53 protein-coding genes and 2 tRNA genes (2 of these 55 cut by a window edge) are annotated in these 57,671 nt (G+C 31.5%); 23 read left to right on the top strand and 32 right to left on the bottom strand.

Going from position 1 to position 57,671, the window contains the following annotated elements:
- The 3 genes from RBR53_05750 to RBR53_05740 all read left to right on the top strand — a co-directional run.
- Window positions 1–895: the 3' portion of a potassium/proton antiporter gene (locus tag RBR53_05750; GenBank protein ID MDY0132155.1), read on the top strand. It extends 557 nt beyond the left edge of the window; the window shows 895 of its 1,452 coding nt (coding positions 558–1,452); its start codon lies beyond the left edge, outside the window; its stop codon occupies window positions 893–895.
- Window positions 896–1,245: 350 nt separating this feature from the next.
- Window positions 1,246–1,965 carry an AzlC family ABC transporter permease gene (locus RBR53_05745; protein MDY0132154.1) on the top strand — a complete coding sequence of 240 codons (720 nt, stop codon included), beginning with the start codon at window positions 1,246–1,248 and terminating at the stop codon, window positions 1,963–1,965.
- Window positions 1,955–2,281 (top strand): AzlD domain-containing protein, encoded by a 327-nt coding sequence (locus RBR53_05740; protein ID MDY0132153.1) that lies wholly within the window; start codon window positions 1,955–1,957, stop codon window positions 2,279–2,281. The genes RBR53_05745 and RBR53_05740 overlap by 11 nt, the downstream gene beginning before the upstream one ends.
- 56 nt (window positions 2,282–2,337) lie before the next feature.
- Here RBR53_05740 and RBR53_05735 read toward each other — a convergent pair whose 3' ends face one another.
- On the bottom strand, window positions 2,338–3,882 hold the full coding sequence (locus RBR53_05735; protein ID MDY0132152.1) for a 2-isopropylmalate synthase: 1,545 nt from the start codon (window positions 3,880–3,882) through the stop codon (window positions 2,338–2,340).
- Between the two features lie 266 nt (window positions 3,883–4,148).
- On the opposite strand from RBR53_05735, the gene RBR53_05730 reads away from it, so the two are divergent.
- The 3 genes from RBR53_05730 to RBR53_05720 are packed head-to-tail and all read left to right on the top strand — an operon-like array spanning window position 4,149 to window position 7,364.
- Window positions 4,149–4,874, top strand: coding sequence for an alpha/beta hydrolase (locus tag RBR53_05730; GenBank protein ID MDY0132151.1), 726 nt, complete (start codon window positions 4,149–4,151; stop codon window positions 4,872–4,874).
- Between the two features lie 15 nt (window positions 4,875–4,889).
- Window positions 4,890–5,879: a class II fructose-bisphosphatase gene (glpX, locus tag RBR53_05725; protein MDY0132150.1), complete on the top strand. Its 990-nt coding sequence runs from the start codon at window positions 4,890–4,892 to the stop codon at window positions 5,877–5,879.
- A 12-nt stretch (window positions 5,880–5,891) separates the two neighbouring features.
- On the top strand, window positions 5,892–7,364 hold the full coding sequence (locus RBR53_05720) for a leucyl aminopeptidase (GenBank protein ID MDY0132149.1): 1,473 nt from the start codon (window positions 5,892–5,894) through the stop codon (window positions 7,362–7,364).
- A gap of 79 nt (window positions 7,365–7,443) precedes the next feature.
- Here the strand turns inward: RBR53_05720 and RBR53_05715 are convergent, their stop codons facing one another.
- Window positions 7,444–8,388 carry an alpha/beta hydrolase gene (locus RBR53_05715; protein ID MDY0132148.1) on the bottom strand — a complete coding sequence of 315 codons (945 nt, stop codon included), beginning with the start codon at window positions 8,386–8,388 and terminating at the stop codon, window positions 7,444–7,446.
- A 63-nt stretch (window positions 8,389–8,451) separates the two neighbouring features.
- The gene (recD, locus tag RBR53_05710) at window positions 8,452–10,296 is read right to left on the bottom strand and encodes an exodeoxyribonuclease V subunit alpha (GenBank protein MDY0132147.1); all 1,845 of its coding nucleotides are present in this window, start codon (window positions 10,294–10,296) and stop codon (window positions 8,452–8,454) included.
- 57 nt (window positions 10,297–10,353) lie between these two features.
- On the opposite strand from recD, the gene RBR53_05705 reads away from it, so the two are divergent.
- Complete coding sequence (locus RBR53_05705) at window positions 10,354–10,893, top strand: DUF3334 family protein (GenBank protein MDY0132146.1); 540 nt, start codon at window positions 10,354–10,356, stop codon at window positions 10,891–10,893.
- Between the two features lie 6 nt (window positions 10,894–10,899).
- On the opposite strand, the gene RBR53_05700 is transcribed toward RBR53_05705, so the two are convergent.
- The 4 genes from RBR53_05700 to RBR53_05685 are packed head-to-tail and all read right to left on the bottom strand — an operon-like array spanning window position 10,900 to window position 19,020.
- Window positions 10,900–11,487: a hypothetical protein gene (locus RBR53_05700; protein MDY0132145.1), complete on the bottom strand. Its 588-nt coding sequence runs from the start codon at window positions 11,485–11,487 to the stop codon at window positions 10,900–10,902.
- 1 nt (window position 11,488) lies between these two features.
- The gene (recB, locus tag RBR53_05695) at window positions 11,489–14,995 is read right to left on the bottom strand and encodes an exodeoxyribonuclease V subunit beta (protein ID MDY0132144.1); all 3,507 of its coding nucleotides are present in this window, start codon (window positions 14,993–14,995) and stop codon (window positions 11,489–11,491) included.
- 7 nt (window positions 14,996–15,002) lie between these two features.
- Complete coding sequence (recC, locus tag RBR53_05690; GenBank protein ID MDY0132143.1) at window positions 15,003–18,275, bottom strand: exodeoxyribonuclease V subunit gamma; 3,273 nt, start codon at window positions 18,273–18,275, stop codon at window positions 15,003–15,005.
- The gene (locus tag RBR53_05685; protein ID MDY0132142.1) at window positions 18,262–19,020 is read right to left on the bottom strand and encodes a lysophospholipid acyltransferase family protein; all 759 of its coding nucleotides are present in this window, start codon (window positions 19,018–19,020) and stop codon (window positions 18,262–18,264) included. Before RBR53_05685 ends, recC begins: the two co-directional genes overlap by 14 nt.
- 274 nt (window positions 19,021–19,294) lie before the next feature.
- On the opposite strand from RBR53_05685, the gene RBR53_05680 reads away from it, so the two are divergent.
- Both RBR53_05680 and RBR53_05675 read left to right on the top strand, forming a co-directional pair.
- Window positions 19,295–20,176 (top strand): cation diffusion facilitator family transporter, encoded by an 882-nt coding sequence (locus RBR53_05680; protein MDY0132141.1) that lies wholly within the window; start codon window positions 19,295–19,297, stop codon window positions 20,174–20,176.
- The gene (locus RBR53_05675) at window positions 20,154–20,822 is read left to right on the top strand and encodes a methylated-DNA--[protein]-cysteine S-methyltransferase (GenBank protein ID MDY0132140.1); all 669 of its coding nucleotides are present in this window, start codon (window positions 20,154–20,156) and stop codon (window positions 20,820–20,822) included. The genes RBR53_05680 and RBR53_05675 overlap by 23 nt, the downstream gene beginning before the upstream one ends.
- On the opposite strand, the gene RBR53_05670 is transcribed toward RBR53_05675, so the two are convergent.
- Entirely contained in the window at window positions 20,789–21,697 is a 909-nt protein-coding gene (locus tag RBR53_05670; GenBank protein ID MDY0132139.1) for an alpha/beta hydrolase, read from the bottom strand. The two genes, RBR53_05675 and RBR53_05670, sit on opposite strands and share 34 nt — an antisense overlap.
- A gap of 132 nt (window positions 21,698–21,829) precedes the next feature.
- Here RBR53_05670 and RBR53_05665 point away from each other — a divergent pair, with 132 nt between their 5' ends.
- Together RBR53_05665 and RBR53_05660 are read left to right on the top strand one after the other, a co-directional pair.
- Complete coding sequence (locus tag RBR53_05665) at window positions 21,830–22,087, top strand: cytoplasmic protein (protein ID MDY0132138.1); 258 nt, start codon at window positions 21,830–21,832, stop codon at window positions 22,085–22,087.
- Complete coding sequence (locus RBR53_05660) at window positions 22,080–23,294, top strand: aminopeptidase (protein MDY0132137.1); 1,215 nt, start codon at window positions 22,080–22,082, stop codon at window positions 23,292–23,294. Before RBR53_05665 ends, RBR53_05660 begins: the two co-directional genes overlap by 8 nt.
- On the opposite strand, the gene RBR53_05655 is transcribed toward RBR53_05660, so the two are convergent.
- Window positions 23,291–23,860 carry a recombinase family protein gene (locus RBR53_05655; protein ID MDY0132136.1) on the bottom strand — a complete coding sequence of 190 codons (570 nt, stop codon included), beginning with the start codon at window positions 23,858–23,860 and terminating at the stop codon, window positions 23,291–23,293. The two genes, RBR53_05660 and RBR53_05655, sit on opposite strands and share 4 nt — an antisense overlap.
- A gap of 419 nt (window positions 23,861–24,279) precedes the next feature.
- On the opposite strand from RBR53_05655, the gene guaA reads away from it, so the two are divergent.
- From guaA to RBR53_05635, 4 genes are all read left to right on the top strand, one after another.
- Entirely contained in the window at window positions 24,280–25,803 is a 1,524-nt protein-coding gene (guaA, locus tag RBR53_05650) for a glutamine-hydrolyzing GMP synthase (GenBank protein MDY0132135.1), read from the top strand.
- A 6-nt stretch (window positions 25,804–25,809) separates the two neighbouring features.
- Window positions 25,810–26,568, top strand: coding sequence for a hypothetical protein (locus tag RBR53_05645; GenBank protein ID MDY0132134.1), 759 nt, complete (start codon window positions 25,810–25,812; stop codon window positions 26,566–26,568).
- A gap of 4 nt (window positions 26,569–26,572) precedes the next feature.
- Window positions 26,573–27,334, top strand: coding sequence for an alpha/beta hydrolase (locus RBR53_05640; GenBank protein ID MDY0132133.1), 762 nt, complete (start codon window positions 26,573–26,575; stop codon window positions 27,332–27,334).
- A 388-nt stretch (window positions 27,335–27,722) separates the two neighbouring features.
- Window positions 27,723–28,271, top strand: a complete 549-nt coding sequence (locus RBR53_05635; GenBank protein MDY0132132.1) for a hypothetical protein — start codon at window positions 27,723–27,725, stop codon at window positions 28,269–28,271.
- Window positions 28,272–28,320: 49 nt separating this feature from the next.
- Here RBR53_05635 and RBR53_05630 read toward each other — a convergent pair whose 3' ends face one another.
- Window positions 28,321–29,565, bottom strand: a complete 1,245-nt coding sequence (locus RBR53_05630; protein ID MDY0132131.1) for an acyl-CoA dehydrogenase family protein — start codon at window positions 29,563–29,565, stop codon at window positions 28,321–28,323.
- A 12-nt stretch (window positions 29,566–29,577) separates the two neighbouring features.
- Window positions 29,578–29,964 carry a MerR family DNA-binding transcriptional regulator gene (locus RBR53_05625; GenBank protein MDY0132130.1) on the bottom strand — a complete coding sequence of 129 codons (387 nt, stop codon included), beginning with the start codon at window positions 29,962–29,964 and terminating at the stop codon, window positions 29,578–29,580.
- Between the two features lie 260 nt (window positions 29,965–30,224).
- Here RBR53_05625 and tpx point away from each other — a divergent pair, with 260 nt between their 5' ends.
- The gene (gene tpx / locus RBR53_05620) at window positions 30,225–30,740 is read left to right on the top strand and encodes a thiol peroxidase (protein ID MDY0132129.1); all 516 of its coding nucleotides are present in this window, start codon (window positions 30,225–30,227) and stop codon (window positions 30,738–30,740) included.
- Window positions 30,741–30,920: 180 nt separating this feature from the next.
- Window positions 30,921–31,985: a tRNA 2-selenouridine(34) synthase MnmH gene (gene mnmH, locus RBR53_05615; GenBank protein ID MDY0132128.1), complete on the top strand. Its 1,065-nt coding sequence runs from the start codon at window positions 30,921–30,923 to the stop codon at window positions 31,983–31,985.
- On the opposite strand, the gene RBR53_05610 is transcribed toward mnmH, so the two are convergent.
- The 13 genes from RBR53_05610 to RBR53_05550 all read right to left on the bottom strand — a co-directional run bounded on the left by RBR53_05610 (window position 31,946) and on the right by RBR53_05550 (window position 43,967).
- Window positions 31,946–32,542 carry a hypothetical protein gene (locus RBR53_05610; protein ID MDY0132127.1) on the bottom strand — a complete coding sequence of 199 codons (597 nt, stop codon included), beginning with the start codon at window positions 32,540–32,542 and terminating at the stop codon, window positions 31,946–31,948. The two genes, mnmH and RBR53_05610, sit on opposite strands and share 40 nt — an antisense overlap.
- A gap of 5 nt (window positions 32,543–32,547) precedes the next feature.
- A complete protein-coding gene (locus RBR53_05605) occupies window positions 32,548–32,832 on the bottom strand; it encodes a hypothetical protein (GenBank protein MDY0132126.1) in 285 nt (94 codons plus the stop codon).
- Window positions 32,798–34,210, bottom strand: coding sequence for a RecQ family ATP-dependent DNA helicase (locus tag RBR53_05600; GenBank protein ID MDY0132125.1), 1,413 nt, complete (start codon window positions 34,208–34,210; stop codon window positions 32,798–32,800). The genes RBR53_05605 and RBR53_05600 overlap by 35 nt, the downstream gene beginning before the upstream one ends.
- Window positions 34,211–34,371: 161 nt before the next feature.
- The gene (locus RBR53_05595; GenBank protein MDY0132124.1) at window positions 34,372–34,572 is read right to left on the bottom strand and encodes a hypothetical protein; all 201 of its coding nucleotides are present in this window, start codon (window positions 34,570–34,572) and stop codon (window positions 34,372–34,374) included.
- Between the two features lie 180 nt (window positions 34,573–34,752).
- On the bottom strand, window positions 34,753–36,399 hold the full coding sequence (gene groL, locus RBR53_05590) for a chaperonin GroEL (protein ID MDY0132123.1): 1,647 nt from the start codon (window positions 36,397–36,399) through the stop codon (window positions 34,753–34,755).
- A 78-nt stretch (window positions 36,400–36,477) separates the two neighbouring features.
- Entirely contained in the window at window positions 36,478–36,765 is a 288-nt protein-coding gene (gene groES, locus RBR53_05585; protein ID MDY0132122.1) for a co-chaperone GroES, read from the bottom strand.
- Window positions 36,766–37,007: 242 nt separating this feature from the next.
- Window positions 37,008–37,283 carry a zinc ribbon domain-containing protein gene (locus RBR53_05580; GenBank protein ID MDY0132121.1) on the bottom strand — a complete coding sequence of 92 codons (276 nt, stop codon included), beginning with the start codon at window positions 37,281–37,283 and terminating at the stop codon, window positions 37,008–37,010.
- A gap of 107 nt (window positions 37,284–37,390) precedes the next feature.
- Window positions 37,391–37,903: a hypothetical protein gene (locus RBR53_05575; protein ID MDY0132120.1), complete on the bottom strand. Its 513-nt coding sequence runs from the start codon at window positions 37,901–37,903 to the stop codon at window positions 37,391–37,393.
- A 140-nt stretch (window positions 37,904–38,043) separates the two neighbouring features.
- Entirely contained in the window at window positions 38,044–40,677 is a 2,634-nt protein-coding gene (gene alaS, locus RBR53_05570; GenBank protein ID MDY0132119.1) for an alanine--tRNA ligase, read from the bottom strand.
- Window positions 40,678–40,697: 20 nt separating this feature from the next.
- Entirely contained in the window at window positions 40,698–41,744 is a 1,047-nt protein-coding gene (gene recA / locus RBR53_05565) for a recombinase RecA (protein ID MDY0132118.1), read from the bottom strand.
- 20 nt (window positions 41,745–41,764) lie between these two features.
- Window positions 41,765–42,337, bottom strand: coding sequence for an RNA 2',3'-cyclic phosphodiesterase (thpR, locus tag RBR53_05560; protein MDY0132117.1), 573 nt, complete (start codon window positions 42,335–42,337; stop codon window positions 41,765–41,767).
- Between the two features lie 23 nt (window positions 42,338–42,360).
- On the bottom strand, window positions 42,361–42,813 hold the full coding sequence (locus tag RBR53_05555; protein MDY0132116.1) for a phosphatidylglycerophosphatase A: 453 nt from the start codon (window positions 42,811–42,813) through the stop codon (window positions 42,361–42,363).
- Window positions 42,813–43,967, bottom strand: a complete 1,155-nt coding sequence (locus RBR53_05550) for a M20/M25/M40 family metallo-hydrolase (protein MDY0132115.1) — start codon at window positions 43,965–43,967, stop codon at window positions 42,813–42,815. Before RBR53_05550 ends, RBR53_05555 begins: the two co-directional genes overlap by 1 nt.
- A 76-nt stretch (window positions 43,968–44,043) precedes the next feature.
- Between RBR53_05550 and RBR53_05545 the strand changes: the two genes are divergently transcribed.
- Window positions 44,044–44,140 (top strand) — tRNA-Sec (locus RBR53_05545).
- 448 nt (window positions 44,141–44,588) lie between these two features.
- Here the strand turns inward: RBR53_05545 and RBR53_05540 are convergent.
- The 3 genes from RBR53_05540 to RBR53_05530 form a co-directional block, all read right to left on the bottom strand.
- Entirely contained in the window at window positions 44,589–45,698 is a 1,110-nt protein-coding gene (locus tag RBR53_05540; GenBank protein MDY0132114.1) for a WYL domain-containing protein, read from the bottom strand.
- Window positions 45,699–45,905: 207 nt separating this feature from the next.
- The gene (locus RBR53_05535; protein MDY0132113.1) at window positions 45,906–47,807 is read right to left on the bottom strand and encodes a diguanylate cyclase; all 1,902 of its coding nucleotides are present in this window, start codon (window positions 47,805–47,807) and stop codon (window positions 45,906–45,908) included.
- 503 nt (window positions 47,808–48,310) lie between these two features.
- A tRNA-Arg gene (locus tag RBR53_05530) sits at window positions 48,311–48,387 on the bottom strand.
- A gap of 265 nt (window positions 48,388–48,652) precedes the next feature.
- On the opposite strand from RBR53_05530, the gene tadA reads away from it, so the two are divergent.
- Window positions 48,653–49,117 carry a tRNA adenosine(34) deaminase TadA gene (gene tadA / locus RBR53_05525; GenBank protein ID MDY0132112.1) on the top strand — a complete coding sequence of 155 codons (465 nt, stop codon included), beginning with the start codon at window positions 48,653–48,655 and terminating at the stop codon, window positions 49,115–49,117.
- Between the two features lie 2 nt (window positions 49,118–49,119).
- Window positions 49,120–50,412, top strand: a complete 1,293-nt coding sequence (locus RBR53_05520) for an adenylosuccinate synthase (protein ID MDY0132111.1) — start codon at window positions 49,120–49,122, stop codon at window positions 50,410–50,412.
- 52 nt (window positions 50,413–50,464) lie between these two features.
- On the opposite strand, the gene RBR53_05515 is transcribed toward RBR53_05520, so the two are convergent.
- Together RBR53_05515 and RBR53_05510 are read right to left on the bottom strand one after the other, a co-directional pair.
- Window positions 50,465–51,118 (bottom strand): lactate utilization protein, encoded by a 654-nt coding sequence (locus RBR53_05515; GenBank protein MDY0132110.1) that lies wholly within the window; start codon window positions 51,116–51,118, stop codon window positions 50,465–50,467.
- 16 nt (window positions 51,119–51,134) lie between these two features.
- Window positions 51,135–52,379: a hypothetical protein gene (locus RBR53_05510; protein MDY0132109.1), complete on the bottom strand. Its 1,245-nt coding sequence runs from the start codon at window positions 52,377–52,379 to the stop codon at window positions 51,135–51,137.
- A gap of 58 nt (window positions 52,380–52,437) precedes the next feature.
- Between RBR53_05510 and RBR53_05505 the strand changes: the two genes are divergently transcribed.
- The 3 genes from RBR53_05505 to RBR53_05495 are packed head-to-tail and all read left to right on the top strand — an operon-like array spanning window position 52,438 to window position 56,201.
- Window positions 52,438–53,358: a MoxR family ATPase gene (locus RBR53_05505; GenBank protein MDY0132108.1), complete on the top strand. Its 921-nt coding sequence runs from the start codon at window positions 52,438–52,440 to the stop codon at window positions 53,356–53,358.
- On the top strand, window positions 53,339–54,295 hold the full coding sequence (locus RBR53_05500) for a DUF58 domain-containing protein (GenBank protein MDY0132107.1): 957 nt from the start codon (window positions 53,339–53,341) through the stop codon (window positions 54,293–54,295). The genes RBR53_05505 and RBR53_05500 overlap by 20 nt, the downstream gene beginning before the upstream one ends.
- On the top strand, window positions 54,288–56,201 hold the full coding sequence (locus RBR53_05495) for a DUF3488 and transglutaminase-like domain-containing protein (GenBank protein MDY0132106.1): 1,914 nt from the start codon (window positions 54,288–54,290) through the stop codon (window positions 56,199–56,201). The genes RBR53_05500 and RBR53_05495 overlap by 8 nt, the downstream gene beginning before the upstream one ends.
- A gap of 1 nt (window position 56,202) precedes the next feature.
- Here the strand turns inward: RBR53_05495 and RBR53_05490 are convergent, their stop codons facing one another.
- The 3 genes in view from RBR53_05490 to RBR53_05480 are tightly spaced (each overlapping or abutting the next) and all read right to left on the bottom strand, a layout consistent with a single transcriptional unit that may run on beyond the window.
- Window positions 56,203–56,610 (bottom strand): PilZ domain-containing protein, encoded by a 408-nt coding sequence (locus RBR53_05490; GenBank protein MDY0132105.1) that lies wholly within the window; start codon window positions 56,608–56,610, stop codon window positions 56,203–56,205.
- Window positions 56,585–57,319, bottom strand: coding sequence for an OmpA family protein (locus RBR53_05485; protein ID MDY0132104.1), 735 nt, complete (start codon window positions 57,317–57,319; stop codon window positions 56,585–56,587). The genes RBR53_05490 and RBR53_05485 overlap by 26 nt, the downstream gene beginning before the upstream one ends.
- On the bottom strand, window positions 57,309–57,671 hold the 3' portion of the coding sequence (locus tag RBR53_05480; GenBank protein ID MDY0132103.1) for a MotA/TolQ/ExbB proton channel family protein. It continues 435 nt past the right edge of the window; only the last 363 of its 798 coding nucleotides appear in the window; the start codon falls outside the window, past its right edge; the stop codon is at window positions 57,309–57,311. Before RBR53_05480 ends, RBR53_05485 begins: the two co-directional genes overlap by 11 nt.

The raw sequence follows: 57,671 nt of genomic DNA, 5'->3' as shown, positions 1-57,671 counted from the left end.
TCTTGGAGGAGCTGGTGTGGGATTTGCTGTTTATAAAATTTCAGTTTTTCTTTATGACCATCTAAAATCTGAAAACAGGGGAAACTACAATGTACTTTTAATAGGTGTAATTCTTCTTGCCTATGGCTTGTCCGAGCTAGCAAAGGCAAATGGAATAATTGCTGTCTTTTTTATGGGCTACTGGCTTGGCAACAGTGACTTTATAGCAAAAAGGGGGGTAAGCAATTTCCTTGAAAGTATTTCAACTATGTGTAACCTCTCATTGTTTCTCATGCTTGGTTTGCTTGCTTTTCCAAGTAAATTTATTCATATATGGAAAGAAGGAGTGATTATTGCTCTGATTATGATATTTATTGCAAGGCCGGTTGCAATTTTTCTTTGTACAATTCCATTCAAATATTCTATCAAAGAAAAACTTTTTTTAGGCTGGGGAGGAATAAAAGGAGCTGTTCCCATCGTTCTTGCCACATATCCCTCCGCCTATAATCTTGATGAAAACGGAATTGTTTTTGATATTATCTTCTTTGCAGTATTTCTCTCATGTATAATTCAAGGTTCAACTCTTGGGATACTGTCAAAAATATTTAAACTTGCTGAAAAACCCTTACCCACAAGCCCTTATACAGTAGAACTTCATTCAATCACAAAAAGTGATATAGACATGTTTGAAATACATATTGTAGAAGATGCTCCCAGTGCAAATATAAAAATAGCTGATTTAAACCTGGGTGCTGAAGCTTTGATAACTTCTATTGTAAGAGACGATAAAATTATCATGCCCAAAGGAAATGTTAAGTTAAAATCACATGATATAATCTATCTCCTGGCTCATTCAGCTGAAATAGATGAGATCAACCTCAAATTAAATGTTTCACAAACATGTGAGCTGGAATAACAATAGAAACCCAGGCTGGGCTTAAAACTTGTTAAATTCAGGATCAAACTTAACTCTTGCAATCTTCTGATTTTTATAAAAAATAATTTTAAATCTTTTGACACTAAAACAAACTCCTGATTTTCAGCCTGTTCTAATCTTTATTGTTTTTCCCTTGATGATTAACAGCTTTAATTATTCTTGAGATTCAAATTTTAATTAGACCAAACATGAAATAGATAGAATTTTTGTTTATCTAAGAACAAAAGATAGCTTGATTTTATTTGATCAATATAGTTAGTTATCTATTTCTGAATTTTTAAATTTAAACATAAATTAATTTGTTTTTAAAACAATCATAAAGATGAGTTATGAATTTATCAGCTAAAATTGAAAAAAAACAAGGCAAAGCCTATATTAAAGATGGATTTAGTGCAGTATGGCCAATTTGCGTTGGCTATATTCCTCTTGGAATTGCCCTGGGAGTCTTAGGCCAAAAAGCAATGCTTTCTCCCCTCCAGGTGATTGCAATGTCTCTTTTTGTATTTGCAGGAAGCGGGCAATTTATTGCAGTTTCCATGATTTCTGCAGGTGCTGGCTCTATTTCAATTATAATGACAGTATTTATGATTAATTTAAGACATCTTCTCATGAGTTCATCACTTGGAGTTTACTTAAAAAATGTTTCATCAAAAAAACTTGCAATTTTAAGCTATGGAATTGTGGATGAAACTTTTGCTGTAAATATTCAAAAATTAAAAAAAGGTGATTGGGGCCCAAGACGATCAATTTCAGTTAATTTATTTGCTTACTCAGCCTGGGCTTTAAGTACTTTTGCAGGATGTTATTTTGGAGAATTCATTCCCGAAGGAGCTTTTGGAATAGACTATGCCCTAATTGCCATGTTTATCTGCCTTCTGGTTTTTCAGCTCAATGGTTCAATTTATTTTGTTTCGGCAGTAATTTCAGGGCTTATAGCTGTATTTCTTTCAATGACTCTTCCAGGAAATTCATACATAGTAATTGCTTCCATTATTGCAGCCTCCCTTGGGGTTATTATCAAAAAAAGGTTAATTAAAAATGATGAGTAATACCCAGTATTTTCTTCTGATTGCTGGAATGGGAATTGTCAGTTTCATTCCAAGATGGTTTCCTTTGTTTTATCTTTCAAAAAAAGAACTTCCAAAACCTATGGTGGAATGGCTTGAACTCATACCTGTATCAATTTTAAGTGCTTTGCTTTTCCCTGCTCTTCTTGTAAATCCCCAGACCAAGGAATTTAGTCTTGTTTCAGCTGAAACCGCAGCATTTATCCCTTGTTTTATTATTGCCTGGTTTACAAAGTCTCTTGGAATTACACTTGTTTCAGGAATGTTTTTTTATTGGGCAGGAACAAGTTTTTTTTAAAAATCAGATTACCCCAGTAAAAAAACCAGGGTAATCTTGATGTTTTTATTTTAAATCTAAATTTCAACTTTTTCAATTACACTCGAAAGGCTAAGCTTTACAAGTCTATTAAGACCGTTGATATAGGCCCTTGCACTGGCTGTAAGAATATCTGGATGAGCTCCTTTTCCAAGTGCAATTTTCCCATTTTCATCTTTAAGTCTTACAGTAACTTCACCCTGAGCATCTGTACCGCCTGTAAGGGCTGTAATTGAATATCTTAAAAGTTCAGGCTTTTTTCCTGTAATTTTTGAGATGGCATTGAAAACTGCATCAATTGGGCCGGTTCCTTCACTGAATTCTATTTTTTCAACTCCTTCTACAAGAAGCTTTATACTTGCTGTAGGAAAGATTGTAGTTCCTGTAGAAACATGAATATACTCAAGCTTATAAACATCTTCAATTCTTAAAATACCTTCATTTACAAGGGCTTCAAGGTCTTCATCAAGAATTTCCTTTTTCTTGTCACAAAGGGATTTAAATTCTTTTGTAACCACAGCTATTTCATCATCTGTAAGCTTATATCCCATGGATTCAAGCCTTGATTTTACAGCAGCTTTTCCTGAATGCTTACCCAAAACCATTTTATTGGATCTTAAACCTATTGTTTCAGGCTTCATGATTTCATAGGTCATGGGATTTTTCAAAATACCGTCTTGATGAATTCCAGATTCATGGGCAAAGGCGTTTGCACCAACTATTGCTTTATTTGGCTGAACCATAATTCCTGTAATCATTGACACAAGTCTGCTTGTTGGATAAATTTTTGTGGTATCTATACCTGTAGTATAGCCCAAATCTTCAGTTCTTGTATTAAGAGTCATTACAAATTCTTCCAGGGAGGTGTTTCCTGCTCTTTCCCCTATTCCGTTTATTGTAACCTCAACCTGTCTTGCTCCGGCTTTGACTGCTGAAAGTGTATTTGCAGTGGCAAGTCCAAGGTCGTTGTGGCAATGAACGCTTATTACGGCTTTACTAATATTTGTTACATTATCCATTATGTAACTGATAAGGGCTCCATATTCGTCTGGAAGTGCATAACCAACCGTGTCTGGAATATTTACAGTGGTAGCACCGGCATCTATTACAGCTTCAACCACCCTGCACAAGAAATCCTTATCACTTCTTGAACCATCCTCAGCTGAAAACTCCACATTATCAGTAAAAGTTTTGGCATATTTTACTGCTTCAACAGCTTTTTCAAGAACTTTTTCAGGTTCCATCTCAAGTTTGTATTTCATATGAAGATCTGAAGTTGCAATAAAAGTGTGCAGTCTTGGGTATTTTGCGTGCTTAACAGCTTCCCAGGCTCTTTCTATGTCAGAATTGTTTGCCCTGCAAAGTCCTGCAATCTGGGCTTTTTTTGAATTTTTTGCAATTTCTGACACTGCTTCAAAATCTCCGTCAGATGCTGCTGGAAACCCAGCTTCAATAACATCTACTCCAAGCTCTTCAAGTCTGTTTGCAATTCTTACTTTTTCGGCAATATTCATAGTTGCCCCGGGAGATTGTTCCCCGTCCCTTAGAGTAGTATCAAATATAATTATTCTATTGTTGCTCATTTTTTTTCCTTTTCAGCTTAATTGTTAATTTTTAGTTAAATCAAATCTCTAAACCAAAAAGTCTGAGCATGGACCGCGGGGTTATACAAATCTTTCTGCCCGCGGTTTTAAACCCTATACAAACCAAATTATCCTCCACATCTTTAATTTTAAAAATAAATGTTCTATATAGTATTCTTTTAAATAAAAAGTCCAATTTTATGTTAATGATAATCACTTTTATTAATTTATCTATATAGAACCCATAAATTTAAAAAGGTTAAATAATGTCCTCAGATTTTAAAAAAATTTATTTTAATTCAGCCAAGTTTAAATTAAACGGATATCTTCATATCCCAAAAAACTTTTCAAATTCTATTGTTATAGGCTCTCATGGGCTTTTAAGCGATGCAAAAAGCAGAAAACAAATTGCCTTGGCAGACGAGCTTTCAAAATTTAACATAGGTTATTTAAGGTTTAATCACAGGGGCTGTGGCAAAAGCGAGGGAAATCTTGAAAAAACAAATCTCTTAACAAGGAAAAAAGATATTTTATCGGCTTATGATTATCTTAAATCAAAATTTACAATAAAAAAAATCGGACTTTTTGGAAGCAGTATGGGAGGAGCCACCTGTATTTTTTCCTCCAAGGAAATTAATCCCAACTCCATGGTTCTTGCTGCTTCTCCAATTATTGGACAATCCATGGAAAATTCTTTTACAGGAAGCATTGATATTTTAATGAAAGAAACAGGGCTTTCAAAAAGTTTTTTTAAAAACAATATTGATTTTGACCTTTTGGCTGAGCTTGATAAAGTAAAAAACACTCTTGTTATCCATGGAGATAAAGATGAGATTGTACCTTTTGAAAATGGTGAAATTCTTTTCTCAAAAATTGATAATGACAAAAAACTTTTAAGAATTAAAAATGGAGATCACAGGATAACCAATCCAAAAGATCAAAAAACTATGTTAAAAGAATCAGTAAACTGGTTTATTAAATATTTAAATTAAAATGGAGAGTGTTTTATGGAATATCCCCAACATAATCTGGGTCTTGATCTTGTAAGAGTTACTGAAACTGCCGCCCTTGCTTCAGCAAGATGGCTTGGAAAAGGTGAAAAAGAAAACGGAGATCAGGCTGCAGTGGATGCCATGAGGCTTTCTTTTAACTCAATAGGTATTAAAGGAAGGGTAATTATCGGGGAAGGCGAAAAAGACAAAGCCCCAATGCTTTACAATGGTGAAACTCTTGGAACAGGAAATGGGCCTTCAGTTGATGTTGCAGTTGACCCTGTTGAAGGAACCAATCTTCTTGCCTATGGTAGACCAAACGCTATAGCAGTTGTTGGAGTGTCGCCTGAAGGCACTATGTTTACCCCTGGCTCAAGCTATTATATGGAAAAACTTGTTGTTCCTGAAGCTGCTAAAGATGTTGCAGATATTGAAGCTCCAGTTGAAGATAATCTTTTAAAAATAGCAAAGGCCCTTGGAAAAAGTGTGGAAGATTTAATGGTTTTTGTACTGGACAAACCAAGGCACAAAGAACTTATTGAAAGAATAAGAAAAGCAGGTGCAAGAATTCAGCTTCATACAGACGGTGATGTTGCAGGTGCACTTATGGCAATTGATCCAGCCTCTGAAATAGACCTGATGATGGGAACAGGAGGAACTCCAGAGGGAGTTCTTGCAGCCTGTGCTATTAAAGGACTTAATGGAGAAATCTATACGAGATTAGATCCCCAGAACAAAGATGAAATTGAAGCTCTTCAAAAGGAAGGGGCAGATCTTAAAAAAGTAAGAAATGTAAATGATCTTGTAAGAAGTGATGATGTTTTCTTTGCAGCTACAGGAATTTCAGGGGGATCTTTTTTATCGGGAGTAACCTATACAGGAAAAGGTGCTGTTACTCAATCCCTTGTAATAAGAGGAAGAACAGGAACGATCAGATATATAAAGTCTATTCACAATTTTACAAAACTTATGAAATTCAGTTCAATTAAATACGAAAGCAAATAAGCGGAGAGATAAATGATTAAAATTATTAAATTTTCTGAACTTGACTCTGGTTCTGAAGTTACAGCAATTGCTGTAAGTGAAAACATCAATGAATTTTCAGGGGATAAAAAATATTATCCTTGGGAACAAAAAGCAAGGGATCTTGAAGAGTTTAAAGGCCAGGAAGACAAATCTATTGTTTTTTATTCACCTGAAAACATAAACGCCAAAAAAATTATTTTATGCGGGCTTGGAAAAAAAGAAAAACTTTCCATTGAATCCTTTAGAAAATTTGCTTCCAATGCTGTAAAAAAGGCAATCTCATTAAAGGCTTCATCTCTTGATCTTATAATCCCTGAAACACAAAAAACAGACCTAGACAAAAAAGATGTTTTTAAAGCTTTATGTGAAGGAGCCTATCTTTCAAATTACAATTTCAATGAATACAAATCCAAAAAAGAAGATTCTCCTTTAAAGGAAATAAAAATTCCTGTTTTGGATGAAAACTTTGAGCAATTTAAAAACATTGCACAAAAATCAGAAAAAATATGTTCCTGTGTATTTTTTGCAAGAAATATTGTTTCAACTCCTCCAATGGACAAAAGACCTGAACAACTTAAAAATCTTTTAGTTGATTTTGCATCAAAATCAGGACTTCAAACAAAAGTACTTGATAATGAAAAACTTGAAGAACTTGGATTTAATTCCCACTTAGGAGTTGCAAAGGGAAGTACTGAAGGGGCATATCTTGTAATAATGGAATATACTCCTAAAGATTATGATGAAACAATTGCCCTTGTGGGAAAAGGCATAACATTTGACTCAGGAGGTCTTGATCTTAAGCCGCCATCTGGAATGGAAGATATGAAACTTGACATGGGGGGAGCTGCCGCTGTTACAGGAGCTGCTGCTGCTCTGGCTAAACTTGGAATAAACAAAAAAATAATTGTTGTTGTTCCAATAGCTGAAAACATGGTTTCAGGAGATGCCTATAGACCAGGTGATGTTTTAAAATCCTATTCAGGAAAAACAATTGAAGTGTTAAATACAGATGCTGAAGGAAGACTTCTTCTTGCTGATGCACTTTCATATACTGAAAAACTTTTTAATCCAGACCTTATAATTGATGCTGCAACACTTACAGGTGCATGTATGGTGGCTTTGGGCGACAAAATTGCTGGAGTTTTTACAGATAATGAAAAAATTGGTGAAGAAATTGTAAAAAAAGGACAGGAAATAAATGAACCCTGCTGGATGCTTCCTGTTTTTAAAGAATATGGAAAAAGATTAAAAAGTGATGTTGCAGACCTTAAAAACATAGGTGGAGGCAGATACGGAGGAGCAATTACAGCAGCTCTTTTTTTAAAAGAATTTGTAGAAAAAACAGATTTTGTTCATCTTGATATTGCAGGCCCTGCCTTTAGCCAGGAAGCAAATTATTATACAAACAAAGGCGGAACAGGGTTTGGAGTAAGACTTATTGCTGAATATATTTTAAGCAGATAATTTAAGTAAAGTTTTGCTTCCAAAAAACATTTTAGAAGCAAAACTTACAATCAAACAATTTATCAATTAAAACAAAAAGTCAGTTGCCAATTGAGCTTCCAGAAACAAAACCCACAAATGCAGAAGCAGTCTTTTTGGGAACTTCCATCATTGGAAGATGTCCGGTATCTTCAAAAACAACAAGACTGCTTGTTTTAATTCTATTTTTAAATTCATAGGCATTATCAAGATGAAGCACCTGATCTTTTTCTCCCCACAAAATTAAAGTTGGAGTTTTTATTTTTTCTACATTACCTGACAAATCAATCAGATCCTTGGACATGTCATCAAATATTTTTTGGTCAATTGCTTTCCGTTTGATTTTTCTTTCGGTTAAAACCTTAAAAAACATAGATGGAATATATGGCTGATTTTCCATTACCAAATCCATTAATTCTTTAAATTCTTTTTTATTTTCAACCACAAGTAAATTTTTACCTTTTTCAAGACTTTTGGTAAACTTGGTTTCTGTTTTATAAATTCCTGCACTGTTAATTAAGGTAAGAGAATTAACTTTTAAAGGATATTTACTTGTAAATTTTAAGGCAATTGCTCCACCCATTGAGCTGCCGATTAAATGTGCTTTTTCAATTTCAAGTGAAGTTAAAAAATCTTTTAACCATTCCACCTGATTTTTAATTGTATATTCATTGGACAGTTCTGAAAAACTTTCTCCATGGCCAGGAAGATCCAAAACAATAATTTTAAATTTTTTTGTCAGCTCTTTTGAAAAATTGAGCCAGGTATCTTTGTTTGAACCAAACCCATGAATCATTATAAGATAATCCTGATTGCTTTCAGGGTCTTTAAATCCAAAATTATTAAGATAGGAAATTTCACCATTTGCCAGCTTTATTGTTTCAACTTCAAGATCTGAATTTTTCCTTAATCTTTCAATTGAAGAATCATAAACCTTAGCTTTTGAACACCCTGATAAAATTAAAACAATTATAAAAAATGCTACTGTTTTTCTTAAAAAAATCATTTTTTTCTCCAAATATAAACCCCAATTAACTAAAACCTAAATTAAACATTTCATAGATTTAAATCATTTTTTCCAAAGTCTTGAATAAAGACCTGAACTTCTTGAAACAGACCTTTTTATACTAGTTTGGAAAATAGACTTTTTGCCCAAAAAATAAACCTTTTTTCTAGCCCTTGTTACAGCAGTATAAATAAGCTCCCTTGACAAAACACTTGTTTCATATTCTGGAAGAACAATTAAAACATTGTCAAACTCAGAGCCCTGGCTTTTATGAATAGTCATTGAAAAAACACTTTGGCAATTATTTAATCTAAGAGGGTGAAAAGTTTTATAAGCCAAATCAGAAGATTGGAAAAAAACCTTGTTTTCACCGTTTCGATCTTCTAAACAAATCCCTGTGTCCCCATTAAAAAGATTATTTATATAATCATTTTTTGTTATAATTACAGGTTTTCCATTGTACCAAAGTTTTTCTTCCAAACTTTTTTTATTTGTAAAAAGATTTTCAATTATCAAATTAAGCCCTGAAACTCCATACTCATTGTCATTTAAGGGAGATAAAATCATAAACTCTGAAAAATATTTAAAAGCCAGCTCAGGGTCTTTAACTAAACCAAGTCTTTTATAATATTTGTCTGCAAAACCAAGAATCCTGGTTTTAAAATCTGAATAGTTTTTTGTTTCAATAAATTCAATATCATTAAAACCTGAATCAAAAATATCAAAACATTTTTGAGTATCCATATTTTTAACAGCTTCTGCCAGTTTGCCAATTCCACTTTTTTTATCAAATCTATAACTTTTTTTAAGCTCAACTATGGAATCTGAAATTTTGCCATCATCTGAACAAGGGATTTGACTTAAGCCTTTTTCATCAAAAAAATTTTTTAATACCTCAATGTATTTATTTGAGCACCCTGTTTTTTCTCCTCTTTTACAAATATCACCAAACACAGAACCAGGAGAAACAGAAGCAAGCTGAAATCTATCACCTAAAAGAATAAGTTTTGAATGATCTTCAAGTGCTTCGCAAAGATTGGCCATTAGCTTCATATCTATCATTGAAGCTTCATCAACAATTACTACATCAGCTTTAAGCCTGTTATTTTTATTGAATACAAATCTGTTTGTTTTTGATGAAAAACCAAGAAGTCTGTGAATGGTAGATGCTTTTGAGGGGAAATTTTTTTTAATTTCTTCATTTAAATTTATGGAGGAGATTGTATTGTTAATTGCTTCAACAAGTCTTGAAGCAGCTTTTCCAGTGGGTGCACACAAAATTATTTCAGGAATCTTTGGATACCAAAGTTCAAAAATCACTGCAATTATTTTTACTATAACTGTGGTTTTACCTGTGCCCGGCCCTCCTGAAACAGCACAAAACTGGGAAAAGCATGCTGTAAGAGCAGCAAACATCTGCCAGTCTGGATTTAATTTGGAGTCTTTAAAATATTTTGGAATTATCTGATTAAGTTTTGAAATTGTTTTTTTATCATAGTTTTTATTTAAAGCCCTTGAGATTATAAATTTTGAAAAAAAATTTTCATAGTTATAATACCTGTTTAAATAAAAAAAATCATTTTCATATACAATAGGGGACTTGCTGCTGTCTTTACCTACAGCTTCGCAGGCTATAATTTCATTTTTAAATTGATCAATGGAAATATTGTAGTTTTTTACGAACTTAAAAAGTTTAGGATCAGAATTTAAATCAATGCAAATATTTCCTTTTCTTGTTTCCATGCTCAAGTACATAAGAAAAAAGGCTGAAATAAAACTCTTATCATCCTCTTTTTCCATTAAAAATTGGGAAAAATAAAAATCTAAAAAACTAAAACCGTATTCTTCTTTAAAGTCTTGAAAAAGTTCATGGTGAAAATCTTGATTTGTTAATTCCTTTATTTTCATGTTATATCTTTATGTATTTTAAATTTATATTAATTGATTTGAAAGGTCTACAATACCATGAACAACGAGCCGCAAACAATAGATAAAATTGCAACCCTTCTTTGCAAAGCTACAAAACATATAATAGAAACAAGCACAAAACAAAAAGTTGAATACTCAAAAACATTTCAAAAAATCCCAAAGGTTACCATGACTCCCGACATTGGATGCTTTGTCCAGTTTACAGGCAATTACAACGGACTTGTTGTAATTAATCTTACTGAGGCGGCTGCCATGGAAGTTTACACCTCTTATATGAAAACAATGGGAATGCCAGAAGATGAACTTGCAAAAGACTTTACCTCAAGCGAGGTGGCAGACAGTATAGGAGAAATCACAAACCAAATCATGGGTCTTCTCATGAGAACTATAGAAGACAAATATGACCTTTCATCTTTTTGCGGACAGCCCAAAGCTCTTGCCTTAAACAGTGCAATTACCCTTATAATAGATTGTGAGTACCAAATTCACAGAAGACTTGTATTCAAAATAAATGGCAAACCTTTTTTAATTGAAATTGCCTTGGAACAAACTGAATTTATAAAAACCAATTTATAAATACTTTTACGGGCAGTTTTTGTTTGATTTAATTTTAGTTACTGCCCTTAAATATCTCTTTTTTTCCTCTAAAGACAAAAAAAAGGGCTGATAAAGCAAAGAGCTTTTATTCTTATTTTCAAACATTTCTATTTTAAAAACCAAAAACTCATCTTTATTATTAAAAAGCCACTTGTTCGTGTCAGAAACAGCAAGAGTTCCATTGGTTCTTAAATTTATTAATCTTTTTTTAAAAACTAAATTCTGATCAATTATTAAAGGTTTTTTAAAACAGCCATAATTAACCTCTGAAATTTGAACTTTTTTCGGATAAAACCCGTAAAAAGATTTTATCTTAAAAACCCAGATAATTTCTGGAACACATTGAGAATCAATTGAAGAAACAACAAAAGGGCTTAGATATTCAACTGAAAAATCAGAATTTTTCAATAAAACATGGGAGTCTTTTTTAACACAAAGATTTAAAGGCTGATTATCGGTAATAAGAAATTCTTTTTTAAAAACCTCATCAGTTCTAAAACTATTTGTTTTCCATGAACAGCCTGAAAAAAAAACAAAAACAAGGACAAAAATAAAAAAATATTTTAGTTTCATCTTAAACCTCAGTTGATGGTAACAAAGGCAAATCATAAAAAACACCGGTTGTGTTTTCAGAAGAATCTATCCCCCTTAAAAAAAGATAATAAACTCCTCCAAAATTTTTTTCAAATGAGTAGTTTTTTCCAAGCCGGTATTTAAGATATTTATCCAGGGCATAAGAATAAATATAATACTGAAGAAAATAAAGGCTGTTGCAAATCTCTTTAAAAAGATTTTCATTTTTATAATCTTTGTATAAAAACCCCAGATGATTTGATTTCCAATCAAGAATATAAAACTTGCTGTCATGCTCAAAAACAAGATCTATAAATCCTTTCATAAAGCCCTTGGATTCATTGGCAGTAATGTTTTCAAGCCTTTTTTTAAATTCTTCATTCAAATCAAGTAAACAAAGATTTCTTAAAAAAAAATTAATTTCTTTTTCTTTTAAGGGATAATAAAATTCAAGCTCAGTAATTTTTTGATTCTTATTTATGTTTTTTAAAAAAAGGCCTTTTTTTAATTCTTTATTTAAAACATTTCTTACCATTTCACAAACACAGGAAAGCCATTGATTATCAAATCCAAATTTCTCAAGCTTGAGTTTCACCAACTCTTCAATTTCATCGTCTAATGCACAAAAATTTAAATCCTCAAAAATGGAATGAAAAAATATTCCTGAAAAAGCACCTTTGGGAAAATTAAAAATATTAAACTCATCCTGATTTTCCACAGGGATTTCAAATTTTTCATCACTGAATGAATCAAATCTTTCATCATCTTTTTCCTTATTTAAAGACACAAGTGAAAAAGATGAAATCTGGAAGCTTTTTTTTAATTCCTTTTTAAACACACAGTTTTTAAATTCCAGGTTTTCTTTAAAGGGAAGATAATCATAAGTTTTTAAACTTTCAGAGGAATCATAAATTTTAAAATTTATTGATCCTTTAGAGGTTTTTGAAATATTTTCTATTGCAGAAAAAAGATTTCCATCTTCATTTTTAAAAAGTCTGGTAGCATAAGTGTCGGTTTTTTTCTTATCTTCATCAAGAAATATATAAGTTTTATATTTTGCTCTTGTAACTGCTACATAAAAAACCCTTAAATCCTCAGCAATACTTTCTTCCTTTAAAAGATACCCGGGCTTCTCATCTATTCCTGAGTTAAAATCAAGAATAAGCTCTTTTGTTTCTTCATCATGGTATAAAATTCCAAATTCATTTTTAACCCTGACATTTTTAGGTAGAAAACCACAAAAAACTATGGGAAACTCAAGGCCTTTACTTTTATGAACAGTCATAATTTTAAGCTTTTTTTTATCGCTTTCCATTCTGAGCTGATATTCCTTTGAAAAACTGGTGTTGTTCAAAACTTTTTCAGCAAACCAGTTTACAAGAGATTTTTTCCCATGCCTGTTTTTCACTTCCTCTTCATGAAGAATTTCAAAAATATGGATTAAGTTGGTTATTCTTCTTTCACCTGAAACAAGCTTTGCCTGAATATTTAAAATATTATGTTCATAAAAAAGACAATCAAGCATTTCCATTACGGAAAACTCTGTCCATAATCTATTGAAATTTTTAAATCTATCTAAAATTTCTGCCCATTTTGATTCGTCTTCAAGAACTTTATTCAATTTGGAAGCAGGCATTAAAAAAAGTCCTCCTGTAAGAACTTTTTTTATTTTTCGATCATTTGCCGGATTTTCAGCACAGTCTAAAAATTCAAGAATATTTTGGGCTTCTTCTGTATCAAAAACAGATTCTTCACTGGTAAGTACAGAAGGAAGATTGTTTTCTTCAAGATATTTCCTTACTTTCCTTCCAAACTTATTATCCCTTACCAGGATAGCAATATCTGAAAGTTTAATTTCTTTATCTTCAATTTTTATTTTTTTATTTTGAGACCTGGATAAAATATTTGTAATTTCAGAAACAATATATTTTAAAATAAAATTTTCTTTTTGAGTTTGATTTGTGCCTGTTTTTTCAGACATCAAAACAAACTCCATTCCTCCTGAAGGCTTTTCTTCTTCAAAAATTGAATCAGATTCAGGTTTTACAGCCCCGATTTCAAAATAATTAATTTCCTCAATGCAAAAAGGATTGGCTGAGAATGAAAAAACATTATTTACTGAATTTACTGCCTGAATTGAAGATCTATAGTTTTTATTAAGGGTGAAAATATGATCTGCATCTTTTCTAGCATTAAGGTAGGCATAAATATCTGCTCCCCTGAATCTGTAAATTGCCTGTTTAGGATCCCCAATAAAAAAAAGAGGACAATAGCCTTTAAATACTTTTTTAAAAATTTCATACTGAACAAGATCAGTGTCTTGAAATTCGTCAATAAGAGCTGATTTATATCTTGTCCTCAAAGTGTTTTTAAAAACATCTTGATTGTCATTTTCAATTGAATACTTAACCTTAAACAAAAAATCTCCAAACCCAAGAACTTTTTGCTCATCTTTTAAATTGGAAAGAATTTTTAAGGTTTCTTTAAATCCTGTTTTTTTAAATAATGAAAGAAACTTTAAAGTTTCTTCTTCTAGCTCTAAAGCTTTATTGTGGAGTTCTTCGCATTTTTCAAAAAAAATATGAAAAGGAGCTTCTTTTCCTTTTTTTGCTCCTTTTTCTACTTCAGTCCACTTAAAATACATAAAAGGATTGTTTTTTCTGTTTATTTTTTCCTTGGTGTAAACAGAACTTAAATTTTTTTTCGATTCAAAAACTTTATCAAGATATTCTTTTCTTTCTTCAAAGTTTCCACTGATTGTTTTTTTAAAAATATCTGAATCAGTTAAAATTTCCCTTATTTTAGACTGCTCAGTTTCCCAAATTTGCCCAGCTTCTTTTTCACATTGAAAAAATTCATCATTAATTTCATTAAGATTATCAGAAGGCTTTTTAGCAATAATTTTAAGCTCTGGATAAGACATATATTTTTTTACCAAATCAGCTATATAATCAGGGCCTAAATTATTTAAAAAAAGAAAACGGGATTTATTGGAATCTGAAGAATCAATATAGTTTCTATAAAAATCATCAGCACTTTTTCCAATAAGCACAGATTCATCACCCAAAATTTCAGATTCAAAAAAGTTTTTTGTTTCAAAGGCATATTCTGAAAGAACTTTATAGCAAAACCCATGAATTGTAAAAATACAGGAAAGATCAAAATCTCTTATTGCAGAAGATATTTTAACCATTCCCTCTTTTGGATCAGGGTATGAATCTACAAGCTTTAAAATAAAAGGATCTTTAATATTTTCTTTTTTATCTTTAATTAAACTTTCAAATCCTTTAAGGGTTTCTCTAAGTCTTTTTAAAATTCTGTCCTTTAATTCCAGGGCTGCTGCTTCAGTAAAAGTAACAACAAGAATTTCTTTTATTGAAAGGTCTTTTTCAAGTACAAGTCTTAGAATAAGGGAAGTTATTGTATAGGTTTTTCCTGTTCCTGCACTTGCTTCTATAAGGGTTGTAGAATTTTTTATATTTGTTTCAAAAGGATCAAAAACTTTCATATAAACCTTAGTTTACCTCATTTAAACTTTTAAAGATTGGAAGAAAAAATTTTTCTGAAATTTCAATAAACTTATCGTCAAAAAAATCTTTTCCCCTGAAATTTTTTTCAATAAGGGAATAATCCTTAAAAGAATTTGCTGAACTAATTTCATTTTTTACCTTTGATAAATTTATTTCCCGTATTTCATCTGTAATTTTTGAAAAATCTTTTTTAACTGAGTTTTGAATTCCTTTTACATAACTAAATGAAAGATCAGGATCAAAATTTAAGGGACTAACACAGCCTTTTTCAAAAAGTTTACCAAGTTCTTCTATATAGACCCGATCCTTTTCAAGATTTTCAAATTTGCTTTTTATAAAAGCAGATTTCTCACTGCCTGCAAAAATTGACAAATTTTTAAATTGGGCTATTTCACTGTAAAGTGCAAGAACATGTTTTAGCCAAAGCTCTATTAAATTCTTAGGGTTTATTCTTCCATATCTGAAAAGAATGATTTTTCCATTGTAAAGACTTAAGTTTCCTTTAATTTTGAGTTTATCACTAATTAAAGACAAGGAAACTTTTTCTGGTTTTTCAAGATAATTTTCAAGTTTGTTTAAAAAGAAAAAAATATCCTCTTTAAGTTTATTGTAAAAAACTTCACCTGTTTTACCATAGGGGAGTTTATTTTGGCTTTTAAAAATTTTTTTAGAAATTTCTTCATCTTTTCCTGTTAAAAACATTTCAAGGAGATCATTTGAAATAATATATTCAAAAAGATTTCCAGGATTAAAAGCTTCCCTGTCTTCAAAAAAATCAAAGCTCTGCTCTGTTTCTATGGAATTGAATTTTAAATAAAACTTCTGGGGATTTTTAAAAAAACTTATAAAAGAATTTAAATCTAGAAATTCACTTTCAGACTTTTCATCTTTTTTTAACGGCTGATCAATAAAAACAAAGCTTTCAGGCTTTTCCAAATTAATGTCTTTTGAAAGTTCCATTAATCTTTTTGAATAGGAAAACAAAGAGCCACTTAAATCAGCTTCTCCTGAATTATCAAAAGAAAAATACGATGAAGAAAATGAAGAAGCCTGGTGGTTTCTTGTAATCTGCTCTATTATATTTTCTGGGGAAATAAAATTATCTTCTATATAATCAATTAGCTCTGATAAAATGGGAGAAGGGGGAATTATTGAATCTGTTTCCTGATCTTTTCCTGTGTAACTTAAATAAAGGTAATTTCTTGCTGAAATTATGGTTTCCAAAAAAAGATATCTATCATCATCCCTTATATGACGATCTCCTTTTTGTCTGTTTTTTCCCATTAGATCAAAATTTGGAGGATAATAATTTCTTGGAAAATCTCCCTGATTTAACCCGCAAACACAAATCATTTTAAAAGGAATGCTTCGCATTGGAAGCATGGCACAAAAAGTAAGTCTTCCATCCAAAAAACCATAACCAGAAGAAGCTGATAAAGCAATTTGTTCTATTCTTTGATAGATCACTATAAAAGGAATTTTCAAACTGGTTTGTGAATAAATTGCTTCTTCTTTTAAATCTGTAAAAATTTTTTTAAGATTTATAAAGTCAAACTCATTTGTTTTTTCAAAATATAAAAAATCATCGCAAATATTTAAAAAAATATCTGCCCACTCAGCTGCCAAATGTTTTTTACCAATAATTTTTTTACTGTATTTTTTAAGCTTATAATAAAACTCCATAAGCCCTGATGCTGTTTCCTGCTCAGAAGTATCAAGTTCAAAAACAGGTAAAAGGTTGTTGAAAAAAACCAAATCATCAGGATTTAATGCATGACCAAGACAAATAAGATCAATGCCTTTTTTCCAGGTTCCTGAAATTTCAGAAGAAAGATTAAAATTTTCCTTAAAATCCTCATCAAGGCCCCAGGATATATTTAATTTCAAGGCCCATTGTTTTATTTTTTCAACTTCTTCTTCATTTAATCCAAATTTTTGATGAATAAATTTATCTTCCAAAAGATCTATAACAACTGAAGCTTCAAATCTTGTGGTAAATATTCCTGCGAGTTTTAAAAAAGAATCAAGCCCTTTATTTTCAGATTTAAAGGATCTGTCTGCTATGGAAAAAGTTAGTTTATAATTATCATTTGATCTTCCAAAAACTGATTTTATATATGGAGAATATTTTTCAATATCAGGAATCATTACAATTATATCTGAAAGCTGAATGTTTTTATCTGTATCAAGAATATATAAAATATTATCCTTTAAAACTTCCATCTCCCTCATGGGACCATGACATGAATGAATTCTAATGGAGTTGTCATTTAAGCTTATATTTTTTTTACTGGTATCTGAATAATCAAAAAGATTTAGAATTGAATTCTGAATAGATGATAAAAGCGAGGTTTCCTTGGGCGGGATATAAGTTTCATCAATTTTATTTATTGGATAATCATTAATTGTTTCATAAAAAACCTTCCCTGTTTTACCAAAAGAAGCAAGAAGAGAATTGCCATATTCAAGGTAAAGCTCTGTTCCTTTAGATTTCTTTTGTAAATTATCAATTGTGCTTTTAGGTAAAATCTCACCCCAATAATCCAGACATGGATTTAAAAGATAAAGGTTAATTTCTGAGTTTTGTGAAAAAAAATTCAGGGTTTCAAGGTAAATCTGGGGAAGTGAAAAAATTCCAAAAACTGAAATTTTTTTGGGTAGATTATTTAAAACCTCCTTTTCTGTATCAAACTTTTCAAAAAGATTGTTGATTTGCTTTAAAGGGTAATTCAAACCAAGGGTTTTACATAGTCTGTTCCATAAAAAAGACTGCCATCCTGCTTTAGTCTCATCTTCTTCCCATGATAAAATCCATTTTGGTCTAAATATCTGATATTCCATAAAAAGACGGGAAACTTTTGAAGAAAACTGATAAAGCTTTTCTATACTTATTTTTCCATCCAAAGTTTTTATATAATTTAAAACTTCCTTAAAGTTTTCCTCATCTTTAAACTGATAAATCAAATCCATTATTGTCCAGGTATAAGCTTCAGCACCCGGTTTAAAAGATGAATTTTCTAAAAACCCTGTCTTTTCAAGGCAATATTCAATCAGGGAATTTGGATATAAAAATAAAACATTGGATAAGATTCCAAGATTTTCACAAAGCTTAAGGGAAAGGTATTTTTCCATTCCCTTGCTTTGAACTACAATTATTTCAGGTTCAAAAACACCGCCTTCTGGCTTTTCTAAAGACTTACCAAGTCTTTCAAGTAAAACTTCAATTTTGTTTGAAAAACAAAGATTAAAGTTTTTCATTCAAATATCCGCCAGCTAAGTGGGCTGTTACTCTTTTTGCTATGATCTGTCTTACATATTCTGATAATTCATCAACTTCCATATCTTTAAAAACTTCATATTCAATGGGCTCTAAAATTTCCATTACCATATGATGAACCCCGTGATAATCTATACTGTATTTGGGAAGGGCATTAATTGTGCCGTTTATTGTAATGGGAAGAATGGGAAGCTTGAGTTTTTTTGCAAGAATAAAAGCTCCGGGTTTAAAAGGCCTTAAAACCCCTGTTTCTGATCTGGTGCCTTCAGGAAAAAAGAAAACAGAGCTTCCTGATTTTAAAGTTTTTTCTGCCACCTCCATCATTTCTTCAATACTTTTTTTATCTCCTCTTTTTAGTTGAATATAATTGTTAAGTCTCATATTCCACCCTACAAGAGGAAAATTAAAGATTTCAATTTTTGACACCCACTTAAAATGAAAGAAACTTGTAAATGCAAGAAGAATGTCAAGCTGGGACTGATGATTTGAAACAATCACATAGGTTTTATTTCTTTTTATGTTAGTTTTTCCTCTTACTTCATATTTCCAGCACTTCATCATCCATATATAAACACTTGCCCAAAAACAGGTATAAAGGTGCAAAATTCTTAGTTTTGGATCAAAAAGCCTGGTTACTATTCTTAAAATAAGAGCTCCTGTGAAAAAAAAGATTGAACTAAACCCTACAATTATGAAAAAAAAAGCTGCTGCTATTTTTTCTCCCATTTTTTACTCCTTTTCTAAAATTAAACAATTTTCAAATCTTATATTTGATATAAAGTTAAACGTTTTTATTCAACTTTAATTTTTAAATAACACAATAAAACAAATCCTGATATTTAAAAAGTCTTTGCTAAAACCCTTAATTTGTCTAAATTTATTCTTGATTGTCTTTATTATCCTTGAATGATAAATACTTATTTTATCAGGCACAGGTGATGATTATCTAAAAATAATAAAACAACCTTTTCTTTAAGTTAACTATTAAATGAGATTTTCTATGAGATTTAACAAAGAATTTAAAAAAACCCAACTGATTTTGGGTCTGGGTTTTATCATAAATATTTTATTGTCCGCCTTAAAATTTTTTGCCGGATACTACGGAGGCAGCAAGACTTTAATTGCAGACTCAGTTCACAGCCTCAGCGATTCAATCACAGACATAATTATAATGGTAGGAGTGTTTTTCTGGACAAAACCTCCTGATGCAAAACACCCTTACGGCCATAGAAGATTTGAAACAATAACCACTCTTATACTTGGATTTGTATTAATTGGTGCAGCCCTGGCAATTGGATATGATGCATTTAAAAATTTTGGGAAAGTAAAAACTTCAGTGCCAGGAGCCATTGCTCTTTATGCAGCACTTATTTCCATTATTGTTAAAGAAATTTTATACAAAATTACAAATAAATATGGACAAAAAATAAAAAGCCCTGCTCTTATAGCAAATGCCTGGCATCACAGACTAGATGCTTTAAGCTCGATCCCTGCTTCTTTTGCAGTGGCAGGTGCTATTCTTTTTCCACAAATCAAATATCTTGATCTTGGAGGAGCATTAATTGTTTCTGTTTTTATTTTTCAAGCTGCAATAAAAATTCTCTGGCCGGGACTAGAGGAAATTTTAGGAAAAGGAGCCTCAGAAGATAAATGTAAATCAATAATAAAAACTGCTGAAAAAACTGACCAAGTAATAAGAGCTGAAAACTTAAGAACAAGATATAATGGAATGAAAGTTTTTGCAGACTTAAACCTTATTGTAAACGGAGATATAAGTGTAAGACAAGGCCATGAAATAGCAAAGTCTGTAAAAGAACAGATTATGAAAAAAAACCCGGATATTGAGGATATAATTATCCATGTTGAACCAAATAGAAAGTAAGCTTATAAACACTAAAATAAATTCTATTAAACCAAAGTCTTTAGAAATAATTTCAGCTGATAAAGTTTTAAAAAACTTTTTAAACCTTAAATCAGCTCAGCCAAAGGCTTTAGTTGAAAAAATTGAAAAAAATCCTGTTGAAATATTTTTTTATAGTTTTAATTCAAGTTTTGGAAAAATAAGAATATTTGCTGATAAATCAAAGGTTTTAGCAATTGATTTTGACAAAACCAAAAATAACAATTCATATATATTTGAAAATTTTCCTGACTCAAAACTTTTAGAATCAAAAATTTATTGTGAAAAGTTTTTTGAAAAAATCTTTTACTCACAAAAAAAAGTCTCAATAAAAACAGGGATTAAGGGAAGTGATTTTTTCATTAAAATTTTAACAGCCTTATCTCAAACAAATTCTGGAGAGCTTATTTCATACAAAAAACTTGGAAAAAAAGCTGGTTTTTCAAATGCCCACAGAGCTGTTGGAACAGCAATGAAAAAAAATCCAATTCCTTTTTTAATTCCCTGCCATAGAGTTATAAAATCAAATTTAACCCTTGGTTTTTATTCAGGAGGAATAGAAAGAAAAATAATTTATATTTTAAGAGAAAATAATCATTTAATTCCAAAAAACTTATCCACAGACTGAAAAAAAATCTCTAAAAGCTCCGGGCTTTCCATCATAAGCTCATGTCTTGCATTTTTTATTTCAAGAGAAGGCTCACTCATAAATTTTGAGATTTTTTTTAAAACTTCAATTTTCACAACACTTTCTTTAGAGCCATAAATAATTTTTGTTTTAACTTCAGGATCAATTTTTGAAATATTTTTTTTAAGATAATCCATTGATAAAAAGGCATTGAAAACCCATGAGTTTGTTGGTCCTCCAATGGCATGGTCTTTGTTTTTTCTCAGGTAAAAAATATTTTCAAAAAACTTTCTTTTGTTTGAAGTAAGGTTGTTGTTTTTAAATTTAATTTCCTTGTATTTACCTGTACCAACTAAATATGAATCACCTAATCCTGATTTTACAAATGTATTTACATAAAGTTTAGCAAGACTTTGAGAAAGTGGAAAAGTCCTTATCTCAACCATGGGAGAAGAAAAAACAATTTTTTTAAAAATGCTGTTTTTATTTTCTATCAAATACCTCATCAAATTATGGGAACCCATTGAATGTGACAACCCATATACTTGATCTCCAGGTTTAATAAAGTTTGAAATCTTTTTTAAAAAAAAAGACAAATCCTTTTGATAATCCAAAAAATCATTTACATGGCCTTTATCTTTGTCTAAAAGCTCACGACAAGAACCTCCCTGCCCTCTCCAATCCATTAAAACGGCAAGAAAGCCTTTTTCAACAAAATGCCTTACAATATGATGATACTTTTCAAAATACTCAGCTCTGCCCTGTAAAATAACAATTACTTTAGAATAGTCTTTTTTTCCAAAAACTCCGTATCTTATTTTTTTAGAATCATACCCCTTAAAATAATCTTTAATACTTATTTCCCAATCTTCCATTTTTAATTTCCAAATAAAGTTTCTATTGCCTAAAAATGATTTTCTGATAATTTCATCATCAATTATAATTTATAATTAAATTTGCTTTAAATTGTTAATCAAATACTCACCAATAATAGAAAGATAATTAAATTGGAAGAAAAACATTCCTACGAATTTGCAAAAAATTACGGTGATCCAGCCTTTGGACTCTCAAGAAAACAAAATGAAGAAGCAATTCATTATTATCTTCAAAAACTTTCAGAAGATAATTTTATGAAGCTCCTTCTCCCAAAGCTTGAAGATAAAGAGCTTGAATACCTCCATGATTTGATTTTTACTCTTTTAAAAAATCATATTGAAGAAGACGAATACCATAAATATTTTCTTAAAGACGGAACCCATGAATAATAAAAACATATTTTCTGAAGCTGAGCTTGAAAACTATGCAGATATAATGATCTGGGGGCTTAAAAGAGCAAAGAAAAAAGCTTTGGAAAAAAATTCTTTTGTTCAAATAAAATACGACCATGAGGCCGCAGCCCTTGCAGAAAAAATTTATCAAAAACTTCTTTTGCAAGGTTTTAACCCAGATCTTAATCTTTTAAAAAACCCGGATCTTGAAAAGTATTTTTTCAAAAACGCAAACCTTGATCAAATTTGTTCAATCAAACCTGGATATGATAAATATTTAAAAAACATCTCCGGATCTATAACTATTATTGCCCCGCTTTCTTTAAACCACCTAAAAGATGTTGACTTTACAAACCTTTCAGAGTTTTCAAAATCAAGAAAAAATTTAAGAAGTATTTTAAATGAAAGGGAAAAGTTGGGAGATTATTCCTGGACATTATGCATCTATCCTACAAAAACACTTGCTGATGCTGCTGGAAAAAAACTTAGTGAATATGCACAATTAGTATCCAAAGCCTGTTTTCTTGGAGAAAAAAATCCTATAAAAACCTGGGAAAAAACAGCAGAACAAATAGAAAAAACTAAAAACAAACTTCTTCAGCTTGAAATAGATTATTTCCATATTAAATCTGAAAATACAGACCTTTATGTAAAACAGGGAGAAAAAAGAAAATGGCTTGGACTTTCAGGAAGAAACATTCCAAGCTTTGAAATATTTATAACCCCTGATTGCAGATTCACTTCAGGAAAATATTATGCTAACCAGCCCTCATTTAGAAACGGAAATCTTGTTGAAGATATAAAACTGGAGTTTAAAAATGGCGAAATAGTTTCAGCAAGTGCTAATAAAGGAGAAAACTATCTACTGAAAACCATTGAAACAGATGAAGGTGCAAAAAGACTGGGAGAATTTTCCATGACTGATAAAAAATTTTCAAAAATCAACACCTTTATGGCAAATACTCTTTATGATGAAAACTATGGAGGAGATTTTGGTAATGTTCACATAGCTCTTGGAAACTCATATTCGGACAGTTTTTCAAAAGATCTTGAAAAGCTTGATAAAAACCTTAAAAAAGAACTTGGCTTTAATGAGTCTTCAATTCATTGGGACATTGTAAATACAGAGAAAAAAACTGTTACAGCCCTTTTAAAATCAGGTAAAGAAAAAATAATTTACAAAAACGGAAAATTTATGGTTTAAGAGTCAAGCTCTGATTTTCTTTGTTGATAAAGCCTGTGAATTGTCTGGGCATGCCAGCGGCCTTTGTTTGAAAAAGTTGGAATCCCTTGGGCTTCAAGATAATCTGCAATCTCCTCATATGTGCTCTTATCTTCCCTTAGAGAAACAATAAGGTCTAAAACTTTGTTCTTTTGCTCTTTAGAAGCTTTTTTTATTTTGACTGATTCTGAATTTGAAGCATCAATAAAACTTCCACCTTTTTCAGCAAGAAGTTCAATGGAGCGAGCTAAAGATCCAAAAATTAAATTTCTTTCTTCCTCAATTTCTATCTTATGATCCAGGGCGTCCACAATCTTTTCATTGGTCTCGGTTATTCTACTCATCACAACCATTAATTCTGGAATAAGTTTGGCAAATTCATTCAAAATCAAGTCTAAGTCAGATTTTGAATGGGGCTGTCTTCTATCTCCCCCTTTGCTTCGCCTGTCTGGATGAGGATAGGGCCTTTTATTATCCATGGGAGATCTGTATGAACCTGGATATTTGTCCTTTTGCTGGCTTCTTAATTGTTTTAAAAATTCGTTCATTTACACCCCTTACCCCTTGAAACAATTTTTTAGGAAATTTATTAAAACTGCAAACTCAGAAATTGAGATCGTCAATATAACAAAATAACAAAATAACAAACTTTGTATATTAAACAAAAAACAAGCTCAATTTAATTAAAGCTAAAAAACCAATTCATTTGGGAGAAAAATTTTGTTTTAGTGGATTGTCGATATAATATAAATTAGTATATCACTCGTCAAAAAGGTGTCAAACATTATTAATCTTTATCCTTTTGCTATTGTTTATCCTTGCAATTTAAGACTTTTTATCGGAAAAAGTACTGACTTGATTTAACTAATCAACCTGATAAAAATCTTCTTGTCAAAAAAACCTGGATACTCCAAAAAAATAAATAAATTTTTGTTGATTATCTCAAATAAAAAGAAAGGTCTAACCAATGATTTTAATAATAGATTTCGGTTCTCAATTCACCCAGCTTATAGCAAGAAGGGTAAGGGAGCATAATGTATACTGTATTATTGAGCCACCGGGTTTTTCAATGGATCAAATAAAAAAAGCAAACCCCGAGGGAATTATTCTCTCAGGAAGTCCTGCAAGCTTTTATGATTCAAATGCCCCAAAATGCGATCCTGAGGTATTTAACTTAGGAATTCCTGTGCTTGGAATCTGCTATGGAATGCATCTTATGGCAGAAATTCTTGGAGGAAGTGTTGAAAAATCAGATAAAAGTGAATATGGATTTTCTAAAATAGATATAAAAATTAAAAACGGCCTTTTTAAAAATATAATTGACAGCACAGTATGGATGAGCCATGGAGATTCAGTAACAAAACTTCCAAGTGGATTTGAAATTTCAGGTTCCACAGAAAATACAGAAATTGCTGCAATGGAAAACCAGGACAAATCTTTTTTTGCATTCCAATTCCACCCTGAAGTTGTCCACTCTGTTGAAGGTTCCAAAATGATAGACAACTTCATTTCCACCTGTGGATGCAAAAGAGACTGGACAATGGATTCATTTGCAGAATCATCAATCAGGGAAATAAAAGATTCAGTTAAAGACAAAAAAGTAATTCTTGGCTTAAGCGGAGGGGTTGACTCTTCTGTTGCTGCAGTTCTTATTCACAGGGCGATTAAAGACAATTTGAATTGCATTTTTGTTGACAATGGGCTTTTAAGAAAAGACGAAAGACTTCTCCTTGAAAAAACTCTTCATGGACATTTAAATGTAAACATAGAGTTTATTGATGCCTCTGAAAGATTTTTAACAGCATTAGAAGGAGTTACAGACCCTGAACTTAAAAGAAAAATAATTGGAAATCTTTTTATAGATGTATTTGAAGAAAGTGCAAAAAAAATTGAAGGAGCCTCTTTTCTTGCCCAGGGAACATTATATCCAGATGTAATAGAATCAAAGTCAGCATTTGGAGGACCATCTTCTGTAATAAAATCTCACCATAACGTTGGAGGTCTTCCTGAAAAAATGGAGCTGGATCTTTTAGAACCTTTACAATATTTGTTTAAAGACGAGGTAAGAGAACTTGGAAAATCCCTTGGACTTACAGATGAAATAGTCTGGAGACAGCCTTTTCCAGGACCTGGTCTTTCAATAAGAATTCTTGGAAAAATTACAAAAAAACGTCTTGACATTTTAAGAGAAGCAGACGCAATTTTAAGGGAAGAAGTAAAAAAAGCAGGTCTTTACAAATCCCTTTGGCAGGCATTTGTTGTTCTTCTTCCCATAAAAACAGTAGGTGTGATGGGAGACAAAAGAACCTATGAAAACACTGCTGTGATAAGGGCTGTTGAAAGTAAAGACGCAATGACAGCAGACTGGGCTAAACTTCCATATGAATTTCTTGGAAAGGTTTCAAACAGAATAATAAACGAAGTAAGGGGAATTAATAGAGTTGCCTACGATATAAGCTCCAAACCCCCTGCAACAATAGAATGGGAATAATTTCAAATGAATATGGACAACTCCTTTGAAACAAAACTTCTTGAAGAAAAAACTGAAAGACTTGGGTTTTCTCTTGTTGTTGTCTCTGTATTAATACCTGTAGTTCTGGTTGCCATAGGCTTTTTTGGGTATGCTGAACTTAAAAACTCAATAAATGAGCTAAACTCAAACAAAGAAAAAAGTCTGACCAGGATGTCTTCAGAATTTGAAAATACAATTTTTAAAAATGCCTCAAAAACAGAAAAAATTGAAAGTAAAATTACAGATTTTGAAGATAAAATAAAAACTTTTTCCCAGGATATTTTAAGTTTGGATAAAAAAATTTCCAAACTTGACTCTGGAATAGAAAAACAATTAAATCCAGGTTTAGATAAAATAAACAAGAACTCCCTTTTAATTAATTCTATTTCAGGCTCTGTTTCAAATATCAAAAACGCTGGTGATAAAAATTCAAGTGAAATAAAATCAATTTCAAAAACCCTTTTGGAAACTCAAAATTCAATCAAAGCTTTAAGTTCAAAAACAGCTGAATTTTCAAAAACAGCTGTCTCTCTTTCCAAGGAAATAGAGTTATTAAAAACCAAGATTAATTCAAATAATGCTTTGGAACAAATAGAAAATATTTATAAAGAAATTAAAAAAAGAGAAATTAAAGAACGAATAATTGAAGAACGACTTGACCAGATGGAAAAATTTTTGGAAACTAAAAACTTTGAACACTCAGGTTTTTCTGAAAAAAATCTTATTGAAAAGGACATAGAATAATAAAATGGATCTTTTAAAAAAATTTGATACCCCGGAAATTAACTCCTATGTTTTTCATCCATCAAAGGCAAGCCCTGATTCTTCAGATGTAAAAAGAATTAAAATCAATGTAGATGAAAATATAATAATAGGAGCCTCTTTATTTGAAGCTTCAAAAGAAGCTCCATTTATTCTCTATTTCCATGGAAACGGCGAAATTGTAAATGACTATGACGAGCTTGGATTAGTTTTTGCCCAGCAAAATATAAACTTTATGCCTGTTGATTACAGAGGATATGGATTTTCCAATGGTACTCCAACTCTTTCTTCAATGATTTCAGACGCAGGTAAAATTGGCGATTTTGTCCATGAATACAGAAAAGAAAATAATTTTACGGGTAAATTTGCTGTAATGGGCAGGTCCCTTGGTTCAGCTTCAGCTATTGAACTTGGATATTCCAAAGATTATTTTGATGCTCTTATAATTGAATCGGGGTTTTTTAGTTTTAAAAAACTATTGAGGAATCTTGGTTTTTACAATGAAAAATATGAAAATTTCGATGACCCCTTAAACCATGAACAAAAAGTTTCATCTTTTAAAAATCCAGTACTGATAATTCATGGAGAGTTTGATGAAATCATACCTTTTTCAGAAGGTAGAAAACTATTTGAAAATTCAGGTGCAGAAAACAAAAAACTTGTAAAAATCCCGGGTGCAGGCCACAACACAATTTTTTCATTAGGTCTTAATGAATATTTTGCTTCTATAGTTAATCTGCTATTCTAACAATATTTTTTTTAAATAATAAAGATGAATCCTATTAAATTAAAAAAAGCAAGTTGATTGCACTTTAATTACAATTAATCTTTCTGTTGAATGTGGAATTATTCTTTTTTAAGAAAAAAGGCAAAATAGTACAAAAGTAAATCCAAATACTTCAAGACTTAACAAAAAAAAATTAAAAAGGCTTTGTTTAAACTTGCATAGCCAGACCTTGCTTTTTTTTACAATAAAAAAACAAATTAACCCAAATACAATGTTGAAACAAGAATACTTGACAAACCCCTTTATTACTTCCAAACAGATAAATTTCTGCTAAAACCTTTCTTCACATTGATTTTATCTTATGCTAGGTTAGCAAAATTATATTAACAATGGTTAGAAAAGGAGATTTATGCTAATCAGCCAATTCAAAAAAGTTATACTGATTTTTATTTGTTTAACCGGTTTTTTTTCTGTTCCCGGATTTTCAGAAACCAATAATTCAATTGACAGACAAAGTACCCTTAAGTTTTTTCAAGAATACAAAACACTCCACCAGCAGATCCAGGAAATTCAAAAACCAATTATTGACAAAAGCCCAAAACTTCAGTCTCAAATTAAAGAAATCAGTGAAATAGTAACCAAAACCTGGGGGGAAAATGCTGAACTTTACAATGTTGATATTGAAAAACTAACCAGTCTTGAAGAAAAAATTAAAAACAAAGAGCTGGCCCAAGAAGAGAAAAACAAATTTATGGCTGAATATAAAGAGGAATCCCATAAATTTTATAAAGCAAAACAGGCAACTCTGACTGATGATAAAATTCGCACCCTTCAAAGTGAGCTTGAGGAAAAACTTAAAAAAGAAACTATTAAATCAAACCCTGACTCAGCCAAAATTTATTTGGAGCTTGAAAAAGTTAAAAAAAAGATTGTTGATCTGCAAAAAACTACCAATTAAAAAACATTGTCTGGTTTTACAATAAAAAAACCAGACAAGAAACAAACCTTTACTCATAAATTTTTTCATTATCAGCATGGGCTTCTTCACAGTCAAACTCACAATCTCTTACTGTTCTATCCTCCACCTGTTTCATTAATTCTTTATACCATTCATGGGCAATAATCATGGACATCACTTCATTTGAACCGGTCCAAATTGTTGAAAGCCTGATATCCCTGTAAATTTTTTCAACGGGATAAATATTAGTATAACCAATTCCTCCCATTACCTGCATTGATTTATGAACAACTTCCTGGCAGGACTCAGTAACAAATTTTTTGGCTTCTGAAACAAGTCTTCTTATTCTGCCCTGTTCAATTCCAGCATCTACTGCTGAAGCAACTGTATAAATAAATGACCTTGAAGCATCAAGTTTCATGGCAGCTTCAGCCATTTGAAAGCTTACTCCCTGAAACCTGGCTATTTCCTTTCCAAAGGCTTTTCTTCTTGTGGTGTATCTTGTTGCAATCTCTAAAGCTGGCCTTGCAGCTCCGATGGTCATGGCTGCAGTTCCAAGTCTTTCAGGTATCATCATAGTATTAAACACGGGTAAAACATTGTTTACTTCACCTACAATATTTTCCTTTGGAACCTTTACATCCTTAAAAACAATTCTTGCAGTTCCTCCTCCCCTGCATCCCATAAGACCATAAAGATATTCAACATTTACACCTTCTGTCCTATCAACAATTAAGCAGGTCAGTGATTTATGAGGCTTTGCATCAGGATCTGTTTTTGCATAAACAAGAAAATAATCAGCTCCTTCTCCCCCAACTATAAATCTCTTTTGCCCGTTTAACAAAAAATAATCTCCCTTATCTTCTGCTGTGGATGTAGTTCCAAAAAAATCAGAACCTCCTCTTGGTTCGGTAAGACATTCAGCTGCAAAGATTTCTCCTTTTAACAAAGGCTTTACATATTTTTCTTTTTGAAAATCAGTTCCATGAGAAACTATGGCGTCACATACAAGCTCAGCTCCAACACCAAAGGTGCAAGCCATTATATAGCCCAACACTCCCACCTCTTCCATTACAACTCCTGTAGTGACCCAATCAAGCCCTCGTCCTCCCCATTTCACAGGATAGCGACATCCAAAAAGATTTCTTTTTCCAGCTTCTTTTAAAAATTCTTTTGGAAAGCGAATCTTTTCCTGATCCATTTCATTTAACATTTCTCTTGGAACAGATTTTACAAAAGCCCTTACTTCATCCCTTAACTTTAGTGCTTCCGGACTCATCAAATAGTCAAACATGGATTTCTCCTTTTAATTTTCTAAGTTTGCCAGTCTTTTTATAAACTTATCCCTCATTTCCAAAAGATCTTTTTCAACCAGCTCAAGTTCATCTTTTCTTTGGCTAATCTCTTTTAATTTTTTTTCAGCATATTCCAGAGAGCGTTGAATCTGCTTTTTTTCTTCAGGCTCTGAATCTGCAAAACCTATCATCTCTGAAATTTCAGAAAGTGAAAATCCAAACCTTTTGCCTCTTAACACAAGCTTAAGTCTTGCCCTGTCCTTTAAGGAATAAATCCTTTGATTTCCTTTTGTTCTTTCAGGACTTATAATTCCTTTTTCTTCATAAAATCTTATGGATGAAGGGCTGATTTCCAATTCTGAGGCCAATTCTGAAATTGAATATTTTTTCTTTTTCATTTCCACCTCAAACTTAAAGTTAAGTTTAACTTAACTGTTTTATTATTTTATATCAATAAAAAATAAGAAAAAAATTTAGAAAAATTATAAAAAAATAAAATACAAAAGCTTTTATCAGCCGTGTAAAAAAAGCTAAAACTCCTGACTTGCTTATCTGCCACAAAAAAACCAACTCGATTTTAAATAATTTTTAATGTTGACCTTAATCATTAAAGTATTAACTTATTATTCACTGACAACATAAACCTAAGGAGCAAAATATGCAGGAAAGAACCGGTTTAACAGCAATAGAAGGAAATCCGCTTACACTTATTGGCCCGGAACTTAAAATTGGCGAAAAAGCTCCAGAGTTCAATGTTACGGGCAATGAAATGAACAATGTATCTTTAAGTGATTTTAAGGAAAAAGTTCTTGTCATATCAGCAGTGCCATCACTTGACACACCTGTTTGCGATATTGAAACACAAAGATTTAATTCTGAAGCTGGAAAACTTAATAATGATATAAAAATTCTTACAATCAGTATGGATCTTCCATTTGCCCAGAAAAGATGGTGCGGAGCCAACAATATTGACAAAGTCATCACTCTCTCCGATCATAAGGAAGCTTCTTTTGGAATGGCTTTTGGAGTTCTTATAAAAGAACTCAGGCTTTTAGCAAGAGCTGTTTTTGTTCTTGATAAACATAGAATTATTCAAAACATGGTAATCCTTGATGAAGTAACTAAAGAACCTGACTACAACCAGATAATCCAATCTGTAAAAAAACTAATTTAAAATAAATTGCCTGTTTTATAACCTTATAAAGCAGGCAGTTTTCAAACTTAACTTATATTTTTAAACTTTTTTGTTCCCTAATGATAAAAACAAATCCTTATTCAAAAATCACACCTTGACCAAAGAGATTTTGTTCAATATATATTCACCTGAATTAAATTTTTGAAGGCAGTTTTTTAAATGACATTGAATTCTTTAAAACCAGATGAGTTTATCAAAAAGTCTGAAAATAAACTCATAATAGATGTTAGATCTCCCATAGAATATTCCAAAGGACATATCCCAAACTCAATAAATATTCCTCTTTTTTCCAATGAAGAAAGAAAAGATATTGGAACAATATACAAAACTACAGGAAAAAAAGAAGCTGTATTAAAAGGGCTTTTATATGTTCAGCCAAAGCTTTATTCCTTTGTCAGTCAAATTTATGAACTTACTTCAAAAGACCAGGACCAAGAAATTTTTGTTTATTGTCATAGAGGAGGGCTAAGAAGCGAATCTTTTGGGTGGCTGCTTCATACATCAAGCTTTAAGGTTACAAGACTTGACTCTGGTTATAAGGGTTTTCGTAAGTTTGTCCTTGATACCCTTGGTAAAAAAATGAAGTTTATTCTTCTCAACGGAAAAACAGGCACTGGAAAAACAAAAATTTTGGCAGAACTTGCAAAAAAAGGAGAACAGGTTCTTGATCTGGAAAAACTTGCCTGCCACAAAGGATCTGCTTTTGGTGATTTAGGCCAAAAAAAGCAACCTTCACCCCAGCAGTTTGAAAATAATATTTTTTATAAAATTATTAATTTTAATTTTGAAATGCCTATATGGGTTGAAAATGAAAGTCCTGGAATAGGTAATCTTTTTATTCCATTGGAGATAAGAAACAATATGAAAAATGCTCCTTTGATAAATATTGAACTTCCAGCAAAAGAGCGAATAAACAGAATTAAAAAGGAATATGGACAATTTAACCAGGCCTTTTTAGAAGAAAGAATAAAAAAAGTTCAAAAAAAACTTGGCCCTGAAAATTTAAAAAAAGCTATTTTTCATCTTTATAACAATGAAATTGAGGAAACCATAAAAATACTTTTAACTTATTATGACAAGGGTTACTCCTACTATATGAAAAAAATTGATTACCATGAAAACAATTCAACAATAAATCTTGAAAAAGACGATCCCCTTAAAAACGCTGAAATTATTTTAAACTTTTATTCATGTAAAACTTCTATAATAGGAAGCTCCCATTGATTTGCCTTAATGTTTTTTCTTCTTTCAATATCTTCATCGTCTTCTTTTTGTCTTTGAATAATTGCAAGCACCCTTCCAACAGGCTTAGCCTCTTTTTCTAAAACACTTTTCCATCTATTTATTCCATGATTAGAAAGTCTTCCAATTTTATTTTGATTTTTATCTTTTAAAACAATTACTTTCCCATATTTTAAGTTTTCAAATTCTAAATAGACTCTATCTTTTGGATTTAAATTTTTTAAATTAGAATGAATTTCATGATTTTTATGAAAATATCCACCATAACTTATAAAAAGATCTTTCATCCCAATTATAGATACTTTAACTCCTGACTTGTAACCTTTAATTTTTGAATTTTTTGCCATTTTTTCATAAATATATGGAAATTTATGAAACTTTTTTGTATGGGGATTTTTCTGCCCTTTTAAACTATAAAGAAACAATCCTTTTTTTACCCTTGTTATTCCAACATAATAAAGCCTTGTTTCATCTTCAATTTCCGAAAAATTTAACCTGTCCCAACCTCCGTCGGTTATGAAAACATATTTAAATTCCATCCCTTTTACACTGTGAACAGTTCCAAGAAAAACTCCATTTCCAGTTTTTGGATCTCTTTTTTCCTCTGCAAAAGCTTCAAAAAAAACTTTTTAAGCTCTAAAACTGAAACAGCAATTTCACCTGTAATTCCCTCCCAAATATCAAGGAGCTCAAAAATCTGCTTTGTCCAGATATTTTCATTTTCAAATAATTTTAAAAAATCCTTTTTAATTTGTGAAGGTAAAATACTTTTTTCAATATTTTTTTCAATATAGTCAAAAAATATCTGAAATTCCCATACCAAAAGCATTGGTTGCACAAATAGCTGGAATTTTACCATCTATAAAATCATCTTGGATATTTCTTTTTTGAGGTTCTAAAAGACCTGCATGAAAATGTTGAGATTCAAGTCCCTTTGAATTTAAAAATGAGCTTAAAAATTCTGTCCCTTTACGAGTTAAACAATAAACTATTCCAGCACCGCCATTTTCTTTAAGCTTATCATTGAGAATACTAAATATTATATCATTTTTAACTGATGAATTCACAGGCCACACAGAATATAATAGATTCTCCCTTGCTACACCTCCTGCAAATACTTGAATATCAATTCCAAGAGCTTCCATGAAATGTGATTTTATCTCTTCTACCACATCCATTTTTGCAGTGGCAGTATAGGCACAGACAAAAGGGTTTCTATTCATTTTTGTACAGTATTTATTTATAAATTCTGAAACATAAAGGTAATCAGGTCTGAAATCATGTCCCCATTTTGAAATACAATGGGCTTCATCAAAAACAAAACATCCAATATCTCTTGATTCAAGAAGTGACACAATGCTTTTATTTCTAAGCTGTTCAGGGGAAATATATAAAAGTCCTGAATAACCAAGTCTTACCCTTTCCATTACAGCACCTCGCTCTGGCAGAGTAAGGCTTCCGTTTATTGTATCGGCACAAACTGTATTGGTGTTTTTGTTTAAATTATCAACCTGATCTTTCATAAGAGCTTTTAAAGGAGAAATTACAATTGTCAGATCTCCAAGCCTTTCAAACCTGTGAAGGGCCGGAATCTGATAGCAGATAGATTTCCCTCCTCCGGTGGGGAGGATTCCAAGGATAGAGATTTCTTCTAAATTTGCATCAACTATTTGTTTTTGAAGCTCTCTTTTGTCAGAAAGAGTTCTATAACTTCCAAATCCAAAATATTTTTTAAGTAATTTTTTAGAATTATTATTTTCTTTACAATAAGAGCAATTCTCATTACCACAATAAAACCTTAAAGTTCTTATTAATTCTGCAATTTCTGGAAACTCAAATTTTACCCAGGAAGGAAGAACAGAATTTCCCCCTGATACAAGAATCCATGAAAGGAGATATGAAAGAATGGGTTTTTTAATTTTATTGTAAAAATAATTTTCTTCTATTTTTTCCAACCCATTAACACAAATTTTTCCATGGGAAAGACTTTTAAAAATTTCTATTGCCTTTATTTCATTTACAACTTCCGGAGCCATACTTGAAAACAAATCAAAAATACCCTTAAAACTATTTTCATTTCCTCTTATTAAAACATCTTTAAAAGCAAATGAATAAAATGACAAAAGCTTTGGATTTGTTTTTTTCTTTAAACAAAAAGCATTTATCTGATCTTGAAAAATTGAAAAAGACAATAAAGAATCTTCCACAGGATCACTTTTACCTGTTCTTACAATTTTATAGTCTTTTACAAGTTTGTGATAGGGATTTTCAGGAAAGGCCAGGGGAGATAAAAAAAGTGTGTCAATTACTGGAAGCTTTAAAAAAGAAGCTTCAGGACAAAGATCTTCTGCAATTAAAAGATCGTGGTTTATAATATTATGCCCAAGAATATAATCAGCACCTGATGAAAAAGCATCAAGTTCATCAAATATTTTTTTATATTTTTTATTTTACCTGATCTGAATTTTTTTCCTTTAAACACAGCCCCTATTTCATAAATTTCTTTTCCAGGAACAGCTTCAAAATCTATGGTAAGAATATTTTTAAATTTTTCCTCTAATTCATCCATAATTTCTCTTTTAAATGATTGAGTTTATAACTTTGTTAATCAAATAAGTAAAAAGTTCAATCAAAAAGATTTTTTTATAACTTTTTTAGAGATTTAAATTAGTGATTGCCCACAAACAAAAAGAGCTCTTAAATAATTAAGAGCTCTTTTAATATATTAAATGGGATTTTTAAGCAGAAACTACATCATTCCGCCCATTCCTCCCATACCGCCCATTCCTCCTGCACCCATTCCGCCGCCTGGATTTTCTTCAGGAATTTCAGCAATCATTGCTTCAGTTGTAAGCATTAGAGATGCTACTGATGCAGCATTCTGGATTGCAAATCTTACAACTTTTTTAGGATCGATTACTCCGGCTTCAATAAGGTCTTCGTATACACCTTTTGCTGCGTTATAACCATAGTTACCTGAATTTTCTTTAACTTTTTCTACTACAACAGAACCTTCAACACCTGCGTTGTCAGCAATTTTTTTCAAAGGAGCCTGAATTGCCTGAAGAATTACCTTAACTCCTGCTTTTTCTTCTTCATCATCAATTTGAAGCTCTTCAATTGCTTTAAGACATCTGATAAGAGCAACTCCACCTCCAGCAACTATACCTTCTTCAACTGCTGCACGTGTAGCATTAAGAGCATCTTCAACTCTTGCTTTCTTTTCCTTCATTTCAGTTTCTGTAGCTGCACCTACGTTAATAACTGCAACACCGCCTACAAGCTTTGCAAGACGCTCCTGAAGTTTTTCTCTGTCATAATCTGAAGAAGTATCTTCTATTTCAGCTTTAAGCTGCTTAACTCTTGCTTCAAGCTCACTTCTTGCACCGCCTCCGCCAACAATTGTAGTATTGTCTTTGTCAATTGTTATGCTTTTTGCCTGACCAAGATCTGAAATCTGAACATTTTCAAGCTTAAGTCCCATATCATCTGAAACAACCTGTCCACCTGTAAGAACAGCAATATCCTGAAGCATTGCTTTTCTTCTGTCACCAAAACCAGGAGCTTTTACGGCTGATACATTAAGTGTGCCTCTAAGTCTGTTTACAACAAGAGTTGCAAGAGCTTCGCCTTCAATATCTTCTGCAATTATTAAAAGAGGCTTACCCATTTTTGCAACACTTTCAAGAACAGGGATAAGGTCTTTCATTGAAGCAACTTTATTTTCACTTAAAAGAATAAGAGGATCTGAAACTTCAACTACCATTTTTTCAGAATCTGTTACAAAGTACGGAGAAAGATAACCTCTGTCAAACTGCATACCTTCAACAACGTCAAGATAGGTATCCATTGACTTGCCTTCTTCAACTGTAATAACGCCTTCTTTTCCTACTTTTTCCATTGCGTCTGCAATGATATTTCCAATGGTTTCGTCATTATTTGCTGAAATTGTACCCACCTGAGCAATTTCTTTTCTATCTCTTGTGTCGGTTTTAAGTTTTTCAAGTTCTGAAACAACAACTGCAACAGCTTTGTCAATCCCTCTTTTAATAGACATTGGATTGTTACCTGCAACAACAAGCTTTCTTCCTTCTTCGTAAATTGCTCTTGCAAGAACTGTAGCAGTAGTTGTACCGTCACCTGCCATGTCGCTTGTTTTGCTGGAAACCTCTTTTACCATCTGGGCTCCCATATTTTCGAACTTATCTTCTAAATCAATTTCCTTTGCAACTGTAACACCGTCTTTTGTAATTGTTGGTGAACCCCAGGCTTTTTCAATTACTACATTTCTTCCTTTAGGTCCTAGTGTTACTGCAACTGCATCTGCAAGTTTTTGAACACCGTCAAGCATTTTTGTACGTGCTTCTTCACTATATAGAATTTCTTTTGCTGCCATTTGGCCACTCCATTAAATTTTTAAAGTTAAACATTAATAAAACAAGGTAGATATTTGAAATACAACAGGGAGGTTGAATTATTCTACAACTGCGTAGATATCATCCTGACCCATTATGATATATTCTTCACCGTCAAGCTTAAGTTCATGTCCGCCGTACTTGCTGAATAAAACTTTATCTCCTACTTTAAGTTCCATAGGTATTATTTTGCCTTCATTGGTAACTCTTCCATTTCCAACAGCTACAACTTCTCCTTCAGAAGGCTTTTCTTTTGCTGTGTCAGGGATAATAATTCCACCCTTTGTTTTTGTGGGCTCTTCCGTTCTTTTTACAACAACACGATCTTGAAGAGGCTTAATGTTCATCTTTACTTCTCCTTGTATTTTACTGTTAAATTATTATTTATTTTCTGGACTAAACTTTTACTGTCCCTTCCTTGAGACAAATTAAAAACTTAACTAAAAAAGACTTAGGCTTTTATTTTGTTAAATTTTTATTTTTGTAAAGGAAGAAAAAAAACTGTTTTGCCCAATCATTAATTCATCCTGCCAACGTGAGGGAATTTAAGCATAAATTTTCAATTGTAAAGGGTCAAAAAAATATTTTTTTATTCTTCAGGCCCTGAAGCCGGATTATTTGCCAGATTCCCCGCGGGAACAGAATCTGGGGTTGGACTATTGTTTTTTTCTGCAGAAGTTTTTTTATCTGCATAATCTGTTACATACCAACCGGTTCCCTTAAGGTGAAAACTGCTTCTTGAAATAAGTTTTTTAACAGGCCCTTTTCCGCAAAACCTGCATGTTTGCGGACCTTCTTCGGAAAAACCATGAATAACTTCATCAACTTTACCGCAATTTTTACATCCATACTCATAAATGGGCATCTCAAGTCTCCATGTTTAAATAGGTCTCTTTTCAAATTCATGTTAAAATTAGTCAGGTTTTTCAGGTTGTCAAGCCCTGGCAAAAAAAAATTTTGAAAAAAAGAGGGTTAAAAAAAGAGGTGTTTTTTAAAAAAATCAAAAATTTGTTGCCTATATTGGATTGAATTTTTTTCCATTATGTTTTTTGTAATCTTATGAACGAGTTTTTCTTCTTTAAACATTTCTTCCTGATTTGCTTCAAATTTTTTAATATATTTTGAAAATCTTAAAACATGAATAAGCTCATGAACTATTATATAAACTAAAAACGGTTCTATTGATAAATTAAATTTTTTCACCCTGTCAAGAATTGTATTATCCTGAATGCAAACTCTATAAACAGTATAAACAGAAGAATTAAAAGGACTGCCCCAGGGCTTTGCATCATACTTTACAACCTGAGCAAAAACATCTGGAACTATTTCATGGGGTTTTAATTCTTTTAAGGTTTTAAAATCATATTTGAGTTTTTTCCAATCGGAATCCGACATTTTATAAAAATCTGCCGTCATTTCTTCAGATCTCAAAATAATCCCGTTTAAAAGATTAATTTCTTTTTTGGAAAAAAAATGGTTTTCCATTATTTTTCAATTCCTTCAGATTTTATACAAATTAAAATTTAAAGACATAGATAAAATTAGAAGTGATTTAATTTGGGAAAATTAAAAAATTTGCGGAACCAATTTTGTGGATTAATTCCGCAATTTTTAAAAACAAAACTTTAATTGTTTTTTTCAACAAGTTCATAAATAAGGCTTAAAGCATCTTCAAGCTTTGAAGGATCACTACCTCCAGCCTGAGCCATATCAGGCCTTCCTCCACCGCCTCCACCCACAATGGCTGCACATTCTTTTACTAATTTACCTGCATTAAATTTATTAGTGAGATCTTTGGTAACTCCTGCTGTAAGCATAACTTTTCCTCCTGATTTTGCACCAAGAAGAATTATACCTGATTTAATTTTATTTTTAAGCTTGTCTGCAAGATCTCTTAAAGAACCCTGATTGTCTGCTTCCACTTCCTTTGAAAGAACTTTTATTCCATTTATAACTTTTATTTCCTCTTCAAAATTACCTGATTTTGATTCGGCAAGTTTTGTCTTTAGCTTTTCAACTTCTTTTTCAACTTCTTTTGAATGTTTTAAATGCCTTTCAAGCTTTGAAACAAGACTTTCAGGTCTTTCCTTTAGCAAAGATGCTGCTTCAGCAAGCTGTCTTTCACGCTCCTGAACATAGAACAAAGCTTTTTGGCCTGTAAGAGCTTCCATTCTTCTTACTCCGGCAGCAATCCCGGTTTCAGACAAAATTTTAAAAAGACCAATATCACCGGATCTTAATGTATGAATTCCTCCGCAAAGCTCCATGCTAACATCATCTAAAGAAACAACCCTTACTCTTTCCCCGTATTTTTCTTCAAAAAGAGCTGTTGCACCAGAATTAATAGCCTCATTCATTGACATCTCATTTACTGAAACTTCATAGTTTTCTATTATTTTAGAATTTACCCATTGTTCAATTTTTTCAATTTCACCTGGGCTCACAGGAGAAAAATGAGCAAAGTCAAACCTTAACCTGTCATGGGAAACAAGAGAACCAGCCTGTTTTACATGATCACCCAAAATATTTTTAAGAGCGGAATGAAGAAGATGAGTTGCTGTATGGTTTCTTGCTGTGTTTTTTCTTTTTTCTGGGTCAACCAAAAGAGAAACTGATTCCCCTTTTTTTATTTCACCCTCAACCACCCTGACCTTGTGAACTCTTATTCCTGAAGGATCGTTTATTGTATCAAAAACTTCTCCTTTAAATCCTTGTTTTCTTACAATTCCACTGTCTCCTGCCTGACCTCCAGCCTGGGCATAAAACGGGGTATTTTTAAAAACCATGTCAATGGTTTCACCTTTTGAAGCTGAGTCTGTTTCCTTTCCTTCTTTTACAATCTTTACAAGTTCTGAATTTGACTCAGTACAAAAATATCCTTCAAATTCAGTTTTAAAACCCTGGGATGCCAGCTCTTTGTAAGCATCTATTGCAGAAGTAAATAAGACATCTTTTTTTGACATCTGCCTTTGCTTTTCCATACAGGATTCAAAACCTTCCATATCAAGGCTATAATTTTTATCTTTTAAAATATCCTTGACTATATCAGGGGGAAATCCATAGGTGTCGTAAAGTTTGAAAATAAGATCACCAGGAACTTCTGATTTGTTGTTTTTTTCAAGCTCAGCCACTGCTTCATCAAGATGTTTCAATCCAAAATCAAGGGTTTCCGAAAATCTTTTTTCCTCGTTTTCAATCACATTCATAATAAAGCTGCCTGAATCCCTAAGCTCAGTAAAAACATCATTCATCATTTCCAAAACAACCTTTGAAGTTTCATTCAAAAAAGGCTTGTGAAGTCCCAGCTGTCTTCCATATCTTATGGCTCTTCTCATTATTCTTCTTAAAACATATCCTCTTCCCTCGTTTGATGGAAGAACTCCGTCACCAATAAGAAAACAAGCCGCCCTGCTATGATCAGCAATTACTTTCATTGCAATATCCACAGGTTCTGACTGCCCTATTTTTTTGCCTGATAACTCTTCAACTTTTTTTATTATGGGAATAAAAAGATCTGTTTCATAATTTGTTTTTGTTTCCTGCATTACAGAAGCTATTCTTTCAAGGCCCATCCCTGTATCAATGCTTGGTTTTGGCAGAGGAGTAAGAGCACCGGACTCGTCTTTATTAAACTGCATGAAAACAAGATTCCAAAGTTCAAGAAATCTATCACATTCACATCCAAGTTTGCAATCAGGAGAGCCGCATCCATACTCTAAACCTCTATCTATATGAATTTCAGAACAAGGACCGCAAGGGCCTGTATCGCCCATTGCCCAGAAATTATCCTCTTCGCCCATTCTATGGATTTTATCCTTTGGAATGCCAATAATTTCATTCCAGATCTCAAAAGCTTCATCATCATCTTCGTAAATTGAAATAAGAAGCTTTTCCTTTGGAAGTTTATACCCCTCTGTTAAAAGCTCCCAGGCAAATTTTATTGCATCTTCCTTAAAATAATCCCCAAAGGAAAAATTCCCAAGCATTTCAAAGAAAGTGTGATGCCTTGCAGTATAACCCACATTTTCAAGATCATTGTGCTTTCCTCCCGCACGAACACATTTTTGGTAAGTTACTGCCCTTGAATAATCTCTTTTGTCTTCGCCCATGAACACTCTTTTGAACTGGACCATCCCGGCATTTATAAACAAAAGAGTGGGATCATCAGAAGGAACAAGAGAAGAACTTCTTATATTCTTATGGTTATGTTTTTCAAAATATTCAACAAACTTTCTTCTTATTTCTTTTGAACTTATCATTATATAAAAACCCTTAGAAATTACTGTTTTTTAGTTTTAGCCGGTTCTTCCTTTTCAGGAGTCTTTTCCTTTTCAATTGAAAGGCCCATTTTTGTCCTTACTGCTTCAAACATTTGATTGTAAACTTCAGGGTTTTCAATAAGATATTTCTTAACATTTTCACGTCCCTGACCTATGCGGTTTGAATTGTAGGAATACCAGGCTCCGCTTTTTTCAACTAATTCAAGTTCAACCCCTATATCAATAATTTCACCTGTTTTTGAAATTCCCTCTCCATACATAAGATCAAATTCTGCTTCTTTAAAAGGAGGTGCAAGTTTGTTTTTTACTATTTTGACTCTTGTTCTATTTCCTGTAATTTCCTGACCGTCCTTAATTGGAGTTGATCTTCTTATTTCCAATCTTACTGAAGAGTAAAACTTAAGAGCATTTCCACCTGTTGTTGTTTCAGGGTTTCCAAAAACAACTCCAATTTTCATTCTTATCTGATTTATAAAAATAAGTGCTGTATTTGTTTTGCTTATGGTTGCTGTAAGTTTTCTTAAAGCCTGGGACATAAGTCTTGCTTGAAGCCCCATATGTGAATCACCCATTTCCCCTTCAATTTCAGCCCGGGGGACAAGGGCTGCAACAGAATCTATTACTAAAATATCAACTGCCCCGCTTCTTACAAGCATTTCAGCTATTTCAAGGGCTTGCTCTCCTGTATCGGGCTGGGAAACAAGAAGCTCGTCACAATTTACTCCAAGCCTTTTTGCGTATGCAGTATCAAGAGCATGCTCTGCATCAATAAAAGCGGCAACTCCGCCTTTTTTCTGAGCTTCTGCTATGGCATGAAGAGCCAGGGTTGTTTTACCTGAAGATTCAGCACCATAAATTTCTGTAATTCTTCCCTTGGGAATTCCGCCTACTCCAAGACTTTTATCTAAAGCAACAGAACCAGTTGAAATCACAGGGACTTCTATAACCTCACGGCTGCCAAGCTTCATAATTGAACCTTTACCAAACTGCCGCTCAATTTGCCCCATTGCAGAGTCTATGGCTTTTGCCTTGTCAGATACTGACATATTTAATTTCTCCTATATATTTATTTTTTAAGTTTTTTTATAAATAAAACTGAATACTTTGCTCCATAAGAGAAAAGCTCACTTTTATAAAACACTATTTCATCTATAACAAAAAAACCTCTTAATAAAGAATTGTATTTATCAAGAACATCAAAAAGATTTTTTACCTCCTTGTTTTTCTTAAACCTTCCAATTGTTATATGGGGATGAAAATGCTCCTTATCTTTTTGAAAACCATGGTGTTCAAGATTTTCTCTTATTTTTACAGTCATTAAAGATAAAGGGGATAAATCTCCCTCAAGGCCTGTCCACAAAACTCTTGGCCTTTTTTTATCAGGAAAAACCCCAAAACCTGAAAAACCCATATTTAATGCCAGAAAACCTTCTAAAGCACTATCAAGATTTTCAATAATTTCAGATTTTGACAACTCATTAATATTTCCCAAAAACCTCAGCGTCAAATGTATATTTTCAGGTTTCACCCATTTTATACTTTTGAGCTCGTTTCCTAAAAGCCCTTGAAGATTTTTTATTTTTTCACATTCCTCGGGTGGAATTTTTGCAGCTATAAAAGTTCTGATCTGTTTTCCCATTATTAGTCAGCCCATATCTAAATTTATATAATCAATCTCAAGATTATATTTGCAAAAACGCCTGCAATTAGATCATCAAAAACAATCCCGCTTCCTCCTTTAAAAACTGTTTCAGCTTTTTTAATCGGCCATGGTTTTAATATATCAAAAAATCTAAACAGCAAAAAACCACAACCCAAAGAAAAAAAGCTAATACCAATCCCAGACATTGCGACCATAAATCCTGCAAATTCATCAATAACAACTTCTTTTGGATCTTCATTTTTTAAAATAACTGATGCTTTATCTGAAACATATACAGAAAACAAAATAAAAAATGTAAGAAAAATCCCTGTAAAACTCTCAGGAATAAAAGAAACAGCAATTATAAGGGGAATTGAACAAAAACTGCCTATTGTTCCCGGAGAAACAGGAGATTTACCCGAGTATCCACCCAAGGCAAAAAAAAGAATAATTTTATCCTGGTCAAGTTTCATTAGTTGTTTTCCAGAGTTTGTAATGAATAAACATTGATAATTTCAAGAAGAAATTTAGCACAATCTACCATATCTTTTAATGAAATATTTTCATCTATTGTATGTATATTTTTCATTCCTGTTCCTATTACTCCTGCCTTTATTCCTTTATGGAAAAAAACATTGGCATCTGCTCCACCGCCTATTTTTTTCCCTTTTAATTCAAACCCAAGGTTTTCAGCTGCTTTATCTGCAAGTTTAAAAACCTTTTCATCTCTGGATAAAGAAACATTTTTAAAATCATCTTCAACTTTAATTTCAAGTGCTGGAAAATTTTTATCAGGACTTTTCTGTTTTTCTTCTTTAATTACAAGTTCAAACACAGACTTCATTGTTTCAATAACTTTTTCAAGTTTTTCGGGATCATGGCTTCTTGCCTCGGCTTTAATAACAACTTTATCAGGAACAATATTTGTTGCTTTCCCGCCTTTGATTATTCCTATATTGCAAGTTGTTTCATCATCAATTCTACCGCTTTTAATTTGTGAAAGAGCTTTTGCAGCTGTAATTATAGCATTAACACCTTTTTCCGGCTCAGCTCCTGCATGGGCAGACTTTCCTGTTATTTCAAAAATTATTTGACTGCATGAAGGAGAACTTACCACAATTCCTTCAGGATCAGTTGAATCTGGAATATATCCAAAATCTGCCCTTATAAGAGAAGTGTCAAAAGCTTTGGCTCCTTTTAGTCCTCCTTCTTCAAATACAGTAAATACAAGATCTATGGGACAAGTTTTAAGATTATTTTCCTTTATAACATTAATAACTTCAAGAATCACTGCTATTGCCGACTTGTTATCAGCACCAAGAATTGTATCACCTTTACTTCTAAAAACTCCATTTTCAAATACAGGTTCAACTCCTCTTCCAGGCTCAACTGTATCCATATGGGCACAAAGCATAAGAGGCGGTAAATCTATGTTTCCGTCAAAATACCCTATAAGATTGTTTGACTCTGTGTTTAAAATTTCTGAAGCATTGTCTTCTTTTGTTCTTATTTCAATATTTTCAATATAGTTTTTAATCCAGATACAAACTTCTTTTTCATGACCTGAAGGGGAATCAATTCTGACCAAATCTTCAAACATCTGTTTTAACCTTAATTCATTTATCATTTTATCCTCTTTTTTAAATAAAGATTGACATTTTACCCAAATAATCTATATCATTTTTTTCTGTTAACAAAAATACGGAAGTGCGTAGTCTCTGGTGAGGCTCCCGGACTTCAAATCCGGTGTGGGGCGCTAGAACCGTCCCGGGTGGGTTCGATTCCCATGCATTTCCGCCATTTTTTTCATTTCAAACACTTAGAGCCAGTCATTTCATAAAAAACAAATAAATTAACCTTTGTTCATTTTTAACCAAAATACTATTGCATCCAGACGAATCTAAAAGCTAAATTATCAGATTGAACTATATTGTTTTTTAAAAAGTTAGATGAAATCAAAGTAATGGATATTTAGCTTTAAAAAATTAAAGTCTAAAAGATTTTTAATTTCATCCTTAAATAGTGAGGTAGACACAGGTTTTGCATTTTTTTTCATTTAGCAGGTCATCTAAGGTTTATTAAAAATATTGTAAATCAGCTTTTGCTATAAAACTTTTTCCAATCCAGGCATTTCAATAATCATAATTTTATTTGGAGGTTTGACTCCATATTTTACAGTTTTTTCAAGGATATCTAATATAAACTTCTTTGTTAAAAGTTTTCTTTTTTATAATTTCTTTTATCAAATTTAAAAATTGTCATAATTTTGTAAGCTTTTAAAAATTCTATCTTTGATAATCTTTTTTAAACTATCAGGTGAAACCACAATTACAAATTCTCCAAAACCTAAAATCCATTCTTCAAGAGCCCAGTTTATTGGAGCTGTTATTTCAACATCCAGGGTTTTGTCTTTATTTTCTAAAATTTTTTGTGTGGAATGATAGGAAAATTCTTCAAAAAGATAGGCTGCTTCAGGCATTACTTTTAATTTTATTGTTTCAGGCTCTGAAGTAAAACCTCCAAAACTTTTATTTACAATTTCATCAACTTCATTCCTGTTTATTTCAGGAACTTCAATTCCTTTAACTTCTTTAATATCTTTAAATTTATCGATTCTCCAAGTGAAATATTTACCGCTTGGAGCTCCTGCTGTGATCAGATAAAGCCTGTTTTGAGAAATCCAAATTCTTAAGGGAAGAAAAACAGATTCTTTTTCTTCATTATTTCTATTTATATATTTTGCTTCTAAAACTTGATTCCTTGCAATAGCCTCAAAAAGAGCTTCAAGGACTTTTTCTGAAATTTTTTCACCTGAATACTTTTTTCCGATTTCTAAAACAGATTTCACATACAAAAGTTCAGGTTTTTTACCGCTTTTAAGCCTTTCATTAATTTTTTCATAAAAAAGAGAATTCATTTTTGTAAAATATTTTTTAAGATAAAACTTTTCTGATAAATCTGATTCTGCTGCTGCTCTTGAAATTGCAAGAGTAATTATATCAAATGATGAAGGAGAGAAATTATACTCACTGGTTTTAAGAGGATCGCTTAAAAGATAACCTGTGTTTTTAAACTTTCCCCTTAAATCCTCAAATTCTTCAAGATCAATTTTATTGCCATTTTTGTCTGTCATTATTACTGGAAAACCACATTCAATTAAAAGTTTCAAGTCTTCCCTTGTTGTCTGAACACTACATTTATTTTCATTAAAAGGATATTTTTTATGAGTTTTTTCATTTATTTCTTTTGCACTAAGAGGAACTTCACTACTTGAAAGCAAAATCAGGGTTTCCCATGAACGTTGAAGTCTTCTGCCTTTTTCGCCAAATCTTGCATGTTTAAAACCTATTTTATTCACTTTAATAAATCCTTATATTTTAAACAGGAGTTTAAAATGTTTCTATTAAAATTTAAGCAATTTTTTCTATTTTTTATATTACATCAGACCATCATGGTAAAAACCAATTGTAACTATTAAATTAAGCTATACATAAAACAATAAAAATTCACCCATAGAAACTTTGCTTATTTTAACAAAGCTTATAAGCAGATATCAGAATTGAACTCACTTAGAGCGTTGTTGATTTTTCACTGCAAAGGCAAAATTGTTTTTACCGGATCGTTTAATTGAATACATTGCTTCATCAGCTTTTTTTATCAACTCTTTAATCTCTTCTCCATTATCTGGATAAATTGAAATTCCAATACTGGATCCAATCTTTATTTCATTGCTGTTGTATATAAAAGGTATGGAAAATTTTGAAATTATCTTTTTTGCAATGTATTCAACAGGATTCAAACTTTCTATTTCATCTATTATTACAAGGAACTCATCTCCTCCAATACGAGAAACTGTATCAGATTTTCTTACACAGGAGCTAAACCTTAGGGCAGCTTCTTTTAAAACAAAATCCCCTGCTTCATGACCAAAGCTGTCATTAACAAGCTTAAACCCATCAAGATCAATAAACATAAAAGCTGTTTTTTTGTTATTCCTCTTAGCTTTTTCATTTGCAACACAAGCTCTGTCTTTTGCAAGCCTGATTGTTGAAAGCCCTGTAAGAGCATCGTGATTAGCAAGATGTCTTATCATTTCTTCAGCTTTTTTTCTTTGTGATATGTCAACGTGGGTTCCTGTCATTCTCAAAGGTTTTCCGGCTTTATCCCATCTAACAACACGACCTCTGTCCAAAATCCAAACCCAGCCACCGTTTTTATGCTTCATTCTTAATTCAGCTTCATAAAAATCAGTTTTACCGGAAAAATGCTCGTTTAATGCTTTTTTTGAAATTTTCAAATCTTTGGGATGACAAAGGTTGAGCCAGGTATTTATGCTTACAGGTTCAAGTTCAGACAATAAATAACCTCCAATTTCTGCCCAGCGGTTATCAAAAACAGCTTCTCCAGTTTGAATATGCCAGTCCCAAAGGCCTGCGTTTGTACCTTTCAATGCAAGAGCAAGCCTTTCCCTTTCTTGTACAAGAGAAGTTTCTGCCTCTATTCTAAGTTTTATATTTACAAGTATTTGTGCAAAAAGATAAAGCAGGTCAATTTCAATTTCTGTGTATTCATGATAGCTTTTTACCCAGTCAAAACCAAGATATCCCAAAATATTGTCATTATCCTTCAATGGTACTGTGATAAGGGTTTTAATATCCTGGAGAGCTAAAACCTTTTTTAAATTCCCCTCAGGAAGAGCAGAAACATCCCTTACAAATACGGGTTTTCCTTTTAAATGAGTATCAATCCAATCGTCCAGACTTTCCAGGACTTTAAGGGGAACACTTTGAAGTTCATTAATATGAGGGTTTATTCCCTTATTGCACCACTCAAAAAGATTAGATGTGGTCTGATTTTTAAAATCATAATCAAAAATATAAACCCTGTCTGCTCCAAAATGATTTCCAATTTCACTCAAGGCTTTGTTAATTGACATTTCAACTTCATCAAGCCCGATATTTATATATTTTGAAGCAATATCCATTAAAATATGCTGCATTTTAGAATAATAAAAAAGTTTTTCTTCTGGCTTTTGCTTAGCTGAAGTAATATCAGTAAAAACAGTTGAAAAATAACCATCCCTTTGTGAAAAAATCTGTACTTTAAACCATTTTTTCAAAGACTTTGAATACTTTTCAAAAGTTTTGATTCCTCCCTTAATTGAAAGTTCCTCATAAAACTTTATCCCTTGGGACTTAAAGTTTTTAAGAGCAGGCATAATTTCAAGTAAAGTTTTTCCAACAATCATTTGATTTGAAAGACCTGTAATATCAAAAAAAGCCTGATTAACATCTATAAACTCACAATCGCAAGGGTTGTTTTTATCATCTTTAATTATTTTATAGTAAGCAAAGGCAAATGAAGATTCTTCAACAATTGTTGATACAAAACTTTTATTCATATTTACACCTGTTTTATTCAGTTTTTTATTTCTAACTTTTTTAAAAAGAAGAGCTACTTCAGGCATTGTTTTCAAAATAAAACCAATTTAATCCTATTAAAATTTAATAATCAGCTTTAAAGCCAAACTTTAAACTTAATGAAATACAAATTGAATCAAGAAATTAAATTACAAACAAATCAAACAAGTTAAGTAAAATAATTAGAGTTATCAAACAAATACAGCTTTCCTATTTATTCTTACTAACCTCTCAATACCTAATCGATATCAAAAGGAAGCTCGTTTAAAGCATTTTTAAAGTTTTTTATAAATTAATATTTAATAAACACTGATTAAGTTTGAAATTTTCAGGTTGGCCCAGGTTTGAATTTAAAATAAGCAATTGCTAAAAACCAGCTCTATAAAGAGTTTCCAATTTTTTGTTAATTCTTAGTTTGGTTGTTTATAAGGATTTTTATGAATTTTTGATATTTTAATTTTTTTGAGGAAAAGCCTGGGATATCATTATTTGCCGAGCCCAACAAAAAAAAAGGCTTTTAGCAAAAACCTGCTGAAAGCCTTATTGTTAGTGGCGCGCCTGGAGGGATTCGAACCCCCGACCCTCTGATTCGTAGTCAGATACTCTATCCAGCTGAGCTACAGGCACAAAATCTGAAATCCATATAAAACAATAAGTGTATGATTGTCAATGCCAAAAATTTTGAAAGTTTCTAAACCTGTCTTTTTAATTCATAAAATTTTATAAAATAAAAACTAAGGCAAAATTTATATTTTTAAATTTAAAGACTTTAATTTCTAATAAATATATTTTAAATCTTCGTCTTGTAAGTCTTAGTTATATTTTTTATAATTATGAGTTGACTCTTTGTTTGTCTCAAGATATCGCATTAAAGGTTTGGGGTAATAAACTGATGGATGAAGTTTTTATGAAACTTGCTTTAAAAGAAGCATTAAAGGCAAAATCAGCAGATGAAGTTCCAATTGGTGCTGTAATTACAGACCTTGAAGGAAATATCATTTCAAAAGGATATAATCTTGTTATCACAGAAAACAATCCTTGTTCCCATGCTGAAATAAATGCCATAAAAAAAGCTTCTCAAAAGCTTTCAAACTATAGGTTGCCCAATACTGTTTTGTATTCAACAATAGAACCTTGCATTATGTGTATGGGAGCCATTGTTCATTCCAGGATAAGAAAAGTTGTGTTTGGTGCATTCGACCATAAATGGGGCGGGTGTGGTTCTTTGTACAGCTTTCATGAAAATAAAAATTTGAATCACAGACCTGAAATAGTCTCAGGAGTTTTAGGAAAAGAATGTAAAAAACTTCTTCAGGACTTTTTTCTTAACAAAAGAAAGATTAAAAAAGGAGAATAAAAGTGTCAAGTATTGCCGTAATTGGAACCCAGTGGGGAGATGAAGGCAAGGGTAAAATAGTTGACCTCTTATCAGACCGTGCAGACTATGTTGTAAGGTTTCAGGGAGGAAACAATGCAGGTCATACAATGGTTATTGATGGTGAATCTATAATCAGTCACCTTGTGCCTTCAGGAATAATCCAGGGTAAAAAATGTATGATAGGAAACGGCGTTGTTGTTGACCCTTCAGTGTTATTGGGAGAAATGGAATATCTTAAAGGTAAAGGAATAGATGTAAGTCCTGAAAAACTTTTAATCAGCGAAAAAGCCCATGTAATTTTTCCATACCATAAAATGTTGGATAATGCCCGTGAAGCCAGTGCCGGAGCTAATAAAATCGGCACTACAGGAAGAGGGATAGGGCCTTGCTACGAAGACAAGGCTTCAAGAAATGGAATAAGATTTGCCGAATTTCTTGAAGATGATATTTTTAAATCAATGCTGAAAATAAATGTAGAAGAAAAATCAAAAGTTTTAAGTAAAGTTTTTTCCCATAATGAAATCCCTGATTTTGATGAAATTTATAAAACCTATTCAGAATTTGCCAAAAAACTAAGGCCCCATATAGCAAATATATCTGCAAAGCTTAACAAGGCTTTGACAAATAATTCTAAAATCCTTTTTGAAGGTGCTCAGGGTACTCACCTTGATATAGATCATGGAACATATCCTTTTGTGACTTCATCAAATACTATTTCAGGAAATATTGCCTGCGGTTCCGGTGTTGGCCCAAAAGCAATCCAGGAAGTGCTTGGAATTGTAAAAGCATATACAACAAGAGTTGGTGCAGGACCTTTCCCAACTGAGCTTTTAGATGAAACCGGAAGGTTTATCCAAAAAAAAGGGGCAGAATTTGGAGCCACCACAGGAAGAGAAAGAAGATGCGGCTGGCTTGACACTGTTATTTTAAACAACGCAGTTCAACTCAACTCTTTAACAGGACTTGTTCTTACAAAGCTTGATGTTCTTGGAGGAATTAAACAACTTAAAATCTGTACTTCCTATAAAATTGGAAATGAAATCACATCTTATTTTCCAGCACTTGTTCAAAATACCGCAAAGGCTGTTCCACAATATGAAGCTCTTGAGGGTTGGGAAGAAGATCTTACTAAGGTTAGAAGATTTGAAGACTTTCCAGAAAACACAATTAAATATATAAGAAGAATTGAAGAAATTTCTGAAACAGAAGTAAAAATAGCTTCTGTTGGCCCTGGAAGAGAAGAAACAATTGAAATAAAACCTTTATTTAGATAAAATTTATTTGGCCGGTTTAAAAAGCCGGCCTTTGTTTTTTTAATATTTTATTCTAAAACCCCAAATCTTTATTAATCAAAATAACAGAAATTCTTTTTTTAGGAAAAGATTTTTCAGTTACCACCCAGACATTACATATTCTTTCAGGACTTGAACAATCCGAGCATACACAAGTTTTGGCACATGGTGTTTTTTTCTCAAGCCTCATTGAGTTTACAGGAGCTGAATAGTTTTTTATTCTATCTACTCCAGATTGAATATCACTAACAATTTTGTTTCGTCCAACAATAATAACAACATTTTTAGGACCAAAAGTAATTGCCCCTACCCTGTTTCCAATCATATCTAGATTTATAAGAACTCCTGTTTCTGTAACAGCATTGGTTCCTGTTATAAAAAGATCGGATAAAAGAGCTTTTCTTCTTAACTCATCTTTTTCCTTATTTGACAATGAATGGTCATAGGTATCTAAAATTTGAAGATTGCTGTTTTCTTTTAATTTATCATAAATGCCTGAATCCTTAAAAGTAAGGGAACCACCCCAAGAAACTGAAGACGGGGATAAATCATTCATAATTTCATCAAAAAAAATTCTTGAAGCTTCTTTTTCATCTTCTGCTACAAAGGCTTTAAAATTATTTGATTCCAGGCTTTCTTTTGTATGTTCAAGTTTTTTTAACCAGTATTTCTCTATTGATTTATTCATTTTTTAAACTCCCCTTTTATTGGCTGTTTTTATATACATAATCTATTTCTAAAATCATTTTTTCATAAGAAGTTTTTAAAATATAAAACACTAAAAAGTTTCTTCCATATTCACTGCCGGCAAAGGATAAAAAACTAAATGGTGTCCCTGACTTGGAAACCTTGAAAATAATCCTTGAATAATTTGCAATTGTAACAGATTTTCCAAATATTTTTTTAGGTTTATTTAAAAAACGGGGTAAATGTTTTTTTTGAAAATCATAAACATTGAAAATTAAAGATAATTTTATATTGAAAAAATATTTTACAATTCTTTTTTTGCTCAAATTTGACAAAACACCAAGCCAATGAGCGGTTCTTTCAAGTATAAGGCCAATTTTTGCTTCTTTTAAAGGAGTTTTTGAATCTGGATAATAACTTGCTGAAACAACCAAAGCCGAATCTGACAAAGCTTTTTTAAAGCTTTTAACTGAAGGCAGATTACCAAAAATCAAAGTTCTAAATAAAAAATCTTTTTTGATTTTTTTTAAATCTTTGTTTTTAAATAATTTCTTTTTTTCCAAAAACTTGAATTTTTTTAATTTTTTACTTTGGTAAAAATTTTTTTCTGATTTCTCAGAATATGCCAGAATAGAATTTTCCCCGGCAAAAATAAAAAAATCTGTTACAATGAATTTAACAATACTCATTCTCAAAAGACTTAAAGATAAAAAGACAAGAAGAGTTAAAGGATTAAACCAAACAATTATTTGTAAGATTGAATAATTTTTCCATACAAACAAAAAACTGTTTAAAAACTTATTGTTCAAAAAAATATTTATTAAATTAAATCCAAAATATAATTTTTTAAGCCTTAAATTATAAACGACTTTCAATGATTTTCTGTTTAAAATATTTTCTATTTTTTCAGAGGTTAAATTTGAAAAGTACAAAAATTGACCCAGGTCTATTTCAAGTAAAGGTGTTTTGCTTTCAGGATTGTAAATTACTGAAATATTTTCTATAAAATCAATTAAACTTATAACTTCTGAATTGAAATAATAGTTTTTTTTATATATTTTTTTGCATTCTTTATAAACGTATTCATAGGCTTTTCTTTCTTTTTCATCAATACAAGATTCTGACTTTTTTTTAAGACTTTCTAGTCTTTTACCAAGGGATATCTTCCATTCAAAAATTCCCTTGAATTTAAAAAGAAAGCCAAGAAAAAAAAGACTTAATAATGAAATAATTACCGCATATACTTCAAAAGGAGTTAACATTGATATACTATGCCTGTGATTGGTTTGTTAAATTATCCCTAATTTTAAAGAGCTTATAATGATAAACACTCAAGTTAAAGAAATAATAAGTGAAGTTGAGAAAATCATCCTTGGTAAAAGGGAAAAAATCATCCTGAGTCTTACCTGCCTTCTTGCTGACGGACATCTTTTGATTGAAGATCTGCCTGGAATAGGCAAAACATCACTTGCCAATGCTCTTTCAAGGGTAATGGGACTGAAATTCAAAAGAATTCAATGTACAAGCGATATGCTCCCCGGAGATATCCTTGGGACTTCAGTTTTTGACCAAAAAAACGGAAACTTTACATTTCATCCAGGCCCTGTATTCACCCAGGTTCTTCTTTCAGATGAAATAAACAGAACAACTCCTAAAACCCAAAGTGCTTTGCTTGAAGCAATGGAAGAAAGACAAATTACTATTGAAGGCAGCACTTATCAACTTAAAAAACCTTTTTTTGTAATAGCAACCCAAAATCCAAAAGAACAGGCAGGTACCTTTCCTCTTCCTGAATCTCAGCTTGACAGGTTTCTTTTTAAAATTAATCTGGGATATCCTGACAGGGACTCTGAAAAACAAATTTTGCTTCAAAAAAATTCAATTTCACATAAATCAAACCTGATAAATCCTGTCCTTGATTCTAAATCAGTTTTAGAAATCCAAAAAAAAATTAAGCTTATAAAAACAAGTGACCCTGTAATTGAATATCTCCAAGATATAATTGAATTTACAAGAAACTGCGGATATTTTAAAAACGGACTTTCTCCAAGAGCAGGAATAAGCATTCTTCAATCAGCCAAAGCCAGGGCCTATATTTACAAAAGAGATTTTCTAATTCCAGAAGACATTAAAAATGTTTTACCCTGGGCATCATCCCATAGACTTTTTTTTGAAAAAGAATCAAGATTTATAAAAAACAGTGAAATTCAAGAGATTTTAAATGAAATTAAAATTTCATAACCTTATTAAAAACAAATTAAGGGCAAAAAAAAACAAGGTTCCCTTAAAAATAAAAAAAAACCAGATCTATATTCTACCAACAAGACCTGGTTTTATTTTTCTTTTGGTCGTTCTTGTCATTTTTGCAGGCTCATTTAATGAAAATAACAACATGGGGCTTTTGTTTAGTTTTTTCCTTTTTTTTATCTTTTTATTTTCCACAAGAGAAACCAGAAATTCAATCCTTGACCTTAAAATTAATTCAATAAAAATTGAAAACAGCTTTGCTTTTTCAAAGACAAAAGTTGAATTTAATTTATTAACTAATGGCAAAGAAAAAAAAGCTGTTAAAATAAACTTAAAAGATAAATTTGTAAAAATTGAGTTTTTAAAAAACAATTTAAATATAAATGCAAAACTTTTTATTGATTCAAAAGCCCGGGGAATTTATCGTTGTCCTGTGTTTAAAATTTCTTCAAGTTTTCCCTATGGTATTTTCAAAAGTTTTGCCTATTTTTATTCTGATGAAAAACAAATTGTTTACCCTTCTCCTTCAAAAACTCCTATTCCCTTAACAAAACTTAAATCTTTAATGGAAATTCAAGGAAAAACTAAAGACAAAAACAAAGATGAAGATGAATTCAAAGGCTTAAAAAACTATGTAAAAGGAGATAATATAAAAAGGATTTCCTGGAAATCATACTCCAAAGGACTTGGGCTTTTTATCAAAGATTTTAATGAAGAAAAAAGTTTTGATAAAATAATAATTTATTTTGATAAATTAAAGATTGAAAATCTTGAAAAAAAACTTTCTAAAATCTGTAAAACCATTCTTGAACTTGAAGCTGAAGGATTAAAATATGGGCTTGAAATAAAACAAATAAAAATCCCTCCAAATTCTGGACCAAAACATCAAAAAATCTGCCTTGAACTTCTTGCGGGGTATGATGATGAATAATTTTAAACCAAAAAATTCCACCCTGATTTTTCTTTCAATTGTTTTTTCTTGTATTCCTTTGCTTTTTTTCCTGGAAATTAAAACAGTGATTATAGTTTTTTTTGCCTTTATATTTAATCTTTTAATTGTTTTGGGCAAAATAAAACCTCCGGGAAAAAAAACAATCTTATTTTTAACCATTGTTTTCACCCTTATTTTAACAATCAACTTCAAAGAACTGTTTTCAAGGGACGCTGGAGTTCCCCTTTTGATTATAATGTCTTTTTTAAAAATCTTTGAAATCAAAACCCTTAGAGACGAACTTGTTGCCTGCTTTTTAAGCTTTTTTATCCTTCTTTCTTTGATTTTATTTTCAACTTCTTTTTTTACAACAATTTATATGTTTATTTCCGCTGTATTTACTTTGTCTGTGATGGGATATATTAATTCACCGGATAAAAATCTTTTCCAAAACATAAAAAAAAGTATTTTGATATCTCTTCCATCAATTATTTTTGCCTTTGTTTTATTTTTCTTTTTCCCAAGAATTCAAACAAGTTTATGGGGAAAACAAGGAAGCTTTAAAAACATATCTGGATTTGCACAAACAATAAGCCCTGGTTCAGTATCTTCTCTTGCTAAAAACAATGAAATTGCATTTAAAATAAAATTTGACAATAATCACCAAAGTTTAGAAAAATATTTCAGAGGGATAGTTTTCAATTCATTTGACGGAACTTCGTGGCATCCTGACAATCCTCCTTTAAAAGGACCAACAACCTTTAAAAGTTCAACCTCAAAAAAAGCTTTTATAATTTTAAATCCAACCTATTCCAAATATATTATTTCACCTGATTATCCTTTGAACTCCCCGGAAAAACAAATTTATTTAACTGAAAACTCCACCCTTTATTCAATATTTTTTAAAATCAATGATAAAAAAGCTTATGAAATTGAATATACAAACCAAAGTCCCACTTACCCTAAACCATCAAAAAAACATTTAAAGCTTCCTGAAAATTTTAATCCCCTGACTTTGGAGCTTGGCTCTCAATGGAGAAGTTTTCCACCTGAGCAAAGGGTTTATAAAGGAATTGAGTTTTTAAGAAAAAATAAATTTATTTACACTTTAAATCCTCCAAAATATGGCAAAAATTATATTGATGAGTTTTTGTTTGATAAAAGAGAAGGATTTTGCGAGCACTTTGCTTCTTCATTTGCTTTTTTAATGAGGGCAGCAAAAATTCCTTCTCGAATTACAGGAGGATATCTTGGCGGAGAAGAAAATCCCATTGGAGGATTTTTTAGTCTAAGACAATCAGATGCCCATGCATGGTGCGAAGTCTGGTTGGGAAACAAAGGCTGGATAAGAATTGATCCCACCACTGAATCTACCCCTTCAAGACTTGAAGAAAATATGGAGCAAATTTTTTCATCTGATTTTAATTCAGGCAGAAGTTTTTTTAAATTTACAAAACCTTTTACCAAATTAACAGATGCTTTAAATTTTTTCTGGGATCAAAAAATTATAAGCTATAATTTTAATATTCAAAATGAGTTTTTTAAATTTTTAGGTCTTAAAAATCAAAGTTTTTTAAAAAAATCTGCCTTGCTTATCTTTGTTTGCTTTTTTCTTTTTTTCTGGGTTTATTTTAGTTTAAAATTAAAGGTAAAACTTCAAAGTAAAAAATCAAAAGAACTTATTTTATTTGAAAAAATGCAAAAAAAGTTAAAAAACAAAAATTTTGCAAAAAAACCCTGGGAAGGATATTATGAGTATTTAAAAAGAATTGAAAAATCTAATTTAAAAAATCAGGAGTTGATTAAAGATTTTATTAACATCTTTGTTCTTTATAGATATTCTGGTGAAAAATCAGAAAAAAACATTGTAAAAATGAAAATGATTTTAAAAAAACTAAGATTTTAACTTAAAAAAGATTGTCTGATTGTTTTTTATTTTGTTTGGATTTTCTTAAATATTTTATCTGCTTTTCAAAAACAAACTTATGAATTCTTTCTTTGTCATTTTCATCAATTTCAATAAATTTTGCCCTGGTTAAACCGTTCTCAAATCCTGCTATTTCAATTTTACCTTTTACATAGTTGGCTTTTGTATCGGGAAGAGGCAATTCAAAATCATAAAAATCACCAATTGAAAATTCTGATGAAAAAAAAGCAACTCCTCCGGCACTTATATTTGATATTTCAAAGGCCTTGGAATTTAAATATATACAAAGCTTTTCACTTCGTAAGGCTTTTAATCTATAGCTATTCCTTTTATCCTTTGATTCAAACCTCAGTTTATATTTATTATCTGCCTTTTTTTTCCAAAACAAATTCAACTCTCCTGTTTGCGGCTCTGTTTTCATCTGAAGTATTTGGCCTGAGAGGCATAAGAGAACCGTATCCTGTAGCAGTAAGCCTTAAAGGATGTATTCCGGTTGAAATAAAATACCTCAACACATTCGTTGCTCTTATGGCAGATAATTCCCAGTTTGATGGATACCTTGATGTGGAAATGGGAAGGTTATCTGTATGCCCCTTAATATTAATATTGTAGTCATCATATGCTTCAAATACATTTACAAGTTCTTTAAGTACAGGCTCAGCTGATGTTTTAAGCACTGCATCTCCTGAATCAAAAAGAGCTGTACCTCTTATCTGGACTACAATTTTATCATTAAGAATACTTACACTGACATTGTCTTGAATTTTGTGTTTGCTGATATAAGATCTTATATCTTTTTCTATTCTTTCTTTTCTTGAAGTAAGCCCTGTAAGTTCATCAATTCTTATATTTTTATCAAGGGTTTCAGGCACTTCAAGAACTTCGATTGAGGCAAAAGGCACCATTTTTGAATTTAAACTCATCCTTATGGACTCAAGTGCACTTTCAAATTTATTTTTGTTGAGGTTTGAAATGGAAAAAAGAAGGATAAAAAACACAAGAAGAAGAGTCATAAGATCTGAAAAAGTGACTATCCACCCCAGATCGTTATCTTCTTCAAGGAAATCATCTTTTGTTGATTTTGTTCTAAATTTCATTATTTATTCCTTTGCTTGATCTTAAATCCATCTTCTCCATTGGAACTCTGGAATTTACAGGTATAAAAGAAGAAAGCTTTTCATAAATAATAAGAGGGTTGTCATTTTTTAAAATGGAAACCGCCCCTTCAAGCATAATTTCCATATTCATTACTTCGTTTATTGTTCTTGATTTTAGTTTACCTGCAATGGGAAGGCATAATAAGGTGGAAATAAGAGAACCATAAAAAGTTGTAAGAAGAGCTACAGCCATTGCTGGCCCTATTGTTTCAGGATTTGCAAGCTGGCTTAGCATTTGAATCAGCCCTATTAATGTACCAAGCATTCCAAATGCCGGTGCATAGGTTCCCAT

The sequence above is a fragment of the Desulforegulaceae bacterium genome, assembly GCA_034006035.1.
GTDB lineage: Bacteria > Desulfobacterota > Desulfobacteria > Desulfobacterales > JACKCP01 > JACKCP01.
Note: the sequence above shows the minus strand (reverse complement) of the source record. Positions and strands in the feature narration are given on the sequence as shown.

Bases quoted from the DNA above. Each gene is read 5' to 3' on its own strand.
- RBR53_05745 (MDY0132154.1), top strand. From the start codon at position 1,246: ATGAATTTATCAGCTAAAATTGAAAAAAAACAAGGCAAAGCCTATATT.
- RBR53_05740 (MDY0132153.1), top strand. From the start codon at position 1,955: ATGATGAGTAATACCCAGTATTTTCTTCTGATTGCTGGAATGGGAATT.
- RBR53_05735 (MDY0132152.1), bottom strand. From the start codon at position 3,882: ATGAGCAACAATAGAATAATTATATTTGATACTACTCTAAGGGACGGG.
- RBR53_05730 (MDY0132151.1), top strand. From the start codon at position 4,149: ATGTCCTCAGATTTTAAAAAAATTTATTTTAATTCAGCCAAGTTTAAA.
- glpX (MDY0132150.1), top strand. From the start codon at position 4,890: ATGGAATATCCCCAACATAATCTGGGTCTTGATCTTGTAAGAGTTACT.
- RBR53_05720 (MDY0132149.1), top strand. From the start codon at position 5,892: ATGATTAAAATTATTAAATTTTCTGAACTTGACTCTGGTTCTGAAGTT.
- RBR53_05715 (MDY0132148.1), bottom strand. From the start codon at position 8,388: ATGATTTTTTTAAGAAAAACAGTAGCATTTTTTATAATTGTTTTAATT.
- recD (MDY0132147.1), bottom strand. From the start codon at position 10,296: ATGAAAATAAAGGAATTAACAAATCAAGATTTTCACCATGAACTTTTT.
- RBR53_05705 (MDY0132146.1), top strand. From the start codon at position 10,354: ATGAACAACGAGCCGCAAACAATAGATAAAATTGCAACCCTTCTTTGC.
- RBR53_05700 (MDY0132145.1), bottom strand. From the start codon at position 11,487: ATGAAACTAAAATATTTTTTTATTTTTGTCCTTGTTTTTGTTTTTTTT.
- recB (MDY0132144.1), bottom strand. From the start codon at position 14,995: ATGAAAGTTTTTGATCCTTTTGAAACAAATATAAAAAATTCTACAACC.
- recC (MDY0132143.1), bottom strand. From the start codon at position 18,275: ATGAAAAACTTTAATCTTTGTTTTTCAAACAAAATTGAAGTTTTACTT.
- RBR53_05685 (MDY0132142.1), bottom strand. From the start codon at position 19,020: ATGGGAGAAAAAATAGCAGCAGCTTTTTTTTTCATAATTGTAGGGTTT.
- RBR53_05680 (MDY0132141.1), top strand. From the start codon at position 19,295: ATGAGATTTAACAAAGAATTTAAAAAAACCCAACTGATTTTGGGTCTG.
- RBR53_05675 (MDY0132140.1), top strand. From the start codon at position 20,154: ATGTTGAACCAAATAGAAAGTAAGCTTATAAACACTAAAATAAATTCT.
- RBR53_05670 (MDY0132139.1), bottom strand. From the start codon at position 21,697: ATGGAAGATTGGGAAATAAGTATTAAAGATTATTTTAAGGGGTATGAT.
- RBR53_05660 (MDY0132137.1), top strand. From the start codon at position 22,080: ATGAATAATAAAAACATATTTTCTGAAGCTGAGCTTGAAAACTATGCA.
- RBR53_05655 (MDY0132136.1), bottom strand. From the start codon at position 23,860: ATGAACGAATTTTTAAAACAATTAAGAAGCCAGCAAAAGGACAAATAT.
- guaA (MDY0132135.1), top strand. From the start codon at position 24,280: ATGATTTTAATAATAGATTTCGGTTCTCAATTCACCCAGCTTATAGCA.
- RBR53_05645 (MDY0132134.1), top strand. From the start codon at position 25,810: ATGAATATGGACAACTCCTTTGAAACAAAACTTCTTGAAGAAAAAACT.
- RBR53_05640 (MDY0132133.1), top strand. From the start codon at position 26,573: ATGGATCTTTTAAAAAAATTTGATACCCCGGAAATTAACTCCTATGTT.
- RBR53_05635 (MDY0132132.1), top strand. From the start codon at position 27,723: ATGCTAATCAGCCAATTCAAAAAAGTTATACTGATTTTTATTTGTTTA.
- RBR53_05630 (MDY0132131.1), bottom strand. From the start codon at position 29,565: ATGTTTGACTATTTGATGAGTCCGGAAGCACTAAAGTTAAGGGATGAA.
- RBR53_05625 (MDY0132130.1), bottom strand. From the start codon at position 29,964: ATGAAAAAGAAAAAATATTCAATTTCAGAATTGGCCTCAGAATTGGAA.
- tpx (MDY0132129.1), top strand. From the start codon at position 30,225: ATGCAGGAAAGAACCGGTTTAACAGCAATAGAAGGAAATCCGCTTACA.
- mnmH (MDY0132128.1), top strand. From the start codon at position 30,921: ATGACATTGAATTCTTTAAAACCAGATGAGTTTATCAAAAAGTCTGAA.
- RBR53_05610 (MDY0132127.1), bottom strand. From the start codon at position 32,542: ATGGAATTTAAATATGTTTTCATAACCGACGGAGGTTGGGACAGGTTA.
- RBR53_05605 (MDY0132126.1), bottom strand. From the start codon at position 32,832: ATGCTTTTGGTATGGGAATTTCAGATATTTTTTGACTATATTGAAAAA.
- RBR53_05595 (MDY0132124.1), bottom strand. From the start codon at position 34,572: ATGGATGAATTAGAGGAAAAATTTAAAAATATTCTTACCATAGATTTT.
- groL (MDY0132123.1), bottom strand. From the start codon at position 36,399: ATGGCAGCAAAAGAAATTCTATATAGTGAAGAAGCACGTACAAAAATG.
- groES (MDY0132122.1), bottom strand. From the start codon at position 36,765: ATGAACATTAAGCCTCTTCAAGATCGTGTTGTTGTAAAAAGAACGGAA.
- RBR53_05580 (MDY0132121.1), bottom strand. From the start codon at position 37,283: ATGCCCATTTATGAGTATGGATGTAAAAATTGCGGTAAAGTTGATGAA.
- RBR53_05575 (MDY0132120.1), bottom strand. From the start codon at position 37,903: ATGGAAAACCATTTTTTTTCCAAAAAAGAAATTAATCTTTTAAACGGG.
- alaS (MDY0132119.1), bottom strand. From the start codon at position 40,677: ATGATAAGTTCAAAAGAAATAAGAAGAAAGTTTGTTGAATATTTTGAA.
- recA (MDY0132118.1), bottom strand. From the start codon at position 41,744: ATGTCAGTATCTGACAAGGCAAAAGCCATAGACTCTGCAATGGGGCAA.
- thpR (MDY0132117.1), bottom strand. From the start codon at position 42,337: ATGGGAAAACAGATCAGAACTTTTATAGCTGCAAAAATTCCACCCGAG.
- RBR53_05555 (MDY0132116.1), bottom strand. From the start codon at position 42,813: ATGAAACTTGACCAGGATAAAATTATTCTTTTTTTTGCCTTGGGTGGA.
- RBR53_05550 (MDY0132115.1), bottom strand. From the start codon at position 43,967: ATGATAAATGAATTAAGGTTAAAACAGATGTTTGAAGATTTGGTCAGA.
- RBR53_05535 (MDY0132113.1), bottom strand. From the start codon at position 47,807: ATGCCTGAAGTAGCTCTTCTTTTTAAAAAAGTTAGAAATAAAAAACTG.
- tadA (MDY0132112.1), top strand. From the start codon at position 48,653: ATGGATGAAGTTTTTATGAAACTTGCTTTAAAAGAAGCATTAAAGGCA.
- RBR53_05515 (MDY0132110.1), bottom strand. From the start codon at position 51,118: ATGAATAAATCAATAGAGAAATACTGGTTAAAAAAACTTGAACATACA.
- RBR53_05510 (MDY0132109.1), bottom strand. From the start codon at position 52,379: ATGTTAACTCCTTTTGAAGTATATGCGGTAATTATTTCATTATTAAGT.
- RBR53_05505 (MDY0132108.1), top strand. From the start codon at position 52,438: ATGATAAACACTCAAGTTAAAGAAATAATAAGTGAAGTTGAGAAAATC.
- RBR53_05500 (MDY0132107.1), top strand. From the start codon at position 53,339: ATGAAATTAAAATTTCATAACCTTATTAAAAACAAATTAAGGGCAAAA.
- RBR53_05495 (MDY0132106.1), top strand. From the start codon at position 54,288: ATGAATAATTTTAAACCAAAAAATTCCACCCTGATTTTTCTTTCAATT.
- RBR53_05485 (MDY0132104.1), bottom strand. From the start codon at position 57,319: ATGAAATTTAGAACAAAATCAACAAAAGATGATTTCCTTGAAGAAGAT.